This is a genomic window from Achromobacter sp. GW823-FHT04E03 (assembly GCF_058796095.1).
In genome coordinates this window covers 448906-505916 of the sequence record NZ_JBXAIJ010000002.1, presented here as the reverse complement: position 1 = coordinate 505916, position 57011 = coordinate 448906, and the positions used below count along the sequence as shown (strand labels likewise).

At 65.6% G+C, this 57011-nt stretch carries 53 protein-coding genes and 2 tRNA genes (2 of these 55 only partly in view); 39 read left to right on the top strand and 16 right to left on the bottom strand.

Annotation, left to right across the window (positions count from 1 at the left end; all coding sequences use genetic code 11):
- The 9 genes from AC1RHV_RS13650 to AC1RHV_RS13610 form a co-directional block, all read left to right on the top strand.
- On the top strand, positions 1–83 hold the 3' portion of the coding sequence (locus tag AC1RHV_RS13650; protein ID WP_006388039.1) for a glutathione S-transferase N-terminal domain-containing protein. 529 nt of this gene lie to the left of the window's left edge; 83 of the gene's 612 nt are visible here — the last part of the coding sequence; its start codon lies off the left edge, out of view; the stop codon is at positions 81–83.
- A 12-nt stretch (positions 84–95) separates the two neighbouring features.
- Positions 96–545, top strand: a complete 450-nt coding sequence (locus AC1RHV_RS13645; RefSeq protein ID WP_054455540.1) for a ClpXP protease specificity-enhancing factor — start codon at positions 96–98, stop codon at positions 543–545.
- Positions 546–612: 67 nt separating this feature from the next.
- A tRNA-Thr gene (locus tag AC1RHV_RS13640) sits at positions 613–688 on the top strand.
- A gap of 221 nt (positions 689–909) precedes the next feature.
- Entirely contained in the window at positions 910–1665 is a 756-nt protein-coding gene (locus AC1RHV_RS13635; RefSeq protein WP_492301076.1) for a GAF domain-containing protein, read from the top strand.
- Between the two features lies 1 nt (position 1666).
- On the top strand, positions 1667–1873 hold the full coding sequence (locus tag AC1RHV_RS13630) for a sulfatase (protein ID WP_082401081.1): 207 nt from the start codon (positions 1667–1669) through the stop codon (positions 1871–1873).
- 167 nt (positions 1874–2040) lie between these two features.
- Positions 2041–2116 (top strand) — tRNA-Asn (locus AC1RHV_RS13625).
- A 134-nt stretch (positions 2117–2250) separates the two neighbouring features.
- Complete coding sequence (gene gcvA, locus AC1RHV_RS13620) at positions 2251–3165, top strand: transcriptional regulator GcvA (RefSeq protein WP_492301074.1); 915 nt, start codon at positions 2251–2253, stop codon at positions 3163–3165.
- A 97-nt stretch (positions 3166–3262) separates the two neighbouring features.
- Positions 3263–3736, top strand: a complete 474-nt coding sequence (locus AC1RHV_RS13615; protein WP_054455544.1) for a RidA family protein — start codon at positions 3263–3265, stop codon at positions 3734–3736.
- Positions 3737–3753: 17 nt separating this feature from the next.
- Entirely contained in the window at positions 3754–4950 is a 1197-nt protein-coding gene (locus tag AC1RHV_RS13610) for an aminotransferase class V-fold PLP-dependent enzyme (RefSeq protein WP_492301072.1), read from the top strand.
- Between the two features lie 24 nt (positions 4951–4974).
- Here the strand turns inward: AC1RHV_RS13610 and AC1RHV_RS13605 are convergent, their stop codons facing one another.
- A complete protein-coding gene (locus AC1RHV_RS13605; RefSeq protein WP_054455547.1) occupies positions 4975–5868 on the bottom strand; it encodes a DMT family transporter in 894 nt (297 codons plus the stop codon).
- Positions 5869–6023: 155 nt separating this feature from the next.
- Between AC1RHV_RS13605 and AC1RHV_RS13600 the strand changes: the two genes are divergently transcribed.
- The 8 genes from AC1RHV_RS13600 (at position 6024) to AC1RHV_RS13565 (ending at position 16785) form a co-directional block, all read left to right on the top strand.
- The gene (locus AC1RHV_RS13600) at positions 6024–6914 is read left to right on the top strand and encodes an AraC family transcriptional regulator (protein WP_125471001.1); all 891 of its coding nucleotides are present in this window, start codon (positions 6024–6026) and stop codon (positions 6912–6914) included.
- An 88-nt stretch (positions 6915–7002) separates the two neighbouring features.
- Positions 7003–8445 (top strand): DUF2868 domain-containing protein, encoded by a 1443-nt coding sequence (locus AC1RHV_RS13595; protein ID WP_310533823.1) that lies wholly within the window; start codon positions 7003–7005, stop codon positions 8443–8445.
- Positions 8438–9826, top strand: a complete 1389-nt coding sequence (locus AC1RHV_RS13590) for a GTPase/DUF3482 domain-containing protein (RefSeq protein WP_346544466.1) — start codon at positions 8438–8440, stop codon at positions 9824–9826. Before AC1RHV_RS13595 ends, AC1RHV_RS13590 begins: the two co-directional genes overlap by 8 nt.
- A 356-nt stretch (positions 9827–10182) precedes the next feature.
- Complete coding sequence (locus AC1RHV_RS13585; protein ID WP_054455552.1) at positions 10183–11790, top strand: ABC transporter substrate-binding protein; 1608 nt, start codon at positions 10183–10185, stop codon at positions 11788–11790.
- A 117-nt stretch (positions 11791–11907) separates the two neighbouring features.
- A complete protein-coding gene (locus AC1RHV_RS13580; RefSeq protein WP_054455554.1) occupies positions 11908–12879 on the top strand; it encodes an ABC transporter permease in 972 nt (323 codons plus the stop codon).
- Between the two features lie 10 nt (positions 12880–12889).
- The gene (locus AC1RHV_RS13575; RefSeq protein ID WP_054455556.1) at positions 12890–13816 is read left to right on the top strand and encodes an ABC transporter permease; all 927 of its coding nucleotides are present in this window, start codon (positions 12890–12892) and stop codon (positions 13814–13816) included.
- A 7-nt stretch (positions 13817–13823) separates the two neighbouring features.
- Positions 13824–15551 carry an ABC transporter ATP-binding protein gene (locus AC1RHV_RS13570; protein ID WP_054455558.1) on the top strand — a complete coding sequence of 576 codons (1728 nt, stop codon included), beginning with the start codon at positions 13824–13826 and terminating at the stop codon, positions 15549–15551.
- A 25-nt stretch (positions 15552–15576) separates the two neighbouring features.
- On the top strand, positions 15577–16785 hold the full coding sequence (locus AC1RHV_RS13565) for a metal-dependent hydrolase family protein (RefSeq protein WP_054455560.1): 1209 nt from the start codon (positions 15577–15579) through the stop codon (positions 16783–16785).
- 90 nt (positions 16786–16875) lie between these two features.
- Here AC1RHV_RS13565 and AC1RHV_RS13560 read toward each other — a convergent pair whose 3' ends face one another.
- On the bottom strand, positions 16876–18348 hold the full coding sequence (locus AC1RHV_RS13560) for a YdgA family protein (RefSeq protein WP_125471003.1): 1473 nt from the start codon (positions 18346–18348) through the stop codon (positions 16876–16878).
- 304 nt (positions 18349–18652) lie between these two features.
- Here AC1RHV_RS13560 and AC1RHV_RS13555 point away from each other — a divergent pair, with 304 nt between their 5' ends.
- The 4 genes from AC1RHV_RS13555 to AC1RHV_RS13540 all read left to right on the top strand — a co-directional run bounded on the left by AC1RHV_RS13555 (position 18653) and on the right by AC1RHV_RS13540 (position 23272).
- The gene (locus AC1RHV_RS13555; protein ID WP_175212858.1) at positions 18653–20179 is read left to right on the top strand and encodes a DEAD/DEAH box helicase; all 1527 of its coding nucleotides are present in this window, start codon (positions 18653–18655) and stop codon (positions 20177–20179) included.
- Between the two features lie 33 nt (positions 20180–20212).
- On the top strand, positions 20213–20842 hold the full coding sequence (locus tag AC1RHV_RS13550; RefSeq protein ID WP_054455566.1) for a LysE family translocator: 630 nt from the start codon (positions 20213–20215) through the stop codon (positions 20840–20842).
- A gap of 111 nt (positions 20843–20953) precedes the next feature.
- Positions 20954–22561, top strand: coding sequence for a peptide chain release factor 3 (locus AC1RHV_RS13545; RefSeq protein WP_054455568.1), 1608 nt, complete (start codon positions 20954–20956; stop codon positions 22559–22561).
- 24 nt (positions 22562–22585) lie between these two features.
- On the top strand, positions 22586–23272 hold the full coding sequence (locus tag AC1RHV_RS13540; RefSeq protein ID WP_175164340.1) for a hypothetical protein: 687 nt from the start codon (positions 22586–22588) through the stop codon (positions 23270–23272).
- An 80-nt stretch (positions 23273–23352) separates the two neighbouring features.
- On the opposite strand, the gene bfr is transcribed toward AC1RHV_RS13540, so the two are convergent.
- Together bfr and AC1RHV_RS13530 are read right to left on the bottom strand one after the other, a co-directional pair.
- On the bottom strand, positions 23353–23829 hold the full coding sequence (bfr, locus tag AC1RHV_RS13535) for a bacterioferritin (protein WP_013390908.1): 477 nt from the start codon (positions 23827–23829) through the stop codon (positions 23353–23355).
- Between the two features lie 366 nt (positions 23830–24195).
- Positions 24196–25110, bottom strand: a complete 915-nt coding sequence (locus AC1RHV_RS13530; protein WP_054455572.1) for a DMT family transporter — start codon at positions 25108–25110, stop codon at positions 24196–24198.
- 128 nt (positions 25111–25238) lie between these two features.
- On the opposite strand from AC1RHV_RS13530, the gene AC1RHV_RS13525 reads away from it, so the two are divergent.
- Positions 25239–26096 carry a LysR substrate-binding domain-containing protein gene (locus AC1RHV_RS13525; RefSeq protein WP_054455574.1) on the top strand — a complete coding sequence of 286 codons (858 nt, stop codon included), beginning with the start codon at positions 25239–25241 and terminating at the stop codon, positions 26094–26096.
- 30 nt (positions 26097–26126) lie between these two features.
- Here the strand turns inward: AC1RHV_RS13525 and AC1RHV_RS13520 are convergent, their stop codons facing one another.
- Together AC1RHV_RS13520 and rpoN are read right to left on the bottom strand one after the other, a co-directional pair.
- The gene (locus AC1RHV_RS13520) at positions 26127–26408 is read right to left on the bottom strand and encodes a (2Fe-2S)-binding protein (RefSeq protein WP_054455575.1); all 282 of its coding nucleotides are present in this window, start codon (positions 26406–26408) and stop codon (positions 26127–26129) included.
- 133 nt (positions 26409–26541) lie between these two features.
- A complete protein-coding gene (gene rpoN, locus AC1RHV_RS13515; protein WP_492301068.1) occupies positions 26542–27969 on the bottom strand; it encodes an RNA polymerase factor sigma-54 in 1428 nt (475 codons plus the stop codon).
- 16 nt (positions 27970–27985) lie between these two features.
- Between rpoN and AC1RHV_RS13510 the strand changes: the two genes are divergently transcribed.
- A complete protein-coding gene (locus AC1RHV_RS13510) occupies positions 27986–28603 on the top strand; it encodes a hypothetical protein (protein WP_054455579.1) in 618 nt (205 codons plus the stop codon).
- Between the two features lie 526 nt (positions 28604–29129).
- A complete protein-coding gene (gene leuA / locus AC1RHV_RS13505) occupies positions 29130–30842 on the top strand; it encodes a 2-isopropylmalate synthase (RefSeq protein WP_054455581.1) in 1713 nt (570 codons plus the stop codon).
- A gap of 65 nt (positions 30843–30907) precedes the next feature.
- On the opposite strand, the gene AC1RHV_RS13500 is transcribed toward leuA, so the two are convergent.
- Positions 30908–32236 carry an amidase gene (locus AC1RHV_RS13500; protein ID WP_054455583.1) on the bottom strand — a complete coding sequence of 443 codons (1329 nt, stop codon included), beginning with the start codon at positions 32234–32236 and terminating at the stop codon, positions 30908–30910.
- A 315-nt stretch (positions 32237–32551) separates the two neighbouring features.
- Here AC1RHV_RS13500 and AC1RHV_RS13495 point away from each other — a divergent pair, with 315 nt between their 5' ends.
- From AC1RHV_RS13495 to AC1RHV_RS13470, 6 genes are all read left to right on the top strand, one after another.
- Positions 32552–33565 (top strand): LacI family DNA-binding transcriptional regulator, encoded by a 1014-nt coding sequence (locus AC1RHV_RS13495; RefSeq protein WP_492301065.1) that lies wholly within the window; start codon positions 32552–32554, stop codon positions 33563–33565.
- 38 nt (positions 33566–33603) lie between these two features.
- Positions 33604–34401: a phosphodiesterase gene (locus AC1RHV_RS13490; RefSeq protein WP_054455587.1), complete on the top strand. Its 798-nt coding sequence runs from the start codon at positions 33604–33606 to the stop codon at positions 34399–34401.
- 116 nt (positions 34402–34517) lie between these two features.
- Positions 34518–35573 (top strand): ABC transporter ATP-binding protein, encoded by a 1056-nt coding sequence (locus AC1RHV_RS13485; RefSeq protein ID WP_492301063.1) that lies wholly within the window; start codon positions 34518–34520, stop codon positions 35571–35573.
- Between the two features lie 27 nt (positions 35574–35600).
- Entirely contained in the window at positions 35601–36896 is a 1296-nt protein-coding gene (locus AC1RHV_RS13480; RefSeq protein WP_054455591.1) for an ABC transporter substrate-binding protein, read from the top strand.
- A 14-nt stretch (positions 36897–36910) separates the two neighbouring features.
- The gene (locus tag AC1RHV_RS13475; RefSeq protein WP_054455593.1) at positions 36911–37786 is read left to right on the top strand and encodes a carbohydrate ABC transporter permease; all 876 of its coding nucleotides are present in this window, start codon (positions 36911–36913) and stop codon (positions 37784–37786) included.
- Positions 37783–38583, top strand: a complete 801-nt coding sequence (locus AC1RHV_RS13470) for a carbohydrate ABC transporter permease (protein WP_042795754.1) — start codon at positions 37783–37785, stop codon at positions 38581–38583. Before AC1RHV_RS13475 ends, AC1RHV_RS13470 begins: the two co-directional genes overlap by 4 nt.
- A 75-nt stretch (positions 38584–38658) precedes the next feature.
- Here AC1RHV_RS13470 and AC1RHV_RS13465 read toward each other — a convergent pair whose 3' ends face one another.
- Together AC1RHV_RS13465 and AC1RHV_RS13460 are read right to left on the bottom strand one after the other, a co-directional pair.
- Positions 38659–38976: a hypothetical protein gene (locus AC1RHV_RS13465; protein ID WP_492301060.1), complete on the bottom strand. Its 318-nt coding sequence runs from the start codon at positions 38974–38976 to the stop codon at positions 38659–38661.
- 89 nt (positions 38977–39065) lie between these two features.
- Positions 39066–39413 carry a DUF1840 domain-containing protein gene (locus AC1RHV_RS13460; protein ID WP_054455597.1) on the bottom strand — a complete coding sequence of 116 codons (348 nt, stop codon included), beginning with the start codon at positions 39411–39413 and terminating at the stop codon, positions 39066–39068.
- Between the two features lie 321 nt (positions 39414–39734).
- Between AC1RHV_RS13460 and argS the strand changes: the two genes are divergently transcribed.
- From argS to AC1RHV_RS13435, 5 genes are all read left to right on the top strand, one after another.
- A complete protein-coding gene (argS, locus tag AC1RHV_RS13455) occupies positions 39735–41417 on the top strand; it encodes an arginine--tRNA ligase (RefSeq protein WP_175181657.1) in 1683 nt (560 codons plus the stop codon).
- A gap of 9 nt (positions 41418–41426) precedes the next feature.
- Positions 41427–42179: an SPOR domain-containing protein gene (locus AC1RHV_RS13450; RefSeq protein ID WP_175181656.1), complete on the top strand. Its 753-nt coding sequence runs from the start codon at positions 41427–41429 to the stop codon at positions 42177–42179.
- 81 nt (positions 42180–42260) lie between these two features.
- On the top strand, positions 42261–42890 hold the full coding sequence (locus tag AC1RHV_RS13445; RefSeq protein ID WP_054455603.1) for a thiol:disulfide interchange protein DsbA/DsbL: 630 nt from the start codon (positions 42261–42263) through the stop codon (positions 42888–42890).
- A 136-nt stretch (positions 42891–43026) separates the two neighbouring features.
- Entirely contained in the window at positions 43027–44238 is a 1212-nt protein-coding gene (locus AC1RHV_RS13440) for an ABC transporter substrate-binding protein (protein ID WP_119449842.1), read from the top strand.
- On the top strand, positions 44217–45194 hold the full coding sequence (locus AC1RHV_RS13435; protein ID WP_175212862.1) for an alpha/beta hydrolase: 978 nt from the start codon (positions 44217–44219) through the stop codon (positions 45192–45194). Before AC1RHV_RS13440 ends, AC1RHV_RS13435 begins: the two co-directional genes overlap by 22 nt.
- Positions 45195–45215: 21 nt before the next feature.
- On the opposite strand, the gene metC is transcribed toward AC1RHV_RS13435, so the two are convergent.
- Positions 45216–46409: a cystathionine beta-lyase gene (gene metC / locus AC1RHV_RS13430; protein WP_054455607.1), complete on the bottom strand. Its 1194-nt coding sequence runs from the start codon at positions 46407–46409 to the stop codon at positions 45216–45218.
- Between the two features lie 82 nt (positions 46410–46491).
- Entirely contained in the window at positions 46492–47217 is a 726-nt protein-coding gene (locus AC1RHV_RS13425) for a nitroreductase (RefSeq protein WP_119449839.1), read from the bottom strand.
- Between the two features lie 134 nt (positions 47218–47351).
- On the opposite strand from AC1RHV_RS13425, the gene AC1RHV_RS13420 reads away from it, so the two are divergent.
- Together AC1RHV_RS13420 and AC1RHV_RS13415 are read left to right on the top strand one after the other, a co-directional pair.
- Positions 47352–47978 carry a LysE family translocator gene (locus tag AC1RHV_RS13420; protein ID WP_054455611.1) on the top strand — a complete coding sequence of 209 codons (627 nt, stop codon included), beginning with the start codon at positions 47352–47354 and terminating at the stop codon, positions 47976–47978.
- Positions 47979–48160: 182 nt separating this feature from the next.
- Entirely contained in the window at positions 48161–49189 is a 1029-nt protein-coding gene (locus tag AC1RHV_RS13415) for a Bug family tripartite tricarboxylate transporter substrate binding protein (protein ID WP_492301055.1), read from the top strand.
- 104 nt (positions 49190–49293) lie between these two features.
- On the opposite strand, the gene AC1RHV_RS13410 is transcribed toward AC1RHV_RS13415, so the two are convergent.
- The 5 genes from AC1RHV_RS13410 to AC1RHV_RS13390 are packed head-to-tail and all read right to left on the bottom strand — an operon-like array spanning position 49294 to position 55140.
- Entirely contained in the window at positions 49294–50256 is a 963-nt protein-coding gene (locus AC1RHV_RS13410) for a Bug family tripartite tricarboxylate transporter substrate binding protein (RefSeq protein WP_492301053.1), read from the bottom strand.
- A 21-nt stretch (positions 50257–50277) separates the two neighbouring features.
- Complete coding sequence (locus AC1RHV_RS13405; RefSeq protein WP_492301051.1) at positions 50278–51756, bottom strand: aldehyde dehydrogenase family protein; 1479 nt, start codon at positions 51754–51756, stop codon at positions 50278–50280.
- Positions 51711–52703, bottom strand: a complete 993-nt coding sequence (locus tag AC1RHV_RS13400) for a PDR/VanB family oxidoreductase (RefSeq protein WP_460360538.1) — start codon at positions 52701–52703, stop codon at positions 51711–51713. The genes AC1RHV_RS13405 and AC1RHV_RS13400 overlap by 46 nt, the downstream gene beginning before the upstream one ends.
- Positions 52700–53989: a cytochrome P450 gene (locus AC1RHV_RS13395; RefSeq protein WP_492301049.1), complete on the bottom strand. Its 1290-nt coding sequence runs from the start codon at positions 53987–53989 to the stop codon at positions 52700–52702. Before AC1RHV_RS13395 ends, AC1RHV_RS13400 begins: the two co-directional genes overlap by 4 nt.
- Positions 53990–54030: 41 nt before the next feature.
- Positions 54031–55140 carry an NAD(P)-dependent alcohol dehydrogenase gene (locus AC1RHV_RS13390; protein ID WP_492301047.1) on the bottom strand — a complete coding sequence of 370 codons (1110 nt, stop codon included), beginning with the start codon at positions 55138–55140 and terminating at the stop codon, positions 54031–54033.
- Between the two features lie 384 nt (positions 55141–55524).
- On the opposite strand from AC1RHV_RS13390, the gene AC1RHV_RS13385 reads away from it, so the two are divergent.
- Together AC1RHV_RS13385 and AC1RHV_RS13380 are read left to right on the top strand one after the other, a co-directional pair.
- Positions 55525–56520 carry a Bug family tripartite tricarboxylate transporter substrate binding protein gene (locus AC1RHV_RS13385; protein WP_370528716.1) on the top strand — a complete coding sequence of 332 codons (996 nt, stop codon included), beginning with the start codon at positions 55525–55527 and terminating at the stop codon, positions 56518–56520.
- An 89-nt stretch (positions 56521–56609) separates the two neighbouring features.
- Positions 56610–57011, top strand: partial view of an acetate--CoA ligase family protein gene (locus tag AC1RHV_RS13380; protein ID WP_492301045.1) — the start only. 1770 nt of this gene lie beyond the right edge of the window; the window shows 402 of its 2172 coding nt (coding positions 1–402); its start codon is at positions 56610–56612; the stop codon falls past the right edge of the window.

Here is a 57011-nt window from a genome sequence, read left to right as displayed (position 1 = left end):
TGCAAAAGTACGCCGAACGCATCTTCTCGCGTCCGGCCTACATCGAAGCGCTGACGCCTTCGGAAAAAGTGATGCGTCGCTAAGGCTGTTGCGTGATGGGTGAAACTTCGACCAAACCGTACCTGATCCGCGCGCTGCACGAATGGTGCACCGATAACGGCTATACGCCCTACATCACCGTGCAGGTCGACGAGCACACCATGGTGCCCGTCGCCCATGTGCGCGACGGCCAGATCACGCTGAACGTGGGCACGCTGGCCACCAACCGCCTGGTGCTGGGCAACGAATTCATCGAATTCCAGGCCCGCTTCAGCGGCGTGACCGAAAACGTCTACGTTCCCGTGGGCGCCGTCAGCGCCATCTATGCGCGCGAAACCGGCGCCGGCATGGGCTTCGAAGTGCAGCCCTACGAACCGCCGGAAGCTGGCGCCCAGGGCGCGACGGCCACCGCCGCGCCCGAGGGCTCCGACGCCGACGCCGCCCCCGGCGACGACGGCGGAGACGACGACGAACCCAAGCGTCCGCGCCTGACCATCGTCAAATAAGGCATCCCCGCAAGGTCTGCATTTTTTTCATTACAATGCAGCCCTTCGCGTGCCCCAGGCACGCAGCGCCGGTGTAGCTCAGTTGGTAGAGCAGCTCACTTGTAATGAGAAGGTCGAGGGTTCGATTCCTTTCACCGGCACCAGATTCCAGATGCAGATCCGTCCTGAGACGATCTCAAAAACCAGCTCCGGCTATGACGGTGCGGGTTTTTTATTGCCTGCGTCATGAACGGAAAGCGTGAGGCCAAGCCAGCCCATTGCGCTTTGTCCTATTTACGCTGTCCCGAGCCCCGAAAACCGGCCTTTCCGCGAAATCGCTGCCTACAATCCCGCCAAGTTCTGGCCTCAGGAGGCGCGGTTCCCCATGCAGACAAATCATCTCCCCGGCGTGCGGCAAAAACGCCTCTGGCAAAAGAGGTGGCCTAGAGAAGTCCTGTTCAATGGCCCGCCACTCCTCGTCGCCGGTACCGCTGCGGTGAAGAGCTGGCGCGAACCGCTGTTTGAACCCTGGATGTTCGGTCTGACGGCCGCCACGAGCGTCTGGTTGATTCTGGCAGCCCTGGTTCGCGTGGCTGCTGCACGCGCCGACGACGAGATGGATGGACCGGCCGCCGTCCACGAAGGTCTCGATGCAGCGGTCTCCACCATGCACACCATGCTTGCCGAATGGTGCGACAAGCGCAATCGTGGAACCGACCTGCGCACCACCTACCGGGTCGTGCCTCCTGTTCATGAACCGCAGGAAATCGAGCAGATCATCAACTACGCGGGCGCTGGCGGCGAGGGTGCAGGACGAACCTTTCCCGTGCACACCGGCATCGCGGGCAGAGCTGTCCGCAGCAAGACACCGCTGGTGATGTCCAGCCAACACAGAACGGAAGATCAACTCCGCTCGGCGCTAGTGCTTGAATGGGGGTATACCGCGGCCCAGGCCCGCCGTCTTGGACCCGGCCGCTATTCGGCTATGGCGGTGCCCGTCCCGGACCGTTCAGGCCAGCATCCCATAGGCGTGATCTACCTGGACTCGAGCGACCATGCGCTTTTCGAACGCAACGACGTTGCGGAAATCGTAGGCGCCGGCGCCAAAGCGATCAGCGACTTCGTCAGCAAAAGGTATTGATATGAACGCTGCCACCAACAAGAAACCTGACGCATTCTTCAAGGGATCCCGGCTAATTTCCAGGCCGGGCGCGGTAATCCAGGTTCGGGAACTGATGCTCACCGAATACGGGTTGCGTGCCATTACCAGTGCAAGCACGGGTATCCGGCAAGGGGCCATTGAAGAAGCTGGCCCACCGTCGCCGCTGAGAGGAATGGCTCCTGCCTGACCCCATTTGTACTGCGCCCGGTTTGGCTGCTTTTCGATACCGCAGATGGTCGCCGCACGCACTCGTGTCCTGGTGAGAAAGGCAAATATTCAGCGCGTCGACCCGTTGCGCCTGCCCCGTTTTGCATTCTTCCGTTTTTTTGTGCATAATTCGCCCCCTCTACCTGTTCCCCGATAGCTCAGTCGGTAGAGCGACGGACTGTTAATCCGCAGGTCGCTGGTTCGAGCCCAGCTCGGGGAGCCAAAGAATGCAGTACTGAAGGGCCCGCAACTTGTTGCGGGCCTTTTGCATTGGGACGCGGTGCGCGCGCGCTGTTTGCCGGGCCGCGCGCGGCGTACGATGATGCGCATTCCCTCATCACCACATCGCCTGCCTCCATGCGTTCCGCGCGATCCCTGCCTGCCCTGGTTTCCCTGCGCGCCTTTGAAGCTGCCGCGCGGCGCATGAGTTTTTCCCTGGCTGCGCAGGAGCTCTTCGTAACGCAAAGCGCCATCAGCCACCATATCCAGCGACTGGAAGCCGAACTGGGCGTGGCCCTGTTCGAGCGGCTCACCCGCGCCGTGGCGCTGACCGCGGCGGGTCAGGCCTATTACGAGCGCGTACACGCGGCCTTCGAGTTGCTGCGCCTGGGTACCGACGAGGTCCGTGCGCCCGAGACTGTGCGGCAGACGCTGCGCGTCGGGCTGCTGGCCTCGTTCGCCACGCGCTGGCTGGCGCCGCGCCTCGCGGCGTTTGCCGCCTCCCATCCCGACATCGATCTCCAATTGCAGCCCGACATCGGCCTGGCGGACGTTGCGGGCGGCGAGGTCGACGTCGCCATCCGCTACGGGCGCGGCGTGTGGCCAGGCGTGCGGGCTCGGCTGATCATGGCGGAGCGGCTGTCGGTAGTCTGCTCGCCCGCCCTGATCACGGGCAGGAAACGGCCGCGCACGCCGCAGGATCTGCTGCGATTCCCGCTGCTGGCCTCGCATGCCCGCCATCCCTTCGAATGGGACGCCTGGGCGCGACATCACGGCGTGGACCTGGGCGGCGTGCGGCCCGTACGCCTGCATGACTACAACATCGTCGTGGAAGCGGCGCTGGCGGGGCAAGGCATGGCGATGGGCCGTCACCGCCTTATCGCCGCCCAGCTCGCCAGCGGCGCGCTGGTGGAGGCCCTGCCAAACGCCGCGCTCGAAGCTCCTCGCATCGGCTGGTGGTTCGTGACGCCGCGCGGCGCGCTTGGCGAAGCGGCACAGCGCTTCCACGCATGGCTGGCGCAGGCGGCCGCGGAGCGGGGCGACACACATTAGTTTTACTCATGTGTACTGCGCGAAAATTGATTGGTCAGGGCCGGCAGCGGCCGATAGCATGAGGCTTGCCCATACTTTCCCTGTTCAGGAGTCCCTCATGACCCGCTCGATCTCCGGCCGCGTGGCCGAACTTGGCCTGACCCTCGAAGCCGCCGCCGCTCCCGCCGCCAACTACGTGCCCTTCGTGCAGGAAGGCAACCTGCTGTATATCTCGGGCCAGATCTCCCGCAAGGACGGCAAGGCCGCCTATCTGGGCCGCCTGGGAGACCAGGTTTCCGACGCCGATGGCGTGGCAGCGGCGCGCCTGTCGGCGCTGGGCCTGCTATCGCAGATCGCCGCCGCCACCGGCGACAAGCTGGATCGCGTGGCGCGCGTCGTGCGCCTGGGCGTGTTCGTGGCCAGCACGCCGGACTTCAACCGCCAGAGCGCCATTGCCAACGGCGCCTCCGACCTGATGGTCGAGGTGTTCGGCGACGCCGGCCGCCATGCTCGCAGCGCCGTCGGCGTGGCATCCCTGCCGCAGGGCGTGGCGGTCGAGATCGAAGCCGTTATCGCGCTCACGCAAGCCTGATCCCTGCCGGAGCCGCCATGTCCGCCCCCTTGACTCCCAGCGCCGTGGAAGCGTTGCGCGCCCAGACCCCTGGCGCGCACACCACCGTCCATTTCAATCACGCCGGCGCGTCGCTGCCCTCGGCCGCCACGCTGCATGCCATCCACGCGCACCTGCAACGCGAAGCGACGCAAGGGCCCATGGAGGCGGGCGTGCGGTCGCGGGAGCTGATCGAGCAGGCTCGCACACTGGCGGCCCGGCTGCTCAACGCGGACCCGTCCGAGGTCGCGCTCACCGGCGGCAACTCGCCCGGCTGGGGCGCGGCTTTCGCGGCGATGGCGCCGTGGCGCGCCGGCGACCGCATCCTGGTGGGTCGCCACGAATGGGGCGGCAACCTGGCCGCCATGCGGCTCAAGGCGCAGCGTGCTGGCGCCACGCTGGAGACCATTCACTCGGACGACAGCGGCTGCGTCGATCCGCAGGCACTGGAGGCCATGCTGGATGAGCGGGTGCGCCTGATCGCACTGACCTGGCTGCCCGCCAACGGCGGCCTGATCAATCCCGCCGCCGCCATCGGCAGCGTCGCGCGCCGCCACGGCATCCCGTATTTCGTGGATGCGGCACAGGCGGTCGGCCAGTTGCCCGTGGACGTCGCGCAGATCGGCTGCGATGTGTTGAGCGGGGCCGGACGCAAGGCGTTGCGCGGCCCGCGCGGCACAGGCCTGCTGTACGTGCGGCGCGACTTCCTGGACCAGCTCACGCCCGCCTTCGTCGACACCCATTCCGCCCCCCTGGGCGCCGACGGCGAGCCGGTGCTGCGCCAGGACGCCGCGCGCCTGGAATCGGCGGAAGCCTCGCTGGCGCTGCGCTGCGGCCTGGCCAACGCCTTGCAGGAAGCCCTGGACATCGGCCTGCCAGCCATCCGCGCGCGCATCGCCGCCACGGCCCAGGCCCTGCGGACCGAACTGGCGGCCATCCCCGGCATCACGGTGCTGGACCAGGGCCGCGAACGCTCGGGCCTGGTGTCCTTCAACTTCGCCGATCAGGACGCCGTATCCGTGCAACGCGCCATGGCGGCACAGGGCATCACCATCGGCAGCAACGGCGTGCCCTATACCCCGCTGGACATGCAGGCGCGTGGCCTGGCGCAGATCGCGCGGGCCTCGGTCAGCTATCTGACCAGCGACGCGGAAATCGACCGCCTGCTGGAAGGGCTGCGCGCCCTGGCCCGCTAGGGCTTGCCCGGCCCTGGGCCAAGTTCAAGCCGCCGCGCGCCGCGCGAAGGGCGTCCACTTGGTGAAGACCAGCAGGTTGCCCAGCATTACCAGCGCCAGGCCCAGCAGGGCCGGCGCCGTCCACTGATAGCCTTCGGCGAAAGTAGACACGCTCAAGGCCACCACCGGAAACAGCACCGTGCAGTAGGCGGCCCGCGCCGGACCCATGCGGCCCACCAACGTCAGATAGGCGGTAAAACCGATCACGGAGCCCGGGATGGCCAGATAGAGCAGGGCGCCGACGTAGGAAGCCGAGGTATCGAATTCGAACGGCAGGCCCGCCGCCAGACAACCCGCCAGCAGGATGGCTGCGCCATAAAGCATGCTGTAGGCGTTGCCGGTCAAGGGCCGGATGCCGGCGCGCTGTTGCAGCGACGACAGCATGTTGCCCGTCGAAAAGCAGAACGTACCCAGCAGTGCAAAGCCCAGGCCCAGCAGGGTTTCATGGCTGGCCTCCTGCCCCGCCAGTTCGGGCCAGAACAGCAGCACCAGGCCGGAAAAGCCCAGCGCGCCGGCCACCATCACGCGCGGCGCGACGCGGGTGCCGAACCACAGGCGGGCATTCAGCGCATTCCATAGCGTCGCCGCCGAAAACACCACCGACACCAGGCCGCTGGGAATCCACTGGGTTGCCGTGTAGAAGCACAGGAAGTTCAGGCAGAACAGGCACAGCCCCTGGCCCACGCACAGCCAGTGGCCGCGCCGGTCCATTTTCTGCAGCTTGCGGGTCAGCGCCAGGACCGCGAACAGAACCAGGCCCGCCAGCGCGAAGCGGTAGAAGATGGAGACGGGAATCGCCACCACGCCCAATTGCAGCTTGATGGCGATCCAGGTTGTGCCCCAGATGACGACTGTGAGGAAATACAGGAAGAGGTTCACGATGCGATGCTGAAACAGGGACGCGGTAAGGCGGTCCGCAAGACCGCCGGGGAATCCAGTTTGCGCCTCCCTGGCCCGCAAGAATTGCCGGTTCTTGCGGTTTTCTTCCTCGCGCGCACGCGCCGCGCGCGAGATCGCAGTAGCATTCCACTCATATGGCTACCGTCGCCTCGGCCCCGGCCGATTTCTCCGTCTTCCGCACCCTGGCGGGCTCCACCGCGACGTTGGGACGCGCCGCCGCGCTGGGCGAGGGCATCGCCATCTCGCAATGGTCACGCAGCGCCCACGAAACCATGGGCTACGACAGTCCGGGCCATCACACCCTGTCACTCTATCTGCGCGGCGGCGACAAGTCGTTCCGCCTGGGCCAGGACAGGCTACATGGCGGCGCCGGCAAGTTCTGCGTGCTGCCCTCGGAGCACTACTCGCGCTGGAGCATGAACGACAGCGTGCAATTCCTGCATCTGTACATCGCTCCGGAACGCCTGGCCCGCGAAGCCGTCATGCGGTTGGACTGCGAGCCCCGCACGCTGGAACTGCGCGACCGCACCTACATCCACGACGACTCGCTGATCGACGTCTGCCGGCAGCTGCTGGACACCGACTGGAACCAGCCCGCCGACCGGCTGGCGGCCAGCAGCGCGGCCGAAACAGTCCTGCACCATCTGCTGAACCAGGGCGTGGCGCGCAAGCCCGCGGCAACGCTGCGCGGCGGTCTCGCGCCCGCCGTGCGCCGGCGCATCATGGACTATGTTGACGCGCACCTGGCCGAGCCGCTGACGCTGGACGAACTCGCAGGCGTGGCGGCGCTATCCACCTACCACTTCGCCCGCATGTTCCACACCTCTTTCGGCGAGCCGCCGCATGCCTGGGTACGGGCGCGGAGGCTGGCGCATGCGCGCAAGCTGCTCGCAGCCGGCAAGGGCGACCTGGCCGGCATCGCCCAGGCCAGCGGCTTCGGCAACGCCAGCCACTTGGCGCGGGTCTTCCGCGACGCCGTCGGCGTCACTCCCGGACAGTACCGCAGCGCCCGCGCCAGGCACTGACGCGTGGGGCTGTGGCCCCGTTTCCCGCCCCGCCCGGTCTACAATGGTCCACCGCCCCCAGGGCCTGACCGTACCGCCGCCCGACGCGATGCCGTCTACGACCTCTCGCGATTCCATCCCCCCGGCTGAACCCCTCGGCGCCGGCCCCGTGCGCGCGCACTGGCTGGCGGAGCTGATACGTCTGCGCGAAGCGCATTGGGGGCCGCTGGAAGACGCAGCCGCAGTGCGCCGCGTACGCCAGCAGGACGCCGATCTGCCCGCGCGCATCCTGGCTCGCGCCGCGTTGCTGGCGCAGCGCGAGAATCTCATCCCCCTGATCGACACATGGCGCCGCAGCGCGCTCGCCATGTTGGCCGCGTTGTTCCTGCTGGCCGCCATTTCCGGCGCAGGCGCCGCGCTGGGCGCGCTGGGTGACGGCTCGCGGCCAGTCAACGTGCTGTGGGCGCTGGGCGCCTTGCTGGGCCTGCATGCGCTCACCTTCCTGCTGTGGCTGGGCAGCTTCCTGCTGCGGGCGTCCTCCGTCACGGGACTGGGGCGTCTCTGGCTCTGGGCCACGCGCAAGCTGGCCCGCGGCCCCGACAGCGCACTGGTACCGCAGGCTTTCCTCAACCTGCTGGCCCGCGCGGGCGCCTTGCGCTGGCTCTTCGGCAGTGTCAGCCACCTGCTGTGGCTGACGGCCCTGTGCGCAGCGCTGGCGGTGCTGCTGGCCGTGCTTTCCACCGCCAGCTACCGCTTCATCTGGGCCACCACCTTGCTGGCGCCCGACACATTCGTCGGGCTGACACAGGCCTTGGGCTGGCTGCCGTCCCTGCTGGGCTTTCCGCTGCCGGACGCAACCATGATCCGCGCCAGCGACGGCGCCCAGGCCCTGCCCGCCGAGGCGCAGGCGCAGTGGTCGCTGTGGCTGATCGGCGTGCTGGTGGTCTACGGCATCCTGCCCCGCCTGTTGGCCGGCGCCCTGTGCGTGGCGGGATCGCTGCGCGCCTTGCGCCGCCTGCGCATCGATCCCTCGCTGCCCGGATTCTCCGCCTTGCGCGATCGCCTGGAGCCGCCCGCCCAGTCCACGGGCATAGACCGCCCGGTCGATCCCCTGCACGAACCGCGCGTCGGCGCGCCGCCGCTCGCGGGCCTGGGCGGCCAGCCGGTGCTGCTGGGGCTCGAACTGCCGCCGGACCTGGCCTGGCCGCCCGCCGACATGCCCGCGGGCGTCCAGCAGGCCGGCAATCTGGATACCCGCGAAGAGCGCAACCGCGTGCTGGACGCGCTCGCCGGCCAGGCCGCCACGCGCATGCTGATCGCCTGCGATGCGCGCCAGACGCCGGACCGCGGAACGCTGTCGCTGATCGCCGAACTGGCCGCGCACGCGGAACAGACGCGTGTATGGCTGGTCACGCCGCGCGCGGACGCCGAGGCTCCCGCCACCCGCGCCCCGCTATGGCGCGAACGCCTGCTGGCGCTGGGCCTGCCCGCCGATGCCGTGCTGCAAGCGCCGCTGGCCCCGCTCGCCTGGCTGGAGTCCGGCCATGGCTGAAGACCTCATCAAGATTGCGCTGGTCGGCCATACCAACACCGGCAAGACCTCGTTGCTGCGCACGCTGACGCGCGACACCACCTTCGGTGAAGTCGCCGACAGCCCGGGCACCACGCGCCACGTCGAAGGCGCGCGCCTGCGGCTGGAAGGGCGGGCCGTGCTGGAATGGTTCGACACGCCGGGCATGGAAGACAGCATCTCGCTGCTGGAGTACCTGGAAAAACTCGACAGCCCGCAAGAACGCCTGGACGGGCCGGCGCGCATCCGCCGCTTCCTCGACACGCCCGAGGCGCATGGCCGCTACGAGCAGGAGGCCCGCGTGCTGGCCAAGATGCTGGATTGCGACGCGGCGCTGTACGTCATCGACGCGCGCGATCCGGTGCTGGGCAAGCACCGCGACGAACTCGCCATCCTGGCCGCCTGCGGCCGGCCTCTGCTGCCTGTGCTGAACTTCGTCAACGCGCCCGCGCATCGCGCCGACGAATGGCGCGCCGCCATGGCCCGGTTGGGCCTGCACGCGGTCGTCGAGTTCGACACCGTCGCGCCGCCGCTGGATGGCGAACAACAGCTCTACGCCAAGCTCGGCGTGCTGCTGGACCGCCACGCCGCCGCGCTGGCCCGGCTGTCCGCCAATCTTGCCGAGCAGCGCCGCGCGCGCCGTGGCGCCGCCTACGAACTGCTGGCCGACCTGCTGGTCGACGTGGCGGCCTTGCACGTCTCCAGCGCCAGCGACGACGCGGCGCTCGCGGCCGCCTCGGGCGCGCTGCGCGACCAGGTGCGCCAGCGCGAGCAGGCCTGCGTCAACGCATTGCTGGCGCTCTACAACTTCCGCGCGACGGACTTCACCGATGATGCGCTGCCCCTGCAGGGCGAGCGCTGGGGCATGGACCTGTTCCATCCCCAGGCCCTGAAGGACATGGGCGTGCAGGTGGGCATGGGCGCCGCCGCGGGCGCCATGGCCGGCGCGGCGGTGGACCTGTTCAGCGCCGGTTTGAGCCTGGGCACCGGCATGCTGATCGGCGCGGCCGCCGGCGGCCTGTGGCAAGGCGTGGAAAAGCTGGGCAAGCGCGTGGCGGGCAAGCTGCGCGGCTGGCGCGAAATCAGCGTCGACGACGCGGTGCTGCGTCTTTTGGCCCTGCGCCAGCGCCAACTGATCGAAGCGCTGGAGCGCCGCGGCCATGCCGCGCGCGAGCCATTGAGACTAGACCATCCGGACGACGATGCCTGGCGCAAAGGGCCCCTGCCCGAAGCGTTGAAAGAGGCCCGCAGCCGGCCCGAATGGTCGGCCCTGGGCGAGCACTACGAAGACAGCGACCGCCGCAAGCGCGTGGTGCGCGAATTGGCGAAAACCCTTGCCGACGCACCCCCGCCCGGCGCCTGAGCGCAGAGCCGCCAGCCTTGCCGCACGCACCATTCCACGCCGCCGGCAAGCAAGTACTAACCCCAATCCAAACCGATTGACGCTTAAACGAATGCGTCGATAAGATTCGTCCTACATCGATGCGGGTCCGTCCCCGTCATGATAATCACAAGGGGTTGGGTCTATCGTGAAGTCGAAGTCCTACGCAGTGATTCCCGGCAGCGCCATCACCGGCGCACGCGCAGCTCGCGCTGCGTCCCGCCAGACCCCAATCCGTCTTTCGTCGTAAGCAGCAACGCCATGCCCCGGATCCCCATGGGGCCGGGGCCCTGTCACTTCTGTCGCGCTATCCGCGCACCACACGGAGCATGAGGGCTATGCGTACTTTTCCCCACCTGAAGCAAGCTGCGCTCGCCGCTGCCATCGCCGCATCACTGGCTTTCAGCGCCGGCGCGGCCGCCAAGACCTTTCACTGGTCCTATCAAGGCGATGCGACGTCCATGGATCCGATGGCCCTGAACGAAACGTTCACGCTGGGCTTCCAGGGCAACATCTACGAAACGCTTGCCGGCTACGACGGCAACCTGAAACTGACTCCGCTGCTGGCGGAAAGCTGGGAGAACCCCGAACCCACGAAGTGGGTGTTCAAGCTGCGCAAGGGCGTGAAATTCCACGATGGTTCGCCGTTCACGGCGGACGACGTCATCTTCTCCTGGAAGCGCAGCCTGACCCCGGGCTCCGACATGAAGGGCTACGGCGCCAAGGCCTCCGACATCAAGAAGATTGACGACTACACCATCGAAGTCACCACGCCCACGCCCAACCCCATCCTGCCGCGCGAATGGGTGTTCCTGTACATCATGAGCAAGTCGTGGTCGGAAAAGAACAAGACCACCGAAGCCACCAACGTCAAGGGCGACAACCAGGGCAACTATGCCAACCTGAATGCCAACGGCACCGGCCCCTTCATGCTGGCCTCGCGCCAGCCCGACGTGAAGACCGTGCTCAAGCGCTATGACGGCTACTGGAACAAGAACATCAAGACCAACGTCGACGAAGTCATCTTCCAGCCCATCACGCAGGAAGCGACGCGCGTGGCCGCGCTGATCTCCGGCGAAATGGACCTGGTGCAGCCTGTACCGGTGCAGGACTGGAAGCGCCTCGAAGACGCCAAGGGCGTCAAGCCGCTGACCGCGCCGGAAGCGCGCGCCATCTTCATCGGCATGGACCAGGACCGCGACGAACTGCTGTTCTCGGACGTGAAGGGCAAGAATCCCTTCAAGGATCCCAAGGTGCGCGAAGCCGTGGTGCTGGCCGTGGACACCAAGGCCATCAACGAGAAGATCATGCGCGGCGCTGCCAAGCCGCTGGGCTCGCTCATCGCCACCGCCATCAATGGCTATGACGATTCCTTCGGCGCGCCGTACAAGCCGGATCCCGAGCGCGCCAAGAAGCTGCTGGCCGAAGCCGGCTATCCCAAGGGCTTCACGGTCACCATGGACTGCCCGAACGACCGCTACGTCAACGACGAAAAGGTCTGCCAGGCCGTGGCCGGCATGCTGGCGCGCGTGGGCATCAAGATCAACCTGCTGGCGCAGACCAAGTCGAAGTACTTCGGCAAGATCCTGCTGCAGGCCGGCAACCAGACCAGCATGTACATGCTGGGCTGGACGCCCAGCTCCACCGACGCGCACAACACGCTGCTGAACCTGGCCTCGTGCCGCAATGCCAAGACGGCGGCGGGCCAGTTCAACCTGGGCGGGTACTGCAACAAGAAGGTCGACGAGCTCACCGACAAGATCGGCGTCGAAACCGACCAGGCCAAGCGCAACGCCATGATCAAGGAAGCCTTCGAGATCGTGCGCAACGACTATGGCTACCTGCCGCTGCACCAGCAGCCCATGTCCTGGGGCGTGAAGGACAACATCCAGGTCATCCAGCGCGCCGACGACGTGCTCGACCTGCGCGACGTCGTCCTGCCGTAATCCGGCGACGCGAGCCCCGGGCGGCACCTGCCGCCCGGGCGCGCCCGGCCCAGCCCCGGTTCCCGCTACCCGAGGGAAACGCGGCCCGGCGTCATCTGAATCCGAGGGCTCCCGATAATGCTTTCCTTTGTTGCGCAACGGCTTATCCAGTCGGTGCTGGTGATGTTGACGGTGGCGCTGATCGCGTTCTCCATGTTCCGCTATGTGGGCGATCCGATAGCCAGCATGGTGGGCCAGGACACCACCCCTGAACAACGCGCGGAACTGCGCAAACAGCTGGGCCTGGACGATCCCTTCGTGGTGCAGTACGCGCACTTCGTGGCCAACGCCGTGCGCGGCGACTTCGGCATATCGTACCGGCACCGCCGGCCCGTCAGCGAACTGCTCGAAGAGCGCATGCCGGCCACGCTGGAACTGTCCTTCGTGTCTGCCGTGATGGCACTGGCCCTGGGCATACCCATGGGCATCTATACCGCGCTCAAGCGCCACGGCGTGCTGTCCAAGGCCTTCATGGCGATCTCGCTGGCCGGCATCTCGCTGCCCACCTTCCTCATCGGCATTCTGCTCATCCTGTTCTTCGGCGTGCAGCTGCGATGGCTGCCCAGCTTCGGGCGCGGCGACGTGGTCAGCCTGGGATGGTGGACCACGGGCTTTCTGACCAAATCAGGCTGGCTGGCGCTGATCATGCCGGCCATCACGCTGGCGCTGTTCCAGATGACGCTGATCATGCGGCTGGTGCGCGCCGAAATGCTGGAAGTGCTGCGCGCCGACTTCATCAAATTCGCGCGCGCCCGCGGCCTGCCGGAACGGCTGATCAATTTCCGCCATGCGTTGAAGAACACCATGGTGCCCGTCATCACGATCACCGGGCTGCAACTGGGTTCCATCATCGCCTTCGCCATCATCACGGAAACCGTGTTCCAGTGGCCCGGCATGGGCCTGCTGTTCATCCAGGCCATCAGCATGGTGGACATCCCCGTCATGGCGGCCTATCTGGTGCTGATCGCCTTCATGTTCGTGCTCATCAACCTGGTCGTGGACCTGCTGTACTTCGCCGTGGACCCGCGTCTGCGTGTGCAGAGCAAGTAAAGGACTCATCATGATTGCTCGCATCGCTCCCTTCTTCGCCCGTGCGGCCGACAGCGACCTCTGGCACAGCTTCAAGCGTTCGCCCGGCGCCATCATCGCCGCGATCGTCACGCTGGCCATCCTGCTGGGCGCGCTGTTCGCGCCCGTCGTCGCGCCGCACAACCCCTTTGACCTGGCATCCTTGAGCATCATGGACGCCAACACGCCGCCGGCCTGGGAAGAGGGCGGCAGCCCAGACTTCCTGCTGGGCACCGACGACCAGGGCCGCGACATCCTGTCGGCGGTTCTGTATGGCTCGCGCGTGTCGCTGCTGGTGGGTTTCGCGTCCGTGCTGTTCTCGATGGTGCTGGGCGTGAGCCTGGGCCTCATCAGCGGCTATGCAGGCGGACGCGTGGACAGCTTCATCATGCGCATCGCCGACGTGCAGCTGTCGTTTCCAGCCATTCTGGTGGCGCTGCTGATCGACGGCGTGGCGCGCGGCCTGCTGCCGCGCGACATGCACGACCAGCTCGCGCTGTATGTGCTGATCTTCGCCATCGGCATCTCGGGCTGGGTGCAGTACGCCCGCACCGTGCGCGGCTCCACACTGGTGGAACGCAACAAGGAATACGTGCAGGCGGCCCGCCTCATCGGCATCGGACCCATCACCATCCTGCGCCGGCACATCCTGCCCAACGTGATGGGACCGGTACTGGTCATCGCCACCATCCACCTGGCCATCGCCATCATCACCGAAGCCACGCTCTCGTTCCTGGGCGTGGGCGTACCGCCCACGGCGCCGTCGCTGGGCACGTTGATACGTATCGGCAACAGCTACCTGTTCTCGGGCATGTGGTGGATCTCCATCTTCCCCGGCATCGCGCTGGTGGCGCTGGTGCTGTCGGTCAACCTGCTGGGCGACTGGCTGCGCGACGCGCTCAACCCCAAGCTGCGCTGAGGACGCCATGGCCCTGTTGAACATCGAAGATATCCGCATCGAATTTCCCAGCCGCCGCGGCACGCTGGTGGCCGTGGACGGCGTCTCGCTGTCCCTGGAAAAAGGCGAGATCCTGGGCGTGGTGGGCGAATCCGGCGCCGGCAAGTCCACCATCGGCAATGCCGTGATCGGCCTGCTGGAGGCGCCTGGCCGCCTGGCGGGCGGCGCCGTGCTGCTGAACGGCGAACGCATCGACACGCTGACTCCGGCGCAGCAGCGCAAAGTGCGCGGCCGCCGCATCGGCATGATCTTCCAGGATCCGCTGACCTCGCTGGACCCGCTGCAGACGGTGGAAAGCCAGCTGGTCGAAACCATGCAGGTGCACCTGAACCTGTCCCAGGCCGAGGCCCAGAAACGCGCCGTGCAGCTACTGACGCAGGTCGGCATCGACAAGCCGGAACTCCGCGTCAAACAATACCCGCACCAGTTCTCGGGCGGCATGCGGCAACGCGTGGTGATCGCGCTGGCGCTGTGCTGCGAGCCCGAAGTCATCATCGCCGACGAACCCACCACCGCGCTCGACGTGTCGATCCAGGCGCAGATCCTGGAACTGCTCAAGAAGCTGTGCCGCGAAGAGCAGGTGGGCATGATCATCATCACGCACGACATGGGCGTGATCGCGGACGTGACGGATCGCGTGGCGGTTCTTTACCACGGCAAGCTGGTCGAACAAGGCCCGACCTCCAAGATCCTGGGCGACCCCGACCACCCCTACACGCGCAGCCTGATCTCGGCCGTGCCGCGTCCCGACATCAAGCTGCGGCGCTTCCCGCTGGTGACCTACATCGAGGACGTGAAAAAGCCGGCGCAGCCGCTGGACCTGGCCACCCACTGGCTGGGCCAGCGCCGCGACTTCGGCGCACGCACCGGCGGTCCGCTGGTGCAAGTCAACGACCTGAGCATGCGCTTCGTGTTGAAGAGCGCGCTGCTCAAGCGCAACCAGCGCACGCTGGACGCCGTCAAGCGCGTCAATTTCTCCATCGGCGAAGGCGAGGTCTTCGGCCTGGTGGGCGAGTCCGGTTCCGGCAAGTCCACGGTAGCGCGGCTGATCTCCGGCCTCTACACGCCGAGCGAAGGCTCGGTCAATTTCGGCGGCACGGACCTGACCGCGCTCAAGGGCGAGAAGCAGCTGAACCCGTTCCGGCGGCAGATCCAGATGATCTTCCAGGATCCGTTCTCCTCGCTCAATCCGCGCATGCGTGTGCTGGACATCGTGGCTGAGCCGATCCGCTTCCACAAGCTGGCGGCCAGCGAAGCAGAGACGCGCCGCATCGTGGCTGACCTGCTGGACGTGGTGGGCCTGGGCGATCGCGCCGCCGAACGCTTTCCGCACGAGTTCTCGGGCGGCCAACGCCAGCGCATCTGCATCGCGCGGGCGCTGGCCACGCGCCCCCGCTTCCTTATCTGCGACGAACCGACCTCGGCGCTGGACGTGTCCATCCAGGCTCAGATCCTGAACCTGCTGAAAGACCTGCAGGAGGAACTCGGGTTGACCATGCTGTTCATCAGCCACGACCTGCCGGTGATCCGCCAGATGTGCGACCGCGTGGGCGTGATGCGCTATGGCGAACTGCTGGAAGTGGCCAACACCGAAGACCTCTTCGAACGTCCGCAGCATCCCTACAGCCAACACTTGCTTGGCCTCATGCCCCGCCTGCAATCCATGTCCCGCGAGGGCCTGGAAGTGGCGGAGTAACGCCAGGCGCAACTCGGAGCGAGACATGACGGCGACACGACAGACCCTGTTTACAGGCGGCCAGGTTTTCGACGGCAAGGGCAAACTGCTGCCCAACCACGGCGTGCTGGTCGAAGGCCGGCACGTGGTGCGCGTGGCGCCGGCCGGGGAGTTTTCCGGCTACGCCGGCGCGACCGTGCGCACGGACGGCATGACGCTGATGCCCAGCCTGGCCGACTGTCACGTCCATCTGGTCTACACCGGCGGCGCCGATCCCAACGCGCAACTGAGCAAGCAAGGCCCCGCGCAGATCACGTTGACGGCGCTGGAGAACGCGCAGGCCAGCCTGCGCGGCGGCGTCACCGCGCTGCGCGATTGCGGCGGCAAGGACTACCTGGAATTCGGCGTGCGCGACGCCATCGCGCGCGGCGTGTTCCCCGGCCCCACGATCAGGGCCTCGGGCCGCATCATCTGCATGACGGGCGGCCACGGCAACCGCATCGGCCGCGTGGCCGACGGCTGCGAGGACGTGATCAAGGCCGTGCGCGAACAGGTCCACGCCGGCTGCGACCTGGTGAAGATCATGGCCACGGGCGGCGTCATGACGCCCGGCGTCAGCCCCATGGACGCGCACTACAGCTTCGACGAAATGAAGGCCGGCGTGCACGAGGCCAAGCGCTTTCGTAAAAGCACCGCCAGTCATGCGCAAGGCACGCTGGGCATCCTGAACGCAGTGCGCGCCGGCATCGATTCCATCGAGCACGGCATCTTCATGGACGACGAATGCCTGCGCGAGATGCTGGACGCCCAGACCTATCTGGTGCCCACCATCGCCGCGGTGCGCAACATCATCGCCAACGCCGACAACGGCATCCCCGCCTACGCGGTCGAGAAGGCGCGCGCGGTGGAGCAACGCCACCGCGAATCGTTCCAGATGTATTACAAGGCGGGCGGGCGCATTGCGCTGGGCACCGACGCCGGCACCCCGTTCAACCTGCACGGCGAGAACGCCATGGAATTGGCCTACATGGTCGAGTTCGGCATGACGCCCGTGGACGCGCTCATCGCCGGCACCTCGCGCGGACACGACCTGATGGGCATGGACCAGCACGGCGCCATCGCCGAGGGCAACGTGGCCGATCTGCTGCTGGTGCAGGGCGATCCCACCGAAGACATCATGAAGGCGGCCGACAAGCGCTTCCACGTTGCGGTGCTGCGCAACGGCGAAGTGGCCGCCGGCGCCTTGCCCCTCTGAAACGCGACGGTTCCCAGCCCGCAATGAAAAAGGCCGCCGCGCCCTGGGCGCGGCGGCCTTTGTACAGCTCGAGTCGAGTGGTGCGCCGGCTTAGCGGGCGCCGCCCATCGCGCCGCTCATGACCATCATCAGGAACTGCTCGACCGGCATCTTCTTGCCGTTGAAATCGACCTGGCCGTCGGCGTAGTTCAGGTACGTCACGATGTTGTTGTTTTCGACCTTGGCCATGCCCATGGCGGTAGCCATGGTGCCTACCATTTCAGCCTGGCCCTTGGCGGTCTGCTGAGCCTGCTCGGCCGGCACGCCGCGCACCTGGGGCTCGATGGCCATCAGGTCGCTCAGGTTGCCCTTGGACAGCACCAGCTTGGCATTGAGCTTGCGGATCGTCTGCTTCAGCGTATCGGCGAACTCGCCGTCCAGCGATGCCGGCTTGGCCATGTCCAGGTCCAGGTTGAAGGTCGACGTGCCGTTGGCGGTACGCACTTCCAGCGGCGACACTGCCAGCGTCGGGTTGCCAGCCAGCAGCAGCTCGACGTTGGTCTTGAGGACCTGCTTTTCTTCATCCGTGAACTGGGGCGACTGCTCTTCGCCCTTGCTCTGCATCATGCGGCGCGAAGCGGCTTCATAGACGTCGTTCAGCGCCTTGAACGCCTTCGAATCCAGCTTCTGCGCGTCCAGCACCAGCTTCAGGCCGGCCATGTCCTTTTCCTGCACGTTGATCATGCCGAAATCCATGGCCATCTTCACGCCCATGAGCGAGTTGGCTTCGGTCATGTCGACGGTAATCGCGGTGTCCTTGAGCTGGACCGGCGGCTTTTCCTTGGACGTGATGGTCCAGTTCTTGAGCGCGACCTTCTGGCTGCCCACGTACATGTCGTTCGAAGCCGGCGTCATGTCGCTGGTCAGGGTCAGGCCGGTCATGGCCATGCTGACGATGTCGCTTTCTTCGGACTCGCCCGCCAGCGTCAGGCTGTCGGCCTTCAGCGCGACCGTGCCGTGCTTGCTGCCGGTGGCATAGGTCACGTCGCCCTTCATGCCCGAGAACTTCAGGCTGTTGGCGTCCTTGGCGAACTCGACGGGAGCCATGTCGAAGTTGCCGCTGATGTTCTTGGCGTAGCTGACGCTATAGGCGCCGGACAGGGGCACCGCGCCCTTGGCGGCGGCGAACCATTCCTTGACCAGGGGCGTCTCTTCCAGCTGGAAGCGGCTGGCCACCATGGCGGGCGCAAACGAGCCCGACTTCAGGTTGGACAGCGGGAAGGGGCCGTGGTCCAGGTGCTCGAGGAACACGAGTTCGTGGTCGACGGCCGGCTTGCCGTCGGCGGCCGGCTCGGTGAACTTGACGCGGTAGCGCTCGGTGGACGAAAACACGCCGCGGTCGAAGGAGACCAGCTCAACCACAGGGGTCACACCCCATTTTTCGCCGACCTTCTTCAGTTCAAGGTTGGCCTGCTCGATCGATTGCTTGACGAAAGCCTCGGCCTTCTGGCCCGTATACCAAGCCGTGCCGGTCCATACTGCGCCCAGCGCGACGACTACGCCCACAATTGCCGATTTTTTCATTGCGATCCTTTATTCTTCAAATGGATGAAAGCGGACGGATTATAGGGATTGCAGCCTAGGGAAAACACTTATTTCGTGCAAAGGCGCTGCAATGTGTTGCTTATTGATACAGAACCAGCCTTCCCGGGCGGTGCTGCAGCGCCACATCAGCTACAATCCTTCGGTGCGTTTTGCCAATCTGCGCACGTCCGCTAGGCCCTTCGCTGCCAAGCTTCGCCCGTCAGGGCGCTTCCCTTTTCTCCTTTATTCGTCCGCCTGGATTGGAGTCTCTCAACTTGAGCGACGGGCTGCCGCTGGAGTTGTTTTGACTACCTCTTCCCCTTTTGCCGACCTCGGGCTGGCTGATTCCCTGTTGCGCGCCATTGCCGAAACCGGCTACACCGCGCCCACTCCCATTCAGGCCCAGGCAATTCCCCAGGTCCTCAAGGGTGGCGACCTGCTCGCCGCCGCACAGACCGGCACCGGCAAGACCGCCGGCTTCACGCTGCCCATCCTGCACCTGCTGATGCAGAAAAAGCCCGAGCAGCGCAAGCCCGGCCGCCCGCGCTGCCTGATCCTGACCCCGACGCGTGAGTTGACCGCGCAGGTCGAGGAATCGGTGCAGACCTATGGCAAGTACACGCCGCTGTCCTCCATGGTGATGTTCGGCGGCGTCAACATCAACCCCCAGATCTCCGCGCTGAGAAAGCCGCTGGACATCCTGGTCGCCACCCCCGGCCGCCTGCTGGACCACTGCGGCCAGAAGACCGTGGACCTGTCCGGCGTCGAGATCCTGGTGCTGGACGAAGCCGACCGCATGCTGGACATGGGCTTCATCCGCGATATCCGCAAGGTCCTCGCGCTCCTGCCCAAGCAGCGCCAGAACCTGCTGTTCTCGGCCACCTTCTCCGACGAGATCCGCACCCTGGCGCGCGGCGTGCTGAACAACCCGGGCGAAGTCTCGGTCACCCCGCGCAACACCGCCACCGAACTGGTCACCCAGACGGTGCACATGGTGGAACAGCACCACAAGCGCGACCTCATCAGCCACATCATCCGCGAAAGCGGCTGGCACCAGGTGCTGGTGTTCACCCGCACCAAGCACGGCGCCAACCGCCTGGCCGAAAAGCTGGTCAAGGACGGCCTGACCGCCGCCGCCATCCACGGCAACAAGAGCCAGTCGGCCCGCACCCGCGCGCTGGCCGGCTTCAAGGACAGCACCGTGACGGTGCTGGTGGCGACCGACATCGCCGCCCGCGGCCTGGACATCGACCAACTGCCCCAGGTGGTGAACTTCGAACTGCCCAACGTGCCCGAAGACTACGTGCACCGCATCGGCCGTACCGGCCGCGCCGGCGCCACCGGCGCCGCGGTCTCGCTGGTCGACAACAGCGAAATCAAGCTGTTGAAGGACATCGAGCGCCTGATCAAGAAGACCATCGAGCGCAAGCCCGTGGAAGGCTGGACGCCGCCGGCCACGACCGCGGCGGCCTACGACCGCCAGGAGCGCGACGAAGACAACCGCAGCCCGCGCGGCGGCGGCGGCCGTAATGGCGGCCGCAGCGGCAATGGCAATGGCAATGGCGGCCGTTCGCGCCAGGGACAAGGCCAGGGCCAGCCCCGCGCCGCGACCGGCAACCGCGCCCCCGCGCCGGCCCGTGCCGGCGGCGAAGGCCGCGCCAGCCATGGCCCGCGCGACGGCAAGCCCGCCGACCGTCCGGCCCACGCCGGCCGCAACGAAGGCCGTCCGCAGCAGAACCATCGCCGTCCGGAGGGCTCCGGCCGCCCGGCAGGCAATGGCGGTTCCGGACGCCCCTCGGGCGCGCCGCGCGCCGCGTTGCTGAGCAAGTAATATCACCGCAACCGCTACCCACGGACCCGCGCCATGCCCTTATCTACCTGGTTGACGTTCTTCCTGGCCTCCTGGGCCATTTCGTTCTCGCCTGGCGCGGGCGCGATCTCGGCGATGTCCTCCGGCCTGAAGTACGGCTTTGCGCGCGGCTACTGGAACACGGCAGGCCTGATCATGGGCATCCTGTTCCAGTTCGTGGTGGTGGCCGTGGGGCTGGGCGCGGTGCTGGCCACCTCCGAGGTGGCCTTCAACGTGGTCAAGTATCTGGGCGTGGCCTACCTGATCTACCTGGGCGTGCGCCAGATCCGCACGGATGCGGCGCCCGTCACGGTGGATTCCGGCGATCCCAAGCGCGCCACGATCCGGGAACTGGTGCTGCGCGGCTTCCTGATCAACACCATGAACCCCAAGGGCACGGTGTTCCTGCTGGCCGTGGTGCCGCAGTTCGTGGATACCGCGCTGCCGCTGACGCAGCAGTATGCGGCGATCGCCGCCACGCTGGCGTTCACCGACCTGGTGGCCATGGGCGTGTACACGCTGCTGGCGGCGCGCGTGCTGCGCCTGCTGCGCAGCGCCAAGCATATCCGCTGGATGAACCGGACCTTCGGTTCGCTCTTCATCCTGGCCGGCGTGTTCCTGGCTTCGTTCCGCCGCCATTCCTGAACCCCATGCGCGGGGCATGCGCTGGCGACGGCGCATGCCCCGCGCGTTTTTCATGCCCGATACCGGACCGCGCCGGGCCCAAAAGCGGCGCCAAGTAAAATCCTTCCGATCATGAACATCCCTCACGAAGTAGCGCGGCGCCGTACGTTCGCCATCATTTCCCACCCCGACGCGGGCAAGACGACACTGACCGAAAAGCTGTTGCTGTTCGCAGGCGCGATCCAGATCGCCGGCAGCGTCAAGGCGCGCAAGGCTTCGCGCCATGCATCGTCCGACTGGATGGAAATCGAAAAGCAGCGCGGCATTTCCGTGGCGTCCTCGGTGATGCAGATGGAATACCGCGATTGCGTCATCAACCTGCTCGACACCCCGGGCCACGCGGACTTCTCCGAAGACACGTACCGGGTGCTGACGGCCGTGGACGCCGCACTCATGGTGATCGACGCCGCCAACGGCGTGGAGCCGCAAACCATCCGCCTCTTGCAGGTCTGCCGCGCGCGCAACACGCCCATCATTACGTTCATCAACAAGATGGACCGCGAAGTGCGCGAACCTTTGGAACTGCTGTCCGAAATCGAAGGCCACCTGGGCATGGACGCGGTGCCGTTCTCCTGGCCGGTCGGCATGGGCAAGGCCTTCGGCGGCGTATTCGACATCCGCCAGGACCGCATGCGCGTGTTCCGCCCCGGCCAGGAGCGCCGCTCGGACAAGGACGACTTCATCGAAGGCCTGAGCAATCCCGAAATCGCCCGGCGCTTCGGCTCGGCGTTCGAGCAGGCCAGCGGCGAGATCGAACTCATCAACGAAGCCGCGCCCGCCTTCGACCGCGAACAATTCCTGGCCGGCAAGCAGACGCCTGTGTTCTTCGGCTCCGCCATCAACAACTTCGGCGTGCAGGAAGTGCTGGACGCGCTGGTCGAACAGGCGCCGCCCCCGGGCCCGCGCGAGTCCATGCAGCGCCTGGTGCAGCCCGTGGAACCCAAGTTCACCGGCGTGGTGTTCAAGGTGCAGGCCAACATGGATCCGGCCCACCGCGACCGCGTCGCGTTCGTGCGCGTAAGCTCCGGCCGCTTCGAACGCGGCATGCGCCTGAAGGTCGCGCGCACCAACAAGGAAATGCGCCCCAACAACGTGGTGTCCTTCCTGTCACAGCGCCGCGAGCTGCTGGACGAGGCCTATGCCGGCGACGTGATCGGCATTCCCAACCACGGCGTGCTGCAGTTGGGCGACGTGCTGACCGAAGGAGAGACGCTGCAGTTCACGGGGCTGCCGTTCTTCGCCCCCGAGCTGTTCCAGGCCGTGGAAGTGAAGGATCCGCTGCGCACCAAGCAGTTGCGTACCGGTCTCACCCAATTGGGCGAGGAAGGGGCCATCCAGGTGTTCCGTCCCGAGGCTGCCGGCGGCTCGCTGCTGCTGGGCGCGGTCGGACAACTGCAGTTCGAAGTGGTCGCCCATCGCCTGAAGACCGAGTACGGCGTGGACGCGCGGATGCTGCCTTCCCGCTACACAATGGCACGTTGGATTACGTCTGAAAACCCCAAGGCGCTGCGCAAGTTCATGGATGCCAATGCCGCCCATATCGCCTATGATGTTGTGGATGCGGCGGCGTTTTTGATCGGTTCTCCCGCGCAATTGCGCGTGGCCGAGGAACTGTATCCCGATGTGAAATTCCATGCCATGCGCGAGCACGGCGGCAAGGTTTTCGGAGACAAAGCGTAGACCCGTTCGGGTTCCGCACGGCAGATGAGGGTAGCAATGTCTTGGCGTTTCTTATTCGCAACGCTCCTGATCGCGCTTGGCGCGTCGGCCTGGGGCGGTATTCAACTGGGTGATTGGCTGGTGGCGCATGCGCCGGTGGCCGCGCCCGCTCCTGGCCAGGATGCCGCGGCATCCCAGCAGCCCGTACTGGATGCCAACGGCCGTCCTTACGTGGCCCAGCCTCCGCAGCCGCGCATCGACGGTACCTTGGGCGTGCCCGACAAGCCCGCCGACCGCGAATGGCAGGTCAACACCGTTTCGCTGTTCGACAGCGTCAGCGACCCTGCGGTGAAGATCTCGCGCGAACGCATCAGCCCGGACCAGGCCCGCGAAATCGCGGCAGCTTCGCAAGTGCCGCTGCCTTCGGGCACTTCGGACGTCAGCACCCTGGATCTGCAGGCTCCCGGCACGTCCACCGCCATCAACGGCGGCCAGGTCCAGGCAGGCGGCTACGGCACTCCGCAGATGGTGCAGGCGCCCCCGCCGCCCCCGAACACCGCGCAGGCGCCCGGCGCCCTGGGCTGGCAGGACGCGCTCAAGCGCGAACTCGCGCATTGCGCCACGCAAGGCTTCTTCGAACGCCCCTCGTGTTCCTGGGCCGCGCGCAACAAGTACTGCGGACCCAACCGCGCCTGGGGCACCATGGCCGAGTGCCCGGCTCGCCCGAACTGAAATATCGGCGCGCGGCATGCGCCGCATGACACCGACAAAAAAATGGCGCCCCGCAGGGCGCCATTTTTATGACAGGAACATTACTCCGGCACGGACATCTGGCTTTGCAGATAATTCTGGATGCCGACCTTGTCGATCAGGTCGATCTGCGTTTCCAGGTAGTCGATGTGCTCTTCGGTGTCGTCCAGGATGTCCTGGAACAGATCGCGCGAGACATAGTCGCGCACCGATTCGCAATGCGCGATCGCTTCCTTCACGGTCGCCTGCGCGCCTTGCTCCAGCTTCAGGTCACAGGCCAGCAATTCCGGCACGTCTTCGCCGATCAGCAGCTTATGCAGGTCCTGCAGGTTGGGCAGGCCGTCCAGCATGAAGATGCGCGCGATCAGGCGATCCGCATGCTTCATTTCGCCGATGGACTCTTCGTACTCGTGCTTGCCCAGCTTGTCGAAGCCCCAATGGTTCAGCATGCGGGCATGCAGGAAATATTGGTTGATGGCCGTCAGTTCGTTGGTCAGTTGCTTGTTCAGAAACTGGATGACGGTTTTGTCGCCTTTCATGATGGACTCCTTGCAGTCAGGCGCGACGCAGATGCATCGCGACAAAGGAGCGCACGATGCCGCGCGTACGCAACCCCGGCAGACTACCACCTGGCGCGGGGCCGCGCCTAGCCTTGCGCTGCATTTGGTAAACCGCTTTAGGAGCGCTACAAGAAAGCGACACGCCAATGAGAATGAGTATGCGTGCGTGATGCCTTGCATGCCGGCATCAGCAACGATGCGGCCTGACGGCGCGCGATGCCGCCGAATCCGCCGCGCGATCCACGCGATCGCTGGCAACGATGCGTCCCTCGACCGCGTGAAACGCGCCGGCTCGTGGCCGGCGGCATTTCGTTGCGGATCGGCAACCTCGGCTGGGGCTGCGCGTTACTCGGCGCGCCGCGTGGCCAGCCAGATGCCCAACGCGATCGGGACGATGCCCAGCAGATCCAGCCACGATACGTGCTCGCCCAGCACCAGCCACCCGAACAGCAGGCCCAGCGGCGGCATCAGGAAGTGCAGCGCGCTTGCCGCAGTAGCGCTGGCGCGGCCGAGAATCATGAACCACAGGTAGTAGCCGCCCATCGACACCGCGACAATCATGTAGGCCATGCTCCAGAACAGGCTGGCCGTCATGCGCGCATCGCCGATGTTCTCGTGCATCAACGCGAAGGGCAGCAAGGCTACGGCGCCGGCCAGGGACTGTATGCCCGTGGACGTCCACAGGCCGGAGGACGGCTTCAAACGCTTGTAGAGCAGCGTGCCGGCCACCAGCGCCACCAGGCCGCCCGTCACCAACAGCGTGCCATGCAGGTCCTCCTGCATGCCCGACAAGCGTGAACGCAGCACCAGGGCCACGCCCGCCAATCCCAGGCACAGGCCCAGCAGTTTGCGCCATCCCAGCCGTTCGCCCAGCACCGGGCCGGCCAGCACGCCGATGAGCAGCGGGTTGGTGCTGATCAGCACCGCGGTAAACGCCGACGACACCGTCGTCATGCCCGACCAGCTCAGGCCGAGGTACAGCGCGTTGTTCAGCACCCCCAACAGGATCAGCGCGGCCAGATCGCGCGCGCTTGGCATCTTCCAGCGGCCGCTCGCCGCCGCCAGGCCCAGCATCAAGGCTCCCGCGATCACGAAACGGATGGTCAGCAAGGTCAGCGGCGGACAGTCCCGCACGGCGATCTTGGCCGCAGCGAACGCCGAGCTCCACAGAAAGCAAAAAGCTGCGATGGGCGCCCAGCTGATGCCCGGCGAGGCTTGAGCTGGAATGGCGGCGGCGGAAAGGGTCGAGGTGGCCTTCATGATGAGTCCGGAAGGTGGCGCTAAGCCGCAATGGCGGCGGATGGACGAATTCTGCGCGGCCGCCCATCCATTGACAAACTCTTTATTCGGATCGAAAGTATTTAAAAAATGAATGCATGGAGCCGGCGATGCCTGACCTCGATCTTTTGCACAGCTTCGTGTCCGTCGTGGATGCCGGCGGCTTCACGGCGGCGGGCGAACGCGTACACCGCAGCCAATCCACGGTCAGCCAGCAGATCCGCAAGCTGGAGGAATCCCTGGAATGCGCGCTCTTCATCCGCGAAGGCCGCCAAGTCTTGCTGACCGAGGACGGCGAGCGTCTCTTGGGCTATGCCCGGCGGATGCTGGCCTTGTCGACCGAGGTCCGTGAAGCCGTCAGCGGGCGCAAGCGCGTGGACGTGATCCGGCTGGGCATCCCGGACGACTTCGCGGCTGACGCGCTGACCATTCTGGTGTCGGAATTTGCGCGGACCCGCCCAGGCGTGCGGCTATCGGTCCGCTGCGACCTGACTTCCGCGCTCACGCGCGCACTGGAGCGGGGCGACCTGGACGTGGCGCTGCTCAAACGCGAGCCCGGCGCGGGTGCCGCGTTGGCCGCCTGGCCCGAACACTTGCATTGGATCGGCGCACCCGGAATGGAACTCGCGTCCGCCGAGCCGGTGCCGCTGGTCGCGTTTCCGCAAGGCTGCATCTACCGCAATCGCGCCATCCATGCCCTGGAAGCTTCGGGCCGGCACTGGCGCATCGCCTACGAAAGCCCGAATCTGATGGGCCTGCAAGCGGCGTTGACGGGAGGCTTGGGCGTGGCGCTGCTGGAGCGGCGTTGCCTCTTGCCGGACCATCGGATCATCGACGCAGGGCTGCCGTCCGTGCCGTCGACCGAATTGGCGTTATGCCTGGCCGATACGCTGCGCGAACCTGCGCGCCAACTGGCGATGACTATCCGGGAATTTTGCGAGAAAGAAGCAACGCGGCCCGCTGCGTGACGGCAGCGAGCCGGTAAGAGACGACCATCCTCAGGCGATGGCGACCAGGGGAATCGGGAAGCTGCTGTTGGCAGCAGGCGCGCCCGACTCGACCAGAGCGGCCGGAGGATTGACCGGAACGGCTATGGAACGCACGTCGCATACGCTGGAACAGCGTCCACCCGGCAGGTATTCGGTCGCGGTAGCCGCGCAGCAGCCGCAGCACGTGGCCACGCCCAGCTCGAATTGCAGGTCGGAAAGCGTCGTCGCGCCCGCGTCCACGCTGGCGCGGACTTGGCGTTCGGTGATGGCATTACATACGCAAATGTACATGAGAATAATTATCGAAAATTATTCCGCTACTGACAAGCCCCGCGTGCAAATAAATTTGCAACCAAAGTGTCACGCAAGTCATTGAAATTAGGGACGAATTTTCATAACCCCGTCCCTCATTTCATGACCCGGCTCAGCGGGCTGCCGCCTGCGCCTTGCGCAAGGCCGCTGGGGCTATCCGCAGCGCTTCGCGGTACTTTGCCACCGTCCTTCGGGCGATGACTATCCCCTGATCGGCCAGCTTTTGCATGATCTGGCTGTCGGACAAAGGCTTGGCCCGGTTCTCTTCGGCCACCATCTGGCGGATGAAAGTCTGCACTGCCGTGGCCGAGGTGGCATCCCCGCCGTCCGTCGAAACCCCGGTGCCGAAGAAGCGCTTGAGTTCCAGCGTGCCAAACGGAGTGAGCATGTACTTCTGTGTTGTGGCCCGTGAAATGGTGGATTCATGCAAACCGAGCTCGCCGGCGATGTCCTTCAGGATGAGCGGCCGCATGGCGGCCGGCCCCTGGCTGAAGAAGGCCGTCTGGTGCTGCACGATGGCCTGGGCCACCCGCAGGATGGTGTCGAAGCGCTGTTCCACGTTGCGGATCATCCAACGGGCCTGCTGCAGCTGCGATTGCAGGCCCGCATGCGCGGATTCCTTCTGGTTGCCCAGCATCTGGGCGTACAGCCCGTTGATCTGCAGCTTGGGCACGGCGGCGCTGTTGAGGGTGACCTGCCAGCCGCCGCGCGTCTTGCGTACGATGACGTCCGGCACCGCGTAATCGGCCGCGGGCACGGTCCAGGCACGCCCCGGGCGGGGCTCCAGGCGCAGGATCAGGGCATGGGCGGAGCGGAACGTGGCTTCGTCGCAGCCCACGGCCGCGCACAGGCGCGCGGCGTTGCCCGTCGCCAGCAAGGCCAGGTGCTGCGCGCAGATCTGGCGCGCGCAAGCCAGGACCGCGGCATTCGCGGCTTCAGGCAGTCGATCCAGATCCGGGTTGCGTAGCTGCAACAGCAGGCATTCCGCCATGTCGCGCGCGCCTATGCCGGGCGGATCGAAAGACTGCAAAAGCGACAAGGCCGCCTTCAGCTCGTCGATGTCCGGTTCCAGTTCGGGCGGCAACCAGTCCAGGATTTCCTCCAGCGGTGATCCCAGGTAGCCGTTTTCGTCCAGCTCGTCGATCAGAAGACCGGCGAGCGCGGCGTCGCGCGGCGCGGCGCGCGTCAACATCAGTTGGCCCAGCAGGTGCTCGCGCAGCGTATCCGGCCGAGCGGCCTCGGGCCGGCTGGAGTCTTCGTCGGGGTAGACCCCGCCCGAACCCGGCATTTCATCCACCGGCGATTCGCGTTCGGCGGCGGGCTCGTCATCCTGCACCGAGGACTCGCGGTCGGACTCGGCCGGCGCCTCGGCCGACGGCGCTTCGTCCTGCCGCTCCAAGAGCGGGTTCTCCGCCAGCACTTGCGAAATCTCGGCTTCGAGGTCGAGCGTGGACAGCTGCAACAATCGGATCGATTGCTGCAGTTGTGGCGTCAGCGTCAAATGCTGACCTGGTCGCAGTTCTAAAATTGGACGGGTCATAGGTACAATATTTTGCATGATGAATCTGACTTCGCCCGCAAGCGTCCGCCAGGACTGCCGCCTCATTGGCCAGACCCTGCTCAAACTGGCGCTTCCCCGACTCGTAATGCGTGCGATCGTCATCGCCGTCGCTGTGGTCATCTGGTATCTCGCCGCCAACTGGATACTGAATTTCGGCCGCACCGTGAACTACGAGTTCCTGCATTCCCTGGGGCAGCCGACCGTGGACATGGTGCAGAAGGTCAACCCCTACATCTGGTGGGTGGTGGCCGGCATCTGGACCCTGATCGTGTTCTTCACGCTGCGCGCCTGGCTGTCCGCCAGCCTGGCTTCCGGCAGCGCCACCCCGGTCGAAACCAGCGTGCTGGCCGACCTGGCGCCCAACCTGACCGAAGAAACGCTGGGCGTGCTGCGCTGGACCTGGGGCGATCGCCAGGAGCCCTTCACGGTGGGCGATCTGCGCCGCTCCCTGTCTGAAATCCGCCACAACCGCGCCGGCAAGATCGCCATGGTCGCGGAACAGGCCCGCATCCTGGAGTCGTCCGACCGCCAGCCGCGCGATCCGCGCGACGAGGTCCGCCGCGAAGCACGCAGCGAACGCTACGTGGAACCGCGCATCGGCCCGGCCCGGTAAGCCCGTCCGTCCTCCCTCCATTGCCATAGCAGGCCGCCGACAGGCGGCCTGTTTTTTTGCTTCAGCCGTACGCCTGGCCTGGCAACCCCATAGCGTGCCTCCCGCCCCCCGTCCAACCTCGTTTTGCCGAATATTCTTCAGCAAAATGCGTTGCCACCGGCATATATTTCACCTCAACACAAAAGAGTGTTCAGTTGCGCATTCGGCAAAAATGTGTTTGACTAGCAACCTATGGCCGCTCACCGCACCCCCTTCGCGATTGCCACCGGACGCTACGACGCTCCGGTTGCCGGCCTGCGCGCTCGTTTCTCCTCCTACGCGCTATCGCTATACCTACCGATCGGTTGCCGGGCCTAGTGTCCCCGTGGTAGCTCGGCAACCACGCTTGCCACACGCGATTTCCCCCTTTTATCTCTGAATCCTGCCGGTCAATCACGGCAAATCCTGGCGCAAGACCGCAATCCGGTCGCGCAGCCGCCTAGGGAAGCATTCCCGGGATTCAAAAGAAACCGATCGAGGTGTAGTAATGATGCTTGCCAACCCCGCCACCAAATACGTCCCCTTCGCGCCCTTTACCCGCGACTTTTCCGAACGCACCTGGCCCAGCCGCCGCATCACCAAGGCGCCGATCTGGATGAGCACGGACCTGCGTGACGGCAACCAGGCCCTGATCGAGCCGATGAGCGTCGAGCGCAAGCTCCGCTTCTTCGAACAGCTGGTGAAGATCGGCTTCAAGGAAATCGAAGTGGGCTTCCCGTCCGCTTCGCAGACCGACTTCGATTTCGTGCGCAAGCTCATCGACGAAAAGCGCATTCCTGACGACGTCACCATCATCGTGCTGACCCAGTCGCGCGAAGACCTGATCAGCCGCACGGTGGAATCCGCCGCCGGCGCCAAGCAAGCCATCGTCCACCTGTACAACGCCTGCGCCCCGGCGTTCCGCAAGGTCGTGTTCAACATGAGCAAGGACGAAATCAAGAACATCGCCACCACCGGCACGCGCCTGGTGAAGCAGTACATGGCGCAGCACCCGGAAACGCAATGGCGCTACCAGTACTCGCCCGAAGTCTTCAGCACCACCGAACCCGAGTTCGCGCTGGAAGTCTCCAACGCCGTGGCCGACGTATGGCAGCCCACGCCCGAGTGCAAGATGGTGCTGAACCTGCCCGCCACCATCGAGGCCACCAGCCCCAATCTGTACGCCGACCAGATCGAATGGATGCACAAGAACCTGGCGCGCCGCGACAGCATCGTGCTCAGCGTGCACCCGCACAATGACCGCGGCACCGCCGTGGCCGCCGCCGAATTCGCCGTGATGGCCGGCGCCGACCGCATCGAAGGCTGCCTCTTCGGCAGCGGCGAGCGCACCGGCAACGTCGACCTCGTCACCCTGGCCTTGAACCTCTACACGCAGGGCGTGCATCCGGGCCTGGACTTCTCGGACATCGACGAAGTGCGTCGCTGCGCCGAGTACTGCAACCAGTTGCCCGTTCACCCGCGCCACCCGTACGCGGGCGACCTGGTCTTCACCGCGTTCTCGGGCTCGCACCAGGATGCCATCAAGAAGGGCTTTGCCCAGCAACAGGCTGACGCCGTCTGGGAAGTGCCTTACTTGCCGATCGACCCGGCCGACCTCGGCCGCAGCTACGACGCCGTCATCCGCGTGAACAGCCAGTCGGGCAAGGGCGGCGTGTCGTACCTGCTGGAACAGGAACACGGCCTGGTGTTGCCGCGCCGCCTGCAGATCGAATTCAGCCGCGCCATCCAGCGCGTGACCGACGAAACCGGCCGCGAAGTCACGGCCGACGACGTGCACACCATCTTCAACCGCGAATACCTCGAGCAGAAGTCGCCGTGGAAGCTGGTGCGCCACCGCATCGACGGCAATCCGTCGGCCGGCGAAGGCCAGCACTTCAGCATCGAAGCTGAATTGGAATACAACGGCGAACGCCGCATCGTGACGGGCAAGGGCGACGGCGCCATCTCGGCCTTCGTGGCCGCGCTGGACGTGCCCGTGCGCATCATGGACTACCACGAGCACGCCATCGGCACCGGCACCGACACGCGCGCCGCGTCCTATGTCGAACTGCGCGTCGGCGAATCCAGCACGGGCTTTGGCGTGGGCATCGACCGCGACATCGTGACGGCTTCCTTCCAGGCCGTGCTGAGCGCCGTCAACCGCCACATCAATGCCGGCGCCGTGACAGCAACCGAGCAAGAAACCGCCGAAACCGCGTGATCCGCAATCCGGCGTAAAAAAGCCAGCCTTATCGGGCTGGCTTTTTCTTTGGACGCGCGCCGCGCTTATCCGCGTGGCCAGATGTCGGCCGCGCCGATATCTGGCGCGGTGGCCGCAAGGAGCCGCTGATGGACCCAAGCGGCGATTGCCAGCGTGCGGTGGTCGCTATAGCGCGCGCCGACCAGCTGCAACCCGACGGGCAAGCCCTGCGGGCCGGTGGCGAAGGGCAGGCTGAGGGAAGGATGGCCGAATACCGTCCACGCGCGCGAGAACTGCGGATCGCCCGTACCCAGGTCCGCGAACGGCGCCTCGCCGCTGGCGCTGGGCGCAAGCAGCACGTCGTATTTGTCGAACCAGGTGTCCACGCGCGCGCGCGACTCGGCGACGCGCATCAGGTTCTTCTGGTGTTCTTCAGCGGTGATGCGCGAGCCCGCTTCCAGGATGGCCTGGATCTTGGGACTGAGCTGCGCCGCATGCTCCAGGCGCTCGTAGGCCAGCGCCTGCGAAGCTTCAAACGCCATGATGTCCGCATGCAGCTGCACCAGAACGCAATGCTCGGGCGGCAGCGGCAATTCTTCGACCACGGCGCCGGCGCGCGACAGGATGGCCGCGGCCTGCGCGTAGGCTTCCTTGGTTTCGGGCAGCGCATGCCGCCATTGCAGGCTGCGGTACATGCCGATACGCGGCTTGCCGTCATAGGCCAGATCAAGCATGCGCGGATCGCGCATCAGGACGGAAGCAAACAATGCCACGTCCGGCACCGAACGCGCGAAACCGCCGATGGTGTCCAGGGACTCCGCCAGGCTTTTGACGCCCGCGCGGGAAATGCTGCCAAAGGTGGGTTTGAAGCCCACGATGCCGCAATAGGAAGCAGGGCGGATGATGGAAGCCGCGGTCTGCGTACCCAATGCGAAGGGCACCATGTCGTCGGCCACCGCCGCGGCCGAACCGCTGGACGAACCGCCGGGCGAGTAGGCTTCGTTGCGAGGATTGCGCGTGGGGCCTGCCAAATAGGTGGCGAATTCAGTCGTCACGGTCTTGCCGACGACGATCGCGCCCGCGCCCCGGCACAGCGCCACCGAGGCCGCGTCCAGGCCCGGATGGTGGCGTTCATAGATGGGGGACCCATAGCGCGTGGGCAGGTCGACGGTGTCGAACAGGTCCTTCACGCCCATGGGCAGGCCATGCAGCACGCCGCGCAGCGCGCCGCGGTCCAATTCCTGCGCGCGATCCAGCGCGGCCTGCTTTTGCAGCGCGGTCCAGGCGTGGATGGTGCTTTCGCGTTGCTCGATGCGCGCAAAGCATGCGCGCACCAATTGCTCTGCGGTCAATTCGCGCCGTTGCAGCTTGCGCGCGGCTTCCAGCGCGCCAAGTCTGTTCAAGGCAGTAGACATGGTCCTTTCCTCTTTACCGGTACCGCGCGTGTCGCACGGCAGCTAAATACGCACCCGGTCCCCTTTGACCGAGGATCCGCCTTTATGCGCGGCATATTGCCGCGCAGTTCGGATGGACCGACTCCAGCCATTGTGCGCGCTGCGTCAATTGGGATAAACACCGAAAAAGCCGCTTTTTCCCGGGGAAATCGCATGCCGCGCCATGGCAATTTATTGTTGCGTCGGCATCAGCATAGCGCAAACCCGTGCAATACAAAGGTCATATTTGTCGAGTAATATGAAATCGTTTTCACGAATCTCGGCAGCACTCCCGCCATGGCCTCGCGCTCGTCGCCCCGCTTTTCCATCATTGAAGTGGCCCGCAAGGCCGGGGTCTCCCCGGCAACGGTTTCGCGCGCGTTCAACCAGCCCGAGATCGTTCATCCCGACACGCTCGCACATATCCGCAACGTCGCCAAGCGCGCGGGCTTCCGGCCCAATCGCGTGGGCCGCAGCCTGCGTTCAGGCAGCACGCGCACCATCGGCCTGATACTGCCCACGCTGTCCAATCCCGTGTTCGCCGAGTGCTTCGAAGGCGCGGAACGGCGCGCGCGGGAATCGGGCTACAGCGTCATGCTGACCGCCACAGGCTACGAACCTGCGGTGGAATCCGCCGCGGTCCAGGGCCTGATGGACCATCAGGTCGACGGCCTGATCCTGACGGTCGCCGACGCCGCCAAAAGCGCCACGCTGGATGACCTGGACCATGCCGGCATACCCTACGTGCTGGTCTACAACGAGTCCGGTGCCCATCCCTTCGCGTCGGTCGACAATCGCGCCGCCGCCAGCGACATGGTGGCCCACCTAGCAGCGCTGGGCCATCGCCGCATCGCGCTGGTCACGGGTCCGCTGACTGCATCGGACCGCGCCCGCCGCCGGCTGACGGGCGCGCGCGCCTGCGCCAAGCGCCTGGGCCTGGACGACATCCAGCACATCTCCATGAGTTCGCACACAGGCAGCGACCTGGATGCCCTGAAGGCTGCGCTGCGCGGCAAGCAGGCGCCCACCGCCTTGTTCTGTTCCAACGACCTGCTGGCCACGGCCGTCATCGCGGACCTGGTGGGCCTGGGGCTGTCCGTGCCCGCCGATATCTCGGTGTGCGGCTTCGACGGCATGCGCTTTGGCGCCTTGCTGACGCCGCCCCTGACCACCGTAGCCCAGCCCAGCGACGGCATTGGCGAGACGGCCTGCTCGAACCTGCTGGCGCAGATCCAGGGCCAACCGCCGCATTCGGACCGCCTGCCGCACTGCATCGTCGTAGGCGGCACCGCCGCGCCGGTGCGCCGCTGAGGTCTTTTCCTACAACACTATTCTTCGGTACATGCGTCATGCTCATCGCACAAATCACCGACCTGCACATGCGCACCCCGGGCGACAAGGCCTACGGCATCATCGATCCGGCGGCGTTCCTGGCGCCCGCGGTGCGCGCGCTCAATGCCCTGACCCCGCGCCCCGACTGCGTCCTTATCACGGGCGATCTGACTGACCTGGGCCGCCCGCACGAATACCAAGTTCTGCGCGACCACTTGCAGGCGCTGGAGATTCCGTATTTCCTGCTGCCCGGCAACCACGACGACCGCGCCCAGCTGCGCGCGGCCTTCCCCGACCACGGCTATCTGCAAGGCGAAAGCCCGTTCATCCAATACACCATCGAGACCTATCCGTTGCGCATGCTGGCGCTGGACACGGTGGTGCCCATGAAGAGCCATGGCGAACTCTGCCAGGACCGCCTGGACTGGCTGGCCGCGCGCCTGGCCGAACAGCCCGAGCGGCCCACGTTGGTTCTGATGCACCATCCGCCTTTCCTGACGGGCATCGAACATATGGACGCCATTGGCCTGCTGGCTGGCGCGCCCGAGCTCGAACGCATCGTGGCGCGCTTTCCCAACGTGGAGCGCGTGCTTTGCGGCCACCTGCACCGCACGATCTTCCAGCGCTTCGGCGGCACCATCGCGTCCACCTGTCCAGGCACCGCGCATCAGCTTGCGCTGGAACTGGGGCCGCGGCCGACGCTGCAATACATCATGGAACCGCCGGGTTATCAGTTGCATTGGTGGCAAGGCAAGAACCTGGTCACGCACCACGCGGTCATTGGGGAATACCCCGGCCCGTACCCCTTTGCCTGAGGCCCTAGACTACGAAAGTTTGTCCTGCCATACATCCGTCATGTTTGCGCTGCACAATGAAAAGGTTTTCATAACAGGCAACAATGCGGATCTAACTATTAGATCTTCGAGACAGCATGTCATCCATCGTTCTGGATAACCTCACCAAACAATATGGCAACGCCGCCGCGATCCATGGGGTGAGCTTCACGGTTCCCGCCGGCAGCTTCACGGTCCTGCTTGGCCCGTCCGGCTGCGGCAAATCCACCACCTTGCGCATGATTGCCGGGCTGGACACGCCGACCTCTGGCACCATCCAGATCGGCGACCGCGACGTCACCCAGCTGCCGCCTGCCAAGCGCCGCATCTCGATGGTGTTCCAGTCGTACGCCCTGTTTCCGCACCTGTCGGTGCGCGAGAACATCCTGTTCGGTCTCAAGGTGCGCAAGGAGCCGGCGCGCGACTACGACCGCCGCCTGCAACGCGTGGCTGGCCTCTTGGGCCTGAACCATCTGCTGGACCGCAAGCCCTCGCAATTGTCGGGCGGCCAGCAGCAGCGCGTGGCGCTGGGCCGCGCCGTGATCTCCGAAGCGCCGGTGTGCCTGATGGACGAACCGCTGTCCAACCTGGACGCGCAGCTGCGCCATGAAATGCGCCGCGAGATCCGCGCCTTGCAGCAGGACCTGGGCATCACCATGGTCTACGTGACGCACGACCAGACCGAAGCCATGAGCATGGCCGATCAGGTAGTGCTGCTGCGCGGCGGCAAGATTGAACAGCACGACACGCCCGACGGCCTGTACGCGCGGCCCGCCACCGAATTCGCCGCGCGCTTCATCGGCACGCCGCCCATGAACCTGATCGGCCTGAGCTCCGCGCAGGGCGCCACCATCATCGCCGGCACGCAGGGCCGCGCCATCGCCGGCGCCCCCGCGGGCGCCGTGAAGCTGGGCGTGCGTCCCGAACACATCCGCATCGACGCCAACGGCGTTCCCGCCACCGTGGAAAGCGTGGAGTACTTCGGCGCGGACTCCATCGTGGTCTGCCGCGTGGGCGACACCAGCGGCGTGGCCGTGCGCGTGGGCGGTCACTTGCGCGCCGGCACGGGCGAAACACTGGGCCTGTCCTGGCAGGACGGCCAGCAGCACTTCTTTGCCGCCGATTCGGCGGTCATCAACTCCGCTGGCCGCTAGGGCCCGTACACAGGAAAGGAAACCAACATGCGTCGCATCGTACTGAAAACCCTGGCCGCCAGCCTGGCCGCCGCCTGCCTGTCGCTGCCTGCGCAGGCGCAGAACAAGCCCGTCGAGGTGGAGTTCTATTACCCCGTCGCGGTCGGCGGCCCGATCACCAAGATCGTCGACGACATGGTGGCGGATTTCCAAAAGGAAAATCCCGACATCAAGATCAAGCCGATCTACGCGGGCTCCTACCAGGACTCCATCGCCAAGGCGCTGACCGCGCTCAAGGGCGGCACGCCGCCGCAGCTGGCGGTGCTGCTGTCCACCGACATGTTCACGCTGATCGACGAGGATGCCATCGTCCCGATCGACAGCCTGGCCAAGAGCGACGCCGACAAGAAGTGGCTGGGCGGCTTCTATGACGCCTTCATGCAGAACAGCCGCACCGGCGGCCATACCTGGGGCGTGCCGTTCCAGCGTTCGACCATCGTCATGTACTACAACAAGGATCTGTTCAAGGCTGCGGGGCTGGATCCCGAGCGCGCGCCGGCGACCTGGGCCGAACTGGTCGAATACGGCAAGAAGCTGACCAAGCAGGACGCCTCCGGCAATACCACGCAGTGGGGCATCGAGATCCCTTCGGGCGGCGCCTTCGCCTACTGGCTGTTCCAGGCGCTGACCACGCCCAACGGCGCGATCCTGATGAACGAGGCCGGCAACGAGGTCTACCTGGACAAGCCCGCGGTGGTGGAAGCCGCGCAGTTCTGGCGCGACCTCTCGGCCAAGCACAAGATCATGCCGACCGGCACCATCGACTGGGGCACCACGCCCAAGGACTTCCTGGAAAAGAAGGCCGCCATGGTCTGGACCACGACGGGCAACCTGACCAACATCCGCAAGAACGCGGACTTCCCGTTCGGCGTGGCCATGATGCCGCAGCAAAAGCGCGGCGGCAGCCCGACCGGCGGCGGCAACTTCTACATCTTCAAGAGCGGAACGCCGGCGCAGCAGCAGGCCGCGCTGAAGTTCGCGCAATGGGTCACCACGCCCGAGCGCGCCGCCGACTGGAGCATCGCCACGGGCTACGTGGCCGTGACCCCGGCCGCCTGGCAGACCGAAAAGATGAAGAAGTACGCGCAGGAAGTGCCGGCCGCCGCGGTCGCGCGCGACCAGCTGGAAGTCAGCGTGGCGGAGTTCTCCACGCATGAAAACCAGCGCGTCACCAAGACCCTGAACGACGCCCTGCAGGCTGCCCTGACCGGTTCCAAGACGCCGCAACAGGCCCTGACCGACGCGCAACGCGAGGCCGACCGCATACTGCGTCCCTACAAGTAAAGCCGACAAGCACGATGAGCCGCTCTTTAAACGCGCTTTATGGCTGGCTGCTGTTGCTGCCAGCCATCGTGCTGCTCGCCGCCTTCACGCACTACCCGGCGGTGGCGACGCTATGGCACAGCTTTTTCTCCACCCCCAAGGGCGCGCGCCCCGCGCGCTTCGTGGGGCTGGACAACTACGCCGTCATGCTCGACGACCCGGTGTTCTGGCAGTCGCTGTGGAACAACCTGTGGTTCGCGCTGGGCACCATCCCCACGTCCATCGGCATCGCGCTGATCATGGCGCTGTGGGTCAACCGCAACCTGAGCGGTCGCGGTTTCCTGCGCATGGCCTACTTCACGCCCACGGTGCTGCCCATGGTCGCGGTGGCCAACATCTGGCTGTTCTTCTACACGCCGCAATACGGGTTGATCGCCCAGGTGATGCAGCTGTTCGGCTCGCCAGGCCCCAACTGGCTGGGCAACCGCGAGACCGCGCTGCCCGCGCTGATGCTGGTGACGGTCTGGAAGGAGTCCGGCTTCTTCATGATCTTCTACCTGGCCGCCCTGCAGACAGTATCGCCGTCGCTGCGCGAGGCCGCGATGCTGGAAGGCGCGTCGCGCTGGCAGTACTTCCGCCGCATCCTGTGGCCGCTGCTGATGCCCACCACCCTCTTCGTGCTGATCAATGCCCTGATCAACGCGTTCCGGCTGGTGGACCACGTGGTGGTCATGACGCGCGGTGGACCGGATAACGCCAGCACGCTGCTGCTGTACTACATCTACCAGGTGGGTTTCAGTTTCTGGGACACGGCTTACGCCGCCACGCTGACCGTCGTGTTGCTGGTGGTGCTGGCGCTGACTGCGCTGGTCAAGTTCCGCTGGCTGGACCGCAGGACGCACTATCAATGAAAGACAAGCTCGATACCCTGGGCGCCTGGGCGCTCGGCCTGCTGTGGATCCTGCCCCTGGCCTATGCCATGTGGGCGGCGTTCCATCCGCCCGCCTACGCAACCCGCTTCGACCTGTTCGCCCCGCTGACGCTGGACAACTTCGTGCGCGCCTGGCACGCGGCGCCGTTCCCGCGTTATTTCCTCAATACCTTCCTGCTGGTCACCATGGTGCTGGCGGCGCAACTGGTGCTGTCGACGCTGGCCGGCTACGCCTTCGCGCGCTTCGAGTTCCGCGGCCGTGATTTCGTCTTCATGCTGGTGCTGCTGCAGCTGATGATCATGCCGGACGTGCTGCTGGTGGAAAACTACCGCTCCATGAGCCAGCTGGGCATCCGCGACACGGTGTTCGCCATCGGCCTGCCTTACTTTGCATCCGCCTTCGGCATCTTCCTGCTGCGCCAGACCTTCAAGACGGTGCCTCGGGAACTGGAAGAAGCCGCGCGCATGGAAGGCGCCAACGCGCTTCAGGTGCTTTGGAAGGTTTATGTGCCGCTGGCCAAGCCGATCTACGTGGCCTACGGGCTGGTATCGGTCAGCCACCACTGGAACAACTTCCTGTGGCCGCTGATCATCACCAACTCGGTCGAATCGCGGCCGCTGACGGTGGGCCTGCAGGTGTTCTCGTCCACCGACCAGGGCATCGACTGGTCGGTCATCACGGCCGCAACGCTGATGTCGGCGGCGCCGCTCCTGATCGCCTTCCTGCTGTTCCAACGGCAGTTCGTGCAATCTTTCATGCGGGCTGGCATCCGCTAGTCCCGCCTGCGGGACCGGCTCAAATGAAAACTGCCCCTACGGGGGCAGTTTTGCTTGGAGATGAGGCCGGGTCGCTCAGTAACCTACCGTCAGCCCCGGCAAATCCACCGTGATGCGCGGGCGTTCCAGCGCCAGCGCCAGGTGCTCCGCGAACTCGCGAGCCTCTTTTTCGTCGGTGGACAGGGTGTCGTAGCCCAGCGCGTCGGCCACGCCCAGCACCTTGTCCAGCAGCAGGACCTTGCCGCTGGGACGCAGCGGTTCGCAACCCAGCGTTTCCCAGGCGCTGTCGAACCAGTCGCGCGCATCGCTCTGGCGCTGCGGCGAGGGCTCGACGCTGGCCGAGAGGTCAAGCGAACGGCGGGAGTCGAAAACGATGGTGATGTCGCAGCGCATGTCAGGGTTCCTTGGGGTGGCGTCAGGCGAGTAGGGTAGGCAAAAAACGCCGGGCAGATTGTCCGCCCGGCGACATTGGGCTCGCCGGCTTACCAGCCGCGCGACACCTCCCAGGTGACTTCGGCGTTTGCCGCCAAGGACTGGCGCATCATGTCCAGCAGGGGAAAGGCGCGTTCCTTCAGGCCCACCATGCGGGCCATGGGCGAGGCCGGGGCCTTGTCCTCGTCTTCTTCCTCGGAGCCGTCATGGGCGCTCTGGTATTCGTCGATCGCGCGTTCGATGCCGCTGATGGCCGGCCCTAGCTGCTCGACGGTGAAAACGCCGCGCTCCGGGATCTTGTCCTTGAAGGACTTGCCGGCCGCCAGCAGCAGCGCGCCGGCATGGTCGGTCAGCATCAGAACCTCGGCCACGACCTTGGAATGAAAGGTGATCAGCATATTCCAGTCTCCCACATTGATTACTTACATACACTACCGCAACACCAGGGGGCTGCCAACTGGCCCGGGGCAGCAGGCCCGATGGACCGGCCCCATCCGTCCCCCCGGACCTGCCGCCGCCGCGTCCGCGCCCCTGGCGCAGGCCGGTCCGATGGCCAAATCAAGCTATGATTCAGGAGATTCCCGTGACAGCGGGACCTGACGCGGCCATGAATCCGGCGCGCGCGGTCCGCCCGGCTACGCCGCCCCTGTCCGCTCCGCCCGACAGGTCCGGCCTGTGCGGGCGCGTCCGTCACTAACTCAGAACTTCTCCAGACGCCCATGCTCCTCGAGCAACAAAAACAGCTTATCTCCCTGATCCAGGCCGCCGTCGCGCAAAGCCTGCCCGACGCCGTGGCAAACGTGCTGCTGGAGCGCCCCAAGGTCGCCGCCCACGGCGACGTCGCCACCAACGTGGCCATGCAGCTGGCCAAGCCGGCCCGCCGCAATCCGCGCGAACTGGCCCAGGCCATCGTCGACGCCCTGATGGCGCAACCCGGCGCCGCCAGCCTGATCGAGTCCGCTGAAATCGCCGGCCCCGGCTTCATCAACCTGCGCATCACCGCCGCCGCACGCCAGGCCGTCATCGCCGCCGTGGCCGAGCAGGGCGCCGCCTTCGGCCGCGCGCCGCGCAACGGCGAGAAGATCCTGGTCGAATTCGTGTCGGCCAACCCCACCGGCCCGCTGCACGTGGGCCATGCCCGCCAGGCCGCGCTGGGCGACGCCATCTGCCGCCTGTATGACGCCATCGGCTGGGACGTCACCCGCGAGTTCTATTACAACGACGCCGGCAACCAGATCCAGAACCTGGCCATCAGCGTGCAGGCCCGCGCCCGCGGCCTGACGACCGATTCCCCCGAGTGGCCCGCCGACGGCTACAAGGGCGACTACATCGCCGACATCGCGCGCGACTTCCAGGCCGGCGCGACCGTCCACTCCGATGGCGTGGACGTCACCGCCACGGGCAACGTCGACAACCTGGACGACATCCGCGTCTTCGCCGTGGCCTATCTGCGCCGCGAACAGGACCTGGACCTGCAGGCCTTCGGCCTGGCATTCGACAATTACTACCTGGAAAGCTCGCTCTACACCTCCGGCCGCGTCGAAGCGACCGTCAAGGCGCTGATCGCCGGCGGCCACACCTACGAGGAAGGCGGCGCGCTTTGGCTGCGCACCACCGAACTGGGCACGGGTGACGACAAAGACCGCGTCATGCGCAAAAGCGAAGGCGGCTACACCTATTTCGTGCCGGACGTGGCCTACCACAAGGCCAAATGGGAGCGGGGCTTCCATCGCGCCGTAAACATCCAGGGCAGCGACCACCACGGCACCGTGGCGCGCGTGCGCGCCGGCCTGCAGGCGCTGGAAGAGGGCATTCCCAAGGAGTACCCGGCCTACGTGCTGCACAAGATGGTCAAGGTCATGCGCGGCGGCGAAGAGGTCAAGATCTCCAAGCGCGCCGGCAGCTACGTGACCATGCGCGACCTGATCGACTGGGTGGGCCGCGACGCGGTGCGCTACTTCCTGATCCAGCGCCGCGCCGACACGGAATTCGTGTTCGACGTGGACCTGGCACTGTCCAAGAGCGACGAGAACCCCGTTTATTACATCCAGTACGCGCACGCCCGCATCTGCTCGGTCATCAACAACGCCGCCATGCCGGCCGCCGACGTGGCCCAGGCCGACGCGGCGCTGCTGACCGCGCCGACCGAATTCGCGCTGATGCAGCGCCTGGCCGAATTCCCCAACGTGGTGGCGCTGGCGGCGCAGGAACTGTCGCCGCACCACATCGCCTTCTGGCTGCGCGACTGCGCCTCGGATTTCCACGCCTGGTACAACGCCGAGCGCGTGCTGGTCGACGACACGGCCCTGAAGCTGGCCCGCCTGCGCCTGGCCTCGACCACGCGCCAGGTGCTGGCCAACGGGCTGGAGCTGATGGGCGTATCGGCGCCCGAGCGGATGTAACATCGGTTCATGGCAACCAAGCGCAAAACCACCCGCCGCTCCTCCGGCGAAAGCGGCAGCACCCTGTACGGCGCGCTGGCCGGCTTGCTCATCGGCCTGATCGTGGCCGCCGTCGTCGCCTTCTACGTCACCAAGGCGCCAGTGCCCTTCGTCGACCGGGCCAGCCGCCAGGGCGACAACGGCAAGCTGCCGGACCCGCGCCAGGCGCCGGACCCCAACGCCGGCCTGTACGGCCGCGACGGCGGCGCCGGCACCCCTTCCACCGGCCCGACCGCCACGGCGCCCGCGCCGCTGCCTGGAGCCGGTACCGGCCAGACCACGGGTCCCACCGCCTCCAAGGGCGACGACACCCCCGCCAAGCTGGACGACCTGGGCGCGCTGATCGCCACCCTGCCTACGTCCAAGGCGCCCGCCGCGGCTTCGGCCGCGCCGTCCGCCGCCCCCAGCCAGGCGCCCACGCCTATCTCAAAGGCCGCCCCCGCCGCTGCGCCCGCGCCGGCTCCCAAGCCGGCCGCCACCGCCTCCGCGGCCAACGGCACGTATTACCTGCAGGCCGGCGCCTTCCGGGGCGAGAACGACGCGGAGTCCCTCAAGGCCCGCATCATCCTGCTGGGCCTGCCGGTGGCGGTGCAAAAGGCCGAAGTGAACGGCAAGCCCATCAATCGGGTCAGGGTGGGGCCCTTTGCCCGCCTGGACGACATGAACCGGGCGCGCGGCCGTCTGGGCGAGAACAAGATCGAAACCGCGGTGGTGCGCCAGTAATGTGGGCCGCCGCGCACGCAAGCATTGAACTTATCCGGCCCCGGGCCTGTCTGTAACTTTTTACTCAGGAACCTCTCATCCATGCTGTCCCCCAAGATAATCCGCATCCTGGCCGCGGCCGCGCTGACCGCCACGGCATTCTTCAGCCCGGCAAGCCACGCGCAAGGTACGCAGCAGTCCATCGCCATCAATCCGCCGCTGCCGTCGGACACCCCGGGCAAGATCGAGGTCCTGGAATTCTTCGCCTACACCTGCCCGCACTGCGCCGCCATGGAGCCCATGGTTGAAGACTGGGCCAAGACCGCGCCGCCGGACGTGGTGCTCAAGCAGGTTCCGATCGCGTTCAACGCCGGCATGAAGCCGTTGCAGCAGCTCTATTACACGCTGCTCGCCCTGGACCGCCCGGATCTGCACCCCAAGGTCTTTGCCGCCATCCACGGCGAGCACAAGCGCCTGTTCGACAAGAAGGCGATGGGCGAATGGATCGCCACGCAGGGCGTGGACCGCGAGAAGTTCGACTCGGTCTTCGATTCGTTCAGCGTGCAGACGCAGGTGCAGCGCGCCACCCAGCTGGCCGACGCCTACCGCATCGACGGCACCCCCTCGTTCGCCGTCGGCGGCAAGTTCATGACCTCGCCGGTGATGGCGGGCAATAGCTACGAAGGCGCGCTGAAGGAAGTGACCCGCCTGATCCCGCTGGCGCGCAACTGATACTTTCCAGCCGGAATCCCGAACGCCCCGAGCCTGCCGGCCGGGGCGTTTTTCTTTGCGGTTCCCGCCCGAGCCCGCGCTACACTTTCCGCACAACAAATCGCCGCAACAGCGGCACACAATGGGTGGAAGACAAATGAAGCAGCGATTCCCGCGCAAACGCGCGATGCTGGGCCTGTGCCTGGCGCTGGCCGCCGGCCTGGCGCAAGCCAACGAAACCGACGGCGTGAAGATCGGCGTACTCACGGACATGGCGGGCGTCACCGCCGACGCCACCGGCCGCGGCTCGGTCGAAGCCGCCCGCCTGGCCATCGAGGAAATGGGCGGCACCCTGCTGGGCAAGCCGATTTCGCTGGTCTCGGGCGACCACCAGCACCGGCCCGACATCGGCAGCGGCATGGCGCGCAAGTGGTACGACACCGACGGCGTGGACGTGATCGTGGACGTGCCCAACTCGTCGGTCGCGCTGGCGGTGCAGGGCATCGCGCGCGACAAGAAGAAACTGGTGCTGTTCTCCAGTCCTGGCACCACCGCGCTGACCCAGGCGCAGTGCTCGCCCTACGGCGTGCAATGGACCTACACCACCTACGCGTTGTCGCGCGGCACCGCGACCGCCGTGGTCAACGAGGGCAACAAGCGCTGGTTCATCCTGGCGTCCGACTACGCCTTTGGCAAGCAGCTGGCGGCCGACACCGAGGCCGTGGTCAAGGCCAACGGCGGCGAGGTCGTCGGCACCGTCTACCACCCGCTGAACGCGTCGGACTTCGCATCCTTCCTGTTGCAGGCGCAGGCCTCCAAGGCGCAGATCATCGCCATCGCCAACGCGGGCGGCGACACCATCTCGGCCATCAAGCAGGCCGCGGAATTCGGCATCGGCGGCGCGCAGCAGCTGGCGGCCATGCTGCTGCTGATCACCGACGTGCACAGCCTGGGCCTGCAAGCCGCGCAGAAAACCTACCTGACCGTGCCGTCCTACTGGGACATGAACGACGGCACGCGCGCCTTCGCCAAGAAGTTCGAGGCCCGCGTGGGGCGTCCGCCCACCTTCCTGCAGGCAGGCGTCTACGGCTCGGTGCGCCATTACCTGCAAGCCGTGAAGGCGGCAGGCACGGTGGACGCCGATGCCGTCATGGCAAAGATGAAATCGCTGCCCATCGACGACCCGTTCAGCCTGAACGCGCGCATCCGCGAAGACGGCCTGGTGGTGCGCGACATGATGCTGGCACAGGTCAAGACGCCGGCGCAGTCCAAGGCGCCCTGGGACTACTACAACATCGTGCGCAACATTCCTGGCGCGGCGCTGGCCTGGCCCTTGTCGGAAAGCCAATGTCCTCTGGTCAAGCCATGACGCAAGCGCCGCCCGAGGCAGTGGCCCTGGCCGACTTCGGCAGCTTCTACGCGGGCGGGCGGCAGGTGCGTATCGACGGCCTGCCGCAGCGCGAGATCGCCTTCACGCAGAGCGCATCGCTGGCGTATGACCCCAACGGCCTGTATCACTTCGAGCAGGCCTACGTGCAGTACTTCATCCCGGCGCGCCTGGCGCATCCGCTGCCCATCGTGCTGCTGCATGGCGGCGGCATGACGGGCGCGATGTGGGAGCAGACGCCCGACGGCAGGCCCGGCTGGATGCAGCACTTTCTGCGGCAGGGACATGCGGTGTACGTGGTGGACAACGTCGAGCGTGGCCGCGCAGGCTGGGCCCCGTTCACACAGGTCTGGCCCGAGCCGCCCATCATCCGCAATGCCGAGGAAAGCTGGACGCTGTTCCGCTTTGGCCGCGCCGAAGACTACGCGGCGCGGCGCGCGTTCGAAGGGCAGCGCTTTCCGGTCGCCGCGTTCGACGAATTCATCCGCCACGCGGTACCGCGCTGGCTGGGCAATAACGATGCGGCCCTACGGGGATTCTGCGCGGTGCTCGACCGCGTCGGACCTTGCCTGGTGATGGCGCACAGCCACGGCGGCGAAGTCGCCTACCGCGCGTTGCATGCGCGGCCGGACCTGGTGCGCGGCGTCATCGGCATCGAACCCTCGGGCTACTCGTCCGAGGTGACGGCCCAAGCCGTGGCGGACAAGCCCTTTCTGTTCGTCTATGGCGACTACCTGGACGCGACGCCGCTATGGGAAAAGCTGTGCGCCACCGGCCAGGCCTATGCCGATGAGCTGGCGCGCCAAGGCGCCCGCGTACAAACCTGGCGCCTGGCCGACATGGGCATTGCCGGCAATTCGCACATGCCCATGATGGACGACAACAGCGACGACATCGCCGCGCGCATCGGCGCGTGGATACGTAGCGCGGCCGCCTGAGGCCGCCGCGCCTTGCGTCGTTCAGCCCTGGACGGCCGCGGCTTTTTCCAGCGCCTGGGTCAGGTCGGCAATGATGTCGTCCGGCGATTCCAGGCCGATATGCAGCCGCACCAGGGCGTTGTCGCCTTCGCCCCAGTAGCGGTGCTTGGCCAGGTCCTTGCCCGACACCAGCTGCACCAGGCTTTCGTAGCCGCCCCAGGAAAAGCCGATGCCGAAAAGCGTCAGTGAATCCACGAACACGCGCGCCGCCGCCGGCGACAGGCGCAGCTCGACGGACAGCATGCCATTGGAGCCAGTGCAATCGCGCTGCCACAGGGCGTGGCCGGGATCCTGCGGCCAGGCCGGGTGGAACAGGCGCACGGTCTCGGGACGGCTCTTGAAGAACTCGCACACCTGCAAGGCATGGCGCGCATGCTGGGCCATGCGGATGGGCATGGTGCGCACCCCGCGCAAGGCCAGCCAGGCGTCGTCAGCGCTGATCGAATAGCCCATGGCGTACTGCGTGCGGTTGAGCTTGCGGGCTATCTGTTCGTCATTGGTGACGACGGCGCCCAGCATCAGGTCCGAATGCCCGCCCACGTACTTGGTGCCGGCGATGACAGACACCTGCGCGCCCAGCGTCAGCGGACGGTAGATGTAGCCCGAACCCCAGGTGTTGTCGGTGGCCAGCACCAGCCCGTGGCTCTGCGCGAAAGCGGCCATGGCGCCCATGTCCAGCATCTCGAACAACAGCGAGCCCGGCGACTCCACGTACAGCAGCTTGGTGTTGGGACGCACCAGCGCTTCGAGATCCTCGCCAGCCGCGAAGTAGGTGATCTCGATGTTCATGCGCTTGAGCACCGCGTCGTCGAGTTCGCGCATCGGACCATAGACGCAGTCCGAGATCAGTGCGTGGTCGCCGGCCGAGCACAGGGCCATCATGACCATGGTCATCGCCGACAGGCCCGAGGACGCCAGGTAGCAATGCGTACCGCCTTCGAGCTGGGTGAAGACTTCTTCCAGCGCCGCATGCGTGTCCATGCCCATGCGCCCGTAGGTGGAGGCGCGGCCGCCTGCCGCCTTGTCGCGCTGGGCCTTTTCAAGCGCGGCGAGGTTCTCGAAGCGCACCGTGCTGGCCCGCATCGGCGGCAGGGGCACCGGCGCCGTGCCGGTTTCAGGGTTGAACGGGGCGGTGCCTGCGTGCTGCAGAAGCGTATCGATGTGTTTGGTGGGCATCTTCAGTGGACTGCTTGCGTATGGACAGGGGCGGAATAAAAGCGATCAGGATGAACCATATCAGGCCAGGCGCAGCCTGTCCCTATTCGCCGATCCAGGTAACGGTTTCGGATTGCGGGGCGCGGCTGGTGCGATAGCTGTTGGCGGGGTGCGCCGTGTCGGCATAACCGAAGGAAATGCCGCAGACCACGCGGCGGCCCGCGGCGATGCCGAGTTCCTCGCGCAGCACTTCCGGGTACATGGCCAGGGATGCCTGGGCGACGGTCGCCACGCCATTGGCCTGGGCCGCCAGCAGGAAATTGGCCACATAGCCGCCGCAATCCATCGCGCCGTATTCGCCCAGCGCCTCGTCGGTGGTGATGATGGCCACGTGCGGCGCGTCGAACAGCTGGAAATTGCGCATTTCCTGGCGGCGGTATGCCTCGCGGTCGCCGCGCGCCACGCCGACCGCGCCATACAGCTGGAAGCCTGATTCGCGCCGACGGGCCAGGTACTCGCCCTGATACTCGCGCGGAAACGGAAAATCCGGCGTAAAGCCAGACTGCTCCGCGCGGCGTTGCAGCGCGTCGCGCAGGCGTTCCGTACCCGCGCCTTCGGTGATCGTCACCTGCCAGGGCTGGCAGTTGCACCAGGACGCGGCGCGCTGCGCCAGATCCAGGATGCGCTCGATGGTGCCGCGCCCGACCGGTTCGGGCAGGAAGGCGCGGCAGCTGTGGCGCGCATGCAGCCACGCCTCGAGCGCGGCATCGGGGCGTGCGTCGGCGGCCTGCAAGGGCTGCGGGGAATGCGGCATGGCGGATGGTGGCATGGCGGTTGTCTCTCCTGATCGGGTCGCACACGCCCCGCCAGGGACGCATGCGGCATGCATGATGGGCACGTCTTTCCCTTTATGATGCCACTTCCGGCCTTCCGAAGCCGGTCGAACCGTTCCAGGCGACCCCCATGCTGCCCATCGACACCCTGATCGCATTCTTCGGCATTGCCGTCCTGCTGGCCCTGACTCCAGGGCCGGACAACCTGTTCGTGCTGATGCAATCCGCCATCTGGGGACGCAAGGCCGGCATGTTCGTGGTGCTGGGGCTGTGCACGGGGCTGCTGGGGCATACGGCCGCCGTGGCCGTTGGGCTGGCGGCCGTGTTCGCGGCCTCGCCCATGGCCTTCACCGTGCTGAAGCTTGCGGGCGCCGCCTACCTGGCCTATCTGGCATGGCAGATCCTGCGCGCGCCGGTCGAACCCGAGGACGGCAAGCGCCCCGAACCCATGAAGCCCGGTGCGCTGTATCGCCGCGGCATCGTGATGAACCTGACCAATCCCAAGGTCCTGCTGTTCTTCTTCGCCTTCCTGCCGCAGTTCACCTCACCGGCGCTGGGCCGCGTGGGCTTGCAGACCATGCAGCTGGGCGCGGTGTTCATGGTGTCCACGCTGCTGGTGTTCGGCGCCATCGCGTTCTTCTCGGGCGCGTTCGGGGAACTGCTGCAGCGTTCGGTGACGGCCAAGCGCTGGTTGAACCGGATCGCCGCGCTGGTGTTTGTCGGGTTGGCCGTGCGGCTGGCGACCGCCTCGCGTTGAAGAGGCGGCGAAAACCCTTCCCGACCCACCTGCGCTGCGCGCGCCCTGTGTATTTCCCATATGTACATGCGGAATTTGCAGTTTGCGGACCGGCGCCCACAGTCCAAGATTGCCGCACCGCCCCAACACAGGCCTAGGCATGGACGCCGATAGCCACCTCTTGCGGCGCAAGGAGAGTGGCCATGAAGCAAAACAAACATTTGTACTGGAAACCCGCTGCCCAAGCGCTGGCGGCGGTTGCCACACGGGTCGGATTGCTTGCCGCCGCGCTGGCTATCCTGCCCTTGTCCGCGCGCGCCCAGACCGACTATCCAACCAGGCCCTTGCATCTGATCGTGCCTTACCAGGTCGGCGGGCAGGTCGATACCATCGCACGCTCGGTTGCCGAAGGCCTGGGCAAGCGGCTCGGCCAGCCCGTGCTCGTGGAGAACAAGCCTGGCGCAAGCGGCATCATCGCGACCAATTACGTCGCCAAATCAGCCCCGGACGGCTACACCCTGCTGTTGACGCTGGCCTCCCCGATCACCGCCAACCTGGTGCTCTTCAAGAAGCTGCCCTACGATCCGCGCACCGAGTTGCGGCCGGTCTCCGATGTCGCCAAGGGTACGGGAGTGATCGTGATCAACAGTGCGTTACCCGTCAGGAACATCGATGAGCTGATCGCATATGCAAGAAAGGAACCAGGCGCGCTCCGAATGGGATCGTGGGGACCAGGCTCCACACCGCACCTCATTCAGCACTACATGAACAAGACCTACGGCATCGACATCCTGAACGTACCCTACAAGGGCGAGCTGCCGATCATGACGGCGTTGCTTGGCGGCCAGATCGACGTTGCCCTGGCCTCCGTGTTCACGCTCAAGCAGCCCCTTGCCACCGGCAAGATACGGGCCCTCGCCGTGCTCGGCAGCAAGCGGATCAGCAGCCTGCCGGACGTCCCAAGCATGGCCGAGTCGGGCTACGACGATGACGCTTACCGGGCCATTGCACCGACGACGCTGCTGGCCCCGGCCCAAACGCCCGCACACGTCGTCGAGCGGCTGGGTCGCGAGGTCAGCGCTACGGTGCAGAGCCCCGAGGTCCGCGACAGGCTGCTCGCGATGGACCTGGAACCGATCGGGAACCTGCCCGACGAAGCCCTGGCCGAGTACCAGACCTATCTTCCGATCATCCTCAAGCTGAACGCCGACACGGGCGTAACGCTGGACTGAGACGGCGCTCAGGCAGCCGAAAACCGACGATGCCGCATGAAGAGCTTCCGTATGTGCATCGTCGCATTCCCGTTCTATGCGCGCCGACGCTTGTTGCCGGCGGCCTACTGCGGTTCGATACCGGCCGCCCGAATCTTTGCCCCCCAGACCTCGAACTGATCCCTGACGAATTCCTCAGTCTTCTGGAGAGGCAGGTAATCGACTTCGCTGCCATGACGTGCAAGCTGCCTTTTCATGGCGGGCTGGGCCAACGCCCTCTCAAGCGAGGCGCTTTGCCGCTGAACAATCTCGTCGGGAGTACCGGCGGGCGCGAAGAACGCCGCCCAGGCAACAGTCTCCGAGTCCGGAAATCCCGCCTCGACGATGGACGGGATATCGGGCAGCAACGCCGACCGGGCGCGTGATGTGACCGCAAGCGCCCGCACACGCTTGGAATCCAGAAACGGGCGCGCGGCCGCGACACTAGCAAAGGCAAAGGCCACTTCGCCGACGACGACGTCTGTAATCGCAGCGGCCTCGCCCTTGTACGGGACCGCAGTCATAGGCACGTTCGCCTGCTTGGCAAAGAACGCCCCAGCCACCTGAGCCGTGCTATTGCTATAGGCGTAGTTTGCGGCCGCTGGGTTCTGTTTCATAAAGGCGACCAGTTCGCCAAGCGTATTCATGCTGCCGTCGCCGCGCACGACCAGCACGAAGGGCGTTCTGGCGACCAGCGCGACGGCGCGGAAGGCCTTGGCGGGATCGAATGGAAGCTGCTTGAACAGTGCCGGCGCGGCGGCATTCGTGGTGTTCGTTCCAAACAGCAGCGTGTAGCCGTCTGGCGCGGCCGTCGCCACGGCTTCGGTTCCAATCAGGCCATTTGCACCACCGCGGTTTTCCACCATCACCGCCACCCCCAGGTCCTTCCGCATTTCCTCGGCCAGCAACCGGCCGACGATATCCGCCGCGCCTCCGGCGGCGAACGGTACGACGATCCGAACGGGACGGACAGGATACGGCTGGGCGAGGGCAGAGCTTGCGCTCCAGGTTGCCAACAGCGCCAGAACCGGCATGAAGAGCATCCGCATGCGCATCATTGCATTCCCGTTTCAGGCGCGCCGACGTTTCATGGATATCGTCTGCGCCAGCGTGTACTCCAACAACCCCTCGATGCCGTTCTCCACACCCAGGCCCGACTGCTTATGCCCTGCCATTGGCCTGGAAGGAGAGAGCGCCAGCGTGCCGTTAACCGATACCGTGCCGGCGTTGAGCCGGCAGGCGATAGCCAGAGCCTGCTCCTCGTCAGGTCCCCACACGGAGCCGCCTAACCCAAATTCGCAATCATTGGCGCGCGCCACGGCCTCATCCACGTCCTTGAATTTGAGCAACGGCAAGATCGGACCGAACGGCTCCTCTTGGACCACGCGGGCGGTGTCCGGAGGGTTGTCGACCAGCGTCACCGGAAAAAAATACCCTTTGCCCGCCGGGATCTCGCCGCCCGCGAGAATTCGGCAACCTTGGGCGCGGGTCTCGGCAAGCAATCCCTTCAAATGCTCGAACTGCTGCCTGTTCTGCACGGGACCGAGCTTCACCGCGGCGTCCATGCCACGGCCCATCGGCGTCTGGCTGGCAATGCGTGCCAGCGCCCCGGCCAGGGGTTCGTAAATGTCCTCGTGGATGTAGAGCCGTTTGATCGCAACGCAGACCTGCCCGCTATTGATAAACGCTCCCCAAAACAGCGTCGACGCAATCTCCTCGACATCGCAGCCCGGCAACACGATGGCCGCGTCATTGCCGCCGAGTTCAAGGGTCAGCCGCTTGAGGTTGATGGCCGCGCTTTCCATGACCCTACGGCCGGTACGCGTGGAGCCCGTGAAGCTGATCTTGTCGATGCCAGGATGAGAAGACATCCACGGTCCGAGCGCATCGCCGCCACTGATTACATTGAGCACTCCCGGCGGCAGCACGTCACGCAGCAACTCACCGAGCTTCAACGTGGCCAACGGCGTAAAGGGCGATGGCTTCAGCACCATCGTGTTGCCCGCCAACAATGCTGGCGCAATTTTCCAGAGCGCGAGCAACAGCGGAACATTCCACGGCACGATTCCGCCAACGACTCCGATCGGGACGCGCCGCACCTGCACCAGCATGTCCGGGGTGTCCTCTAGCGTTTGCACCGGCAGATCAAGCTTGGCGAATTCGGCGCACCAGTATGCTGAGCGTGCGACTTCCTTGCGCGCATTCTCAAGCGGCTTGCCTTGCTCCCGCGTCAGCAACTGCGCCAAAATCTCCTGGTTGGCGACCAGAGTCTGCCCGATCCTGACCAGAAAATCCTGACGCTGGGCAATAGGCGTGCCAGACCATTTCGAAAACGCCTTGCGCGCGCTTTCCACGGCCTGGTCGAGCTGCGCACGCGTAGCGTCCGGCGCGACGGCAACAATCTCTTCCGTTGCCGGGTCTACGACATCCAGGGTGGCGAACGAAGGAATCGCGGCGCCACTGACAGTCATGCTGAATGGATCTTCGATATTCATGGCGTTCCTCAGATATCCAATATCAGCAAAGGCGATTTCGCGCGCGAGCAGCATGGCGTGAACTGGTCGCCCGCCGCGTGTTCATCATCCGTGAGGAATACATCGCGGTGATCCGGAACGCCTTCCACGATCCGTGTCACGCAGGTGCCGCACGAGCCCTCGCCGCAGGACGTGTAGATATCGATGCCGGCCTCCTGGAGCACCGCTGCGGCGCTGCGGTCAGCAGGGATGCGCAATAGCTGGCCGGTGCTGGCGATCTTGATGTCGAAGGCTTGGTCGTTGGCCGAGTCGATTTCTTTGCCGCCGAAGTACTCGAAGTGGATTTGCTCTCGAGCGAGGCCTGCCTCGGCCGCCTCTCGACACACCCAATCGATGAATCCAGCAGGGCCGCAAACGTAAACATGCGTGCCCGCATCGGGTTGCGAAAGCAACCTGGCAAGATCGAGTTTCTGATCCACGCTACCGTCGTCGTAGTGGCATCGCACCTGCCGTGAGAACGCGGCTTGCTCGATTCGTCCACGAAAGGCAGTCTTGCCAACGCTGCGGGCGCAGTAGTGGAGTTCGAAATCTCCTCCGGCAGCGTGCAGCGCTTCCGCCATGCTCAACAGCGGAGTAATGCCGATGCCGCCGCCGATCAGGATGCTGCGCCTTGCCTCTTGCAACGGAAAATGATTGCGGGGCTCGCCGATCTGGATCATCGCACCCTCGAGGCAGCGATCGTGGATCCATTCGGAACCGCCGCGCGACGAGGCCTCACGCAGTATCCCGATGATGTAGCGGTCGCGCTCCTGCGGCGCGCCGCAGAGGGAATACTGACGAACCAGGCCCGTTCCCGCGTGCACATCGATGTGGGCGCCCGCCGAAAATACGGGTAGCAAGCCTCCTGCGGGATCTCGCAATTCCAGGCTGACGATGTCCTCGGTTTCCTGCGTGCGCCGCGTGACGCGCACCTGAAGTGTCTTTGTCGTACTCATGCCGATGCCGCCCTTGTCTGGATTCAATGCAGCTTGTAGCGGATCGGCAGCCGCTTCGGCCCGCTGACAAAATTCGAGGCGACCAGTTCAAGCGGGCCGGCAGGCTCAACCGATTGGAGCCGCGGAATCATCGTCTCGAACAACACTCGCATTTCCATCCTGGCCAGGTGTTGCCCGAGGCATACGTGGGCGCCGATGCCAAAGGCTAGGTGGCGGTTGGGCTTGCGATCGATGCGGAAGGAGAATGGGTCTTCGAATATCTCTTCGTCGCGGTTTGCCGAGCCATAGCACAGCATCACCCAGTCCCCCTTTCTGATGGTCCGGCCGCGGATCTCGACGTCCGCGGTCGCACAGCGCATGAAATGACGGACCGGAGAGGCAAAGCGCACGGCCTCCTCGATAAAGGCCGGTATGAGAGTGTTATCGGCCTTCAACCGCGCCAACAATTCGGGAGATTGGGTCAGCGCCCACATGGCGGTGGCCGTCGACGACGAAGTCGTATCATGGCCGGCCGTGGCGATGATGACGTAGTAGCCCAAGCGATGCATGTCGCTCAGTGGCAACCCATCGATTTCAGCGTTGGCCAGCAGGCTGGCCACGTCATTGCGCGGATTGGCCCGGCGGTCGGCAGTGATGGCGTCGAAGTACTGCCGGAAGTCGGCGATTACCGCCTTTTTCGCCTCGGCCTTGGCCTTCAAATCCATGGAGGAGCCCTTATTGCGACTGAGTTCGGGGTCATCTCCGCCAAACAGCTCTTGCGTCAACGTCAGCATGCGCGCCTCGTCCTCGGACGGCACGCCCAGGATGTCCATGATGATATGCAGGGGATAATGCACCGCCACGTCACGCGCGAAATCAACGACCTCGCCGCTCTGCACAGCCATTTTGTCGACCGTAGCTTTGGCGAGCGCCCGCATCCGCTCGTCGAGCTTCAGGATGCTGTTGGGCATGAACCATGCCTGAGTCAGCGCACGCAGCTTTTTGTGCTCGGGATCATCGAGCCGGATCAGTGATTTGGTGAGATCGCGATTGCCCGTCGTGGCGATCATGTGCTCGATGGTCGCCCGCGGCAAGCAGACGACGGGAAGATCCGCATTGTGGAAGGTCTGGCTATCGCGCCCGATCAGCGAGACGTCGGCATGCTTGGTCACGACCCAAAAGGGATCATAGCCTTCTACCTGCGCCCGGCCCAACGGGTTGTTCGCACGCGCCCAGGCGTAGGCGGCATGCAGCCGCTCCAGGTCGGCATGGACCTTGGGATCGATGATTGCATCTGCTATGTGCTGCGGCAAGATTGCGTCGGGAAGACTCATGGTTTCCGGTTCCTGGGAATAGAGAAGTGCGGCGCCCGCATTCAGGGCAGCAGTACGGGCTTGGTGCAAAGGCCTTGTTGCTGCTCGGCAATCGCACGGTTGATCTCGGCCAACGGGTAGGTCTTGATCAGCTTGTCGAAGGGGAATCGACCTTGAAGATGGAGCTCCATCAATTCTGGAATGAACTGATCCGGGTCGCTGTCGCCTTCGATGATGCCCCGGTACGTGTATCCGTTCCCCATCGCCGTCAAGAGAGTTCCGGGCAGCCCCAGCTCTCGCGCCGCCGCGGGCGGTACGCCGACGAAGCCGAATGTGCCGCGCGGCGCCAGACACGCCGGCACCGCGCCGACGACGGCCGGAACGCCGCTGGTATCGAGCACGTAGTCGGCCCCGTGCGGGGAGATCGATCTGACCGCCATCCCCAGATCGGGCGCCCCTGCTGGATCAATCGTGTGGGTCGCACCCAGCGTAAGCGCGAGGTCCCGCCGTAGCGCATTGGGTTCGACGACGATAATGGTCTGACAGCTCTGGACTACCGCGCCCATGACTGCGCTGAGCCCGACCGCCCCGCCGCCGAGAACAAGCAGCGTCGAGCCGGGCCGGCATGCCATCGAACGCATGACGGCGCCGGCGCCGGTTTGTACTCCGCACCCCAGCACACCGGCGATATGCAAAGGCATCTCTTGCGGGACTTTGACGACATTGCGCTCCAGGGCAATGGCGTGAGTCGCAAATGACGACTGGCCGAAGAAGCTCCCCGAGATCGCCCCATTGCCATCGCACAGGGTTGCGGAGCCGTCAGCGCGCGCGCCCCGATAGTTCAGGGTACGCCTGGCGTGGCAATAGGCTGGCTCATGCCGCTCGCAAGTTGGACACCGCCCACAGGACAGGAATGTGATCGCGACGCGGTCTCCGGGCTGGACCTTGCGCACCTCGGTCCCAACCGCTTCAACGATACCGGCGCCTTCATGTCCGAAGACGGCGGGCATCGCCATGGGGAACGAACCCGCTTGCGCAACCAGGTCGGTATGACAAATCCCGGCGCCGACTATGCGGATCAAAATCTCATCCGCACGCGGGGCATCCAGTTCGATCTGCTCAAGCGTGAACGGGGCGTTGGGCGCCCGCGTGACCGCTGCCACGATCTGCATCTATGTCTCCTGCTCCTTGGAACTCGTCCTGCGCGATCTGCCGTGCCGCCCGTGACGGCGCATCGGGCAATCTGGATTGACCCGCGCGGACCATCGAATTTTTTACGAAGCTCATGATGAACCTGGATGTCCTCGCGCAACACTTCACGTTGCTCCGGAAGACATTCCATAAATACATAGCTTCCGGATCGCAGGCATCCCGCAGGATCGCCCGACTCTGCCGAAGTACGAGCTTGATGCTCCGGACCGTGCGGCAGAAATCGCCGCAAACGCGCCGCAGCGTTCACAGCCATGCGTTTTCCTCAACTTTTCCATGCGCAATGCGAAGTTTTCAGGCCTGAATCGACAGTCCAACATTTCCCAATCAACCAGGGGAACATAGGCATGAACATCGATAGCCGCCACTTGCGGCGCGTAATTTCCACCTTGGCCACGGCATCTCTTGCGGTCGTGGCATGGTTCGCCACAGGTACTGCAAACGGCGCCAATTACCCCGATCACGCCATCCGGATGGTCGTGCCATTTCCGCCAGGAGGCGCCACCGATACGGTCGCTCGCATACTGGCGAAAAGCATGTCCGAGGAGCTCGGCCAGAGCATCGTGATCGAGAATCGCGCCGGCGCAGGCGGCATCATCGGCGCCGAAGCGGTAGCCAAGGCCGCGCCGGATGGCTACACCATCCTCGCCAGTACCGCCGGCGTGCATGTCGTCAACCCCGCAATCTACGCAAAGCTTCCTTATGACCCCGTAACCAGCTGGGCGCCGGTCAGTCTCGTCATCCTGGCGCCAATGACGATCACGGTACGGACGGAATCGCGCTTCAAGACGCTGCGGGAACTGGCCGCCTATGCGAAGAATCACCCTGGCAAGCTGACCTATGCCTCTCCCGGCAGCGGTACGTCCCCGCATCAGGCGGGCGAAGCGCTCAAGCACGCGGCGGGGATCGACATCCTGCACGTGCCGTACAAGGGCGCGGGGCCGGCCACCACGGACTTTCTCGGCGGACGAATCGACATGATGCTTTCCTACGTCGGCTCGGCCTATCCGTCCATGCGCGACGGCAAGTTGCGCATACTGGCCGTCGGCAGTCGCGAACGCATGCCGCTTCTGCCCGGGGTACCCACGATGGGCGAAGAGCTGGGGCAGCCAGACTATGTCTCCGACACCTGGACGGGCATCGTTGCGCCTGCCGGCACGCCACCCGCCGTCATCCAGCGCCTGAACCGGGCGGCGGCCTTTGCCCTGGAAGCGAATCGCGCCCAGCTGCTGGCATCGGGCTACCAGGTCCTGGGCGGCACGCCTGAAGCGATGCGCCAACGCCTGGAGCAGGAACACCGGACCATCACGCCGCTGCTCGCCAAGATCATGAATCGCAACTGACACGCCCGCGACGGATACCCGCAGCACGGGCGACTCTCAACGACAGCCCCATTTCCCATAAGCCAACCAAGAACAGGATGATTCGCGCCTTGAACAGCCTCTCCTCTCTCTTCTCCCCGAAGCACGTGGCGGTCGTCGGCGCCTCGGAAGACACCAACAAGATCCGTGGCCGCCTGCTAAAACTGCTGCGCACGGGCGGCTTCGCCGGGGCGATCTATCCCGTGAATCCGAGCAGCTCCACCATTCAGGGGCTGCAGGCCTACCCGAACGTGCTGGCCCTGCCCGAAGCCGTGGACCTCGCCTTGATCGCCGTCGCGGCCCCTCAGGTCATGGAGGTGCTCGAACAATGCGCCGGACGCGGCATCAAGGCTGCCGCCATTTTCTCCGCAGGGGCCAGCAACGCCAGCCACGGCGAGCGGCTGCAAGATCGGGTCGCCGCTTTCGCACGGCGCACCGGCATGCGTATTCTTGGCCCCAACGCGGAAGGCTTC

Coding starts and splice junctions, on each gene's coding strand:
- AC1RHV_RS13460 (WP_054455597.1), bottom strand. CDS start 39,413: ATGCTGATCACCTTTCATTCCAAGGTCGTGGCCGAGGTTCTGATGCTG.
- AC1RHV_RS13545 (WP_054455568.1), top strand. CDS start 20,954: ATGAACATCCCTCACGAAGTAGCGCGGCGCCGTACGTTCGCCATCATT.
- AC1RHV_RS13420 (WP_054455611.1), top strand. CDS start 47,352: ATGCTGCCCATCGACACCCTGATCGCATTCTTCGGCATTGCCGTCCTG.
- AC1RHV_RS13580 (WP_054455554.1), top strand. CDS start 11,908: ATGCTTTCCTTTGTTGCGCAACGGCTTATCCAGTCGGTGCTGGTGATG.
- AC1RHV_RS13435 (WP_175212862.1), top strand. CDS start 44,217: ATGTCCTCTGGTCAAGCCATGACGCAAGCGCCGCCCGAGGCAGTGGCC.
- AC1RHV_RS13480 (WP_054455591.1), top strand. CDS start 35,601: ATGCGTCGCATCGTACTGAAAACCCTGGCCGCCAGCCTGGCCGCCGCC.
- AC1RHV_RS13410 (WP_492301053.1), bottom strand. CDS start 50,256: ATGCGGATGCTCTTCATGCCGGTTCTGGCGCTGTTGGCAACCTGGAGC.
- AC1RHV_RS13550 (WP_054455566.1), top strand. CDS start 20,213: ATGCCCTTATCTACCTGGTTGACGTTCTTCCTGGCCTCCTGGGCCATT.
- AC1RHV_RS13645 (WP_054455540.1), top strand. CDS start 96: ATGGGTGAAACTTCGACCAAACCGTACCTGATCCGCGCGCTGCACGAA.
- AC1RHV_RS13405 (WP_492301051.1), bottom strand. CDS start 51,756: ATGCTGCTCGCGCGCGAAATCGCCTTTGCTGATATTGGATATCTGAGG.
- AC1RHV_RS13530 (WP_054455572.1), bottom strand. CDS start 25,110: ATGAAGGCCACCTCGACCCTTTCCGCCGCCGCCATTCCAGCTCAAGCC.
- AC1RHV_RS13630 (WP_082401081.1), top strand. CDS start 1,667: ATGAACGCTGCCACCAACAAGAAACCTGACGCATTCTTCAAGGGATCC.
- AC1RHV_RS13385 (WP_370528716.1), top strand. CDS start 55,525: ATGAACATCGATAGCCGCCACTTGCGGCGCGTAATTTCCACCTTGGCC.
- AC1RHV_RS13500 (WP_054455583.1), bottom strand. CDS start 32,236: ATGTCTACTGCCTTGAACAGACTTGGCGCGCTGGAAGCCGCGCGCAAG.
- AC1RHV_RS13570 (WP_054455558.1), top strand. CDS start 13,824: ATGGCCCTGTTGAACATCGAAGATATCCGCATCGAATTTCCCAGCCGC.
- argS (WP_175181657.1), top strand. CDS start 39,735: ATGCTCCTCGAGCAACAAAAACAGCTTATCTCCCTGATCCAGGCCGCC.
- AC1RHV_RS13575 (WP_054455556.1), top strand. CDS start 12,890: ATGATTGCTCGCATCGCTCCCTTCTTCGCCCGTGCGGCCGACAGCGAC.
- AC1RHV_RS13465 (WP_492301060.1), bottom strand. CDS start 38,976: ATGCGCTGCGACATCACCATCGTTTTCGACTCCCGCCGTTCGCTTGAC.
- AC1RHV_RS13590 (WP_346544466.1), top strand. CDS start 8,438: ATGGCTGAAGACCTCATCAAGATTGCGCTGGTCGGCCATACCAACACC.
- AC1RHV_RS13495 (WP_492301065.1), top strand. CDS start 32,552: ATGGCCTCGCGCTCGTCGCCCCGCTTTTCCATCATTGAAGTGGCCCGC.
- metC (WP_054455607.1), bottom strand. CDS start 46,409: ATGCCCACCAAACACATCGATACGCTTCTGCAGCACGCAGGCACCGCC.
- AC1RHV_RS13610 (WP_492301072.1), top strand. CDS start 3,754: ATGTCCGCCCCCTTGACTCCCAGCGCCGTGGAAGCGTTGCGCGCCCAG.
- AC1RHV_RS13540 (WP_175164340.1), top strand. CDS start 22,586: ATGAGGGTAGCAATGTCTTGGCGTTTCTTATTCGCAACGCTCCTGATC.
- AC1RHV_RS13415 (WP_492301055.1), top strand. CDS start 48,161: ATGAAGCAAAACAAACATTTGTACTGGAAACCCGCTGCCCAAGCGCTG.
- AC1RHV_RS13450 (WP_175181656.1), top strand. CDS start 41,427: ATGGCAACCAAGCGCAAAACCACCCGCCGCTCCTCCGGCGAAAGCGGC.
- AC1RHV_RS13445 (WP_054455603.1), top strand. CDS start 42,261: ATGCTGTCCCCCAAGATAATCCGCATCCTGGCCGCGGCCGCGCTGACC.
- AC1RHV_RS13475 (WP_054455593.1), top strand. CDS start 36,911: ATGAGCCGCTCTTTAAACGCGCTTTATGGCTGGCTGCTGTTGCTGCCA.
- AC1RHV_RS13520 (WP_054455575.1), bottom strand. CDS start 26,408: ATGTACATTTGCGTATGTAATGCCATCACCGAACGCCAAGTCCGCGCC.
- AC1RHV_RS13390 (WP_492301047.1), bottom strand. CDS start 55,140: ATGCAGATCGTGGCAGCGGTCACGCGGGCGCCCAACGCCCCGTTCACG.
- AC1RHV_RS13425 (WP_119449839.1), bottom strand. CDS start 47,217: ATGCCACCATCCGCCATGCCGCATTCCCCGCAGCCCTTGCAGGCCGCC.
- AC1RHV_RS13615 (WP_054455544.1), top strand. CDS start 3,263: ATGACCCGCTCGATCTCCGGCCGCGTGGCCGAACTTGGCCTGACCCTC.
- AC1RHV_RS13510 (WP_054455579.1), top strand. CDS start 27,986: ATGATGAATCTGACTTCGCCCGCAAGCGTCCGCCAGGACTGCCGCCTC.
- rpoN (WP_492301068.1), bottom strand. CDS start 27,969: ATGACCCGTCCAATTTTAGAACTGCGACCAGGTCAGCATTTGACGCTG.
- AC1RHV_RS13565 (WP_054455560.1), top strand. CDS start 15,577: ATGACGGCGACACGACAGACCCTGTTTACAGGCGGCCAGGTTTTCGAC.
- AC1RHV_RS13490 (WP_054455587.1), top strand. CDS start 33,604: ATGCTCATCGCACAAATCACCGACCTGCACATGCGCACCCCGGGCGAC.
- AC1RHV_RS13635 (WP_492301076.1), top strand. CDS start 910: ATGCAGACAAATCATCTCCCCGGCGTGCGGCAAAAACGCCTCTGGCAA.
- AC1RHV_RS13525 (WP_054455574.1), top strand. CDS start 25,239: ATGCCTGACCTCGATCTTTTGCACAGCTTCGTGTCCGTCGTGGATGCC.
- AC1RHV_RS13485 (WP_492301063.1), top strand. CDS start 34,518: ATGTCATCCATCGTTCTGGATAACCTCACCAAACAATATGGCAACGCC.
- leuA (WP_054455581.1), top strand. CDS start 29,130: ATGATGCTTGCCAACCCCGCCACCAAATACGTCCCCTTCGCGCCCTTT.
- bfr (WP_013390908.1), bottom strand. CDS start 23,829: ATGAAAGGCGACAAAACCGTCATCCAGTTTCTGAACAAGCAACTGACC.
- AC1RHV_RS13395 (WP_492301049.1), bottom strand. CDS start 53,989: ATGAGTCTTCCCGACGCAATCTTGCCGCAGCACATAGCAGATGCAATC.
- AC1RHV_RS13585 (WP_054455552.1), top strand. CDS start 10,183: ATGCGTACTTTTCCCCACCTGAAGCAAGCTGCGCTCGCCGCTGCCATC.
- AC1RHV_RS13595 (WP_310533823.1), top strand. CDS start 7,003: ATGCCGTCTACGACCTCTCGCGATTCCATCCCCCCGGCTGAACCCCTC.
- AC1RHV_RS13440 (WP_119449842.1), top strand. CDS start 43,027: ATGAAGCAGCGATTCCCGCGCAAACGCGCGATGCTGGGCCTGTGCCTG.
- AC1RHV_RS13560 (WP_125471003.1), bottom strand. CDS start 18,348: ATGAAAAAATCGGCAATTGTGGGCGTAGTCGTCGCGCTGGGCGCAGTA.
- gcvA (WP_492301074.1), top strand. CDS start 2,251: ATGCGTTCCGCGCGATCCCTGCCTGCCCTGGTTTCCCTGCGCGCCTTT.
- AC1RHV_RS13470 (WP_042795754.1), top strand. CDS start 37,783: ATGAAAGACAAGCTCGATACCCTGGGCGCCTGGGCGCTCGGCCTGCTG.
- AC1RHV_RS13600 (WP_125471001.1), top strand. CDS start 6,024: ATGGCTACCGTCGCCTCGGCCCCGGCCGATTTCTCCGTCTTCCGCACC.